Genomic DNA, 42,418 nt, shown 5'->3' with positions numbered 1-42,418 from the left:
GACGTCAACGATGACGAGGGCTGCCTGAATGCACGCGGCGCCCTCAGGTTCATCGCGAGCAAGCTCGCTCCTACAGGGATTGTTGTGTCAGTCCTGGAACTATTTCCCGCCACTGCCCGCAACGCTTTCGCCGCCGCGAGTCAGGTAATAGGCGCCGAGGATCGGCAGCATGGTCACCATCATCACCAGCATCGCGACGACGTTGGTCACCGGCACATCCCGTGGGCGGCTGAGCTGGTTGAGCAGCCACAGCGGCAAGGTGCGTTCGTGGCCAGCGGTAAAGGTGGTCACGATGATTTCGTCGAACGACAAGGCAAACGCGAGCATGCCGCCAGCCAGCAATGCCGAGCCCAGGTTCGGCAGGACGATGTAGCGGAAGGTTTGCCAGCCATCGGCGCCGAGGTCCATCGAGGCTTCGATCAGGCTGTGGGAGGTACGGCGCAAGCGGGCGATGACGTTGTTGTAGACGATCACCACGCAGAAGGTCGCGTGGCCGACGATGATGGTGAACATCCCCGGCTCGATCCCCAGCGTCTTGAACGTCGCCAGCAAGGCAATCCCGGTGATGATTCCCGGCAATGCGATCGGCAGGATCAGCATCAGCGAGATGCCTTGCTTGCCGAAGAAATCCCGCCGGTACAGCGCTGCGGATGCCAGGGTGCCGAGCACCATCGCAATCAACGTCGCAATGGAGGCAATCTGCAGCGACAGCTTGATCGCTTCCAGCACGTCAGGGCGCGAGAACGCCACGCCGATCCACTTCAGGGTGAAGCCCTTGGGCGGAAAACTAAACGCCGCGTCTTCGGTGTTGAAGGCGTAGAGGAAGATGATCAGGATCGGGAAGTGCAGGAAAACCAACCCGCCCCAGGCTGCGATTCTCAAGCCTAATGAAGCTTTCTCCCCCTGCTTGTCTGAATTAGAGTGCATCGAAGGCCCCCAGGCGTTTGACGATAGACAGGTAAATGGCGATCAGCACGATCGGTACCAGGGTGAAGGCGGCGGCCATCGGCATGTTGCCGATCGCCCCTTGCTGGGCGTAGACCATGCTGCCGACGAAGTACCCAGGCGGCCCCACCAGCTGCGGCACGATGAAGTCGCCCAGGGTCAGGGAGAAGGTGAAGATCGAGCCGGCGGCAATGCCCGGGACCGACAACGGCAGAATCACCTGCATGAACGTCTGGCGCGGCTTGGCCCCGAGGTCGGCGGAGGCTTGCAGCAGCGAAGGCGGCAGGCGTTCCAGAGAAGCCTGGATCGGCAGGATCATGAACGGCAGCCAGATGTAGACGAACACCATGAAGCGGCCCAGGTGCGAGGTCGACAAGGTGCTGCCGCCGACGCCGGGAATACCCAGCACGAACTGCAGCACCGGCTCCACTCCCAGGTGCTGGACGAACCATTGCGCCACTCCGCCCTTGGCTAGCAACAGCGTCCAGGCGTAGGCCTTGACGATATAGCTGGCCCACATCGGCATCATCACCGCGATGTAGAAAAACGCCTTGGTCTTGCCCGTGGTGTAGCGCGCCATGTAATAGGCGATCGGGAAGGCCACGACGGCGCTGGCAATCGACACCACGATGGCCATGCCCAGGGTGCGCAGGATGATGTCGAAGTTCGACGGCTGGAACAGCGCAGCGAAGTTCGCCAGGGTGAGGTCGGGGGTGACCGCCATGGTGAAGTCGTCGAAGGTGTAGAAGCCTTGCCACAGCAGGGTCAGCAACGAGCCGAGGTAAATCGCGCCGAACCAGATCAGCGGCGGCACCAGCAACATCGACAGGTACAGGTTGGGTCGGCGGTACAGCAGGTTGGCAAACTTGCGCAACGGCGAGCCACCCGACGGGGTTTGGGAGATAGCCAAGGTGTTCATCTCACACCCCGCCGACTGCATGGTCTTGCAGCGGGATCATTGCTTCCCGGGCCCAGCGGGCGATGATTCGCTGGCCGGTCTGGTGTTGGGCGCTGGTGTCCAGCCATTGGTTGTTGGCCTGGCTGATATTCAGGGTCTGGCCGTTTTCCAGCTTCAGTTCGTAACGCGTGGCGCTGCCCTGATATTGAATGTCGTGGAGCAGGCCGCTGACTTCGATTTCGTGGCTGGCCAGCGGCCCTTCGGCGAAACGCACGTGTTCCGGGCGAATGGAAAATGGTTGTGGATGGCCGCTCAACTGTTGCGCCAGATCGCCGCGAATCACGTTCGAGGTGCCGACAAACTCGGCAACGAAAGTGGTCGCCGGCTTCATGTACAGGTTGCGCGGGGTGTCGACCTGTTCGATGCGTCCCTTGTTGAACACCGCAACACGGTCGGACATCGACAGGGCTTCGGTCTGGTCATGGGTGACGAAGATGAACGTAATGCCGAGTTGGCGTTGCAGCTTCTTCAGCTCGCTTTGCATTTGCTCGCGTAACTTCAGGTCGAGGGCACCCAGGGGTTCGTCGAGCAGCAACACTCGAGGGCGATTGACCAAGGCGCGCGCCAGGGCCACGCGCTGGCGCTGGCCGCCAGACAGTTGCACCGGCTTGCGTTCGCCATAGCCGCCGAGGGCGACCATGTCGAGGGCTTCTTCAGCACGTTTGAGGCGCTCGGCCTTGCCCACGCCTTTGACCTTGAGGCCGTAGGCGACGTTCTCGCGCACGTTCATGTGGGGGAACAGCGCGTAGTCCTGGAATACGGTGTTGACGTCACGTTGATACGGCGGCAGCCCGGCGGCTTCTTCGCCATGAATACGGATGGAGCCTGCGCTCGGTTGTTCGAAACCGGCGATCAGGCGCAGACAGGTGGTTTTGCCCGAGCCGGAAGGGCCCAGCATGGAGAAGAACTCGCCGTCCTGGATGTCGATGGAAACCCGGTCTACGGCTTTCACTTCGCCGAATAGACGGGAAACGTTGGTGAACTGGACTGCAAGCGTCATGGTGCGGTGCTCCGAAAAGGCGCGCTTTCTATAAAAATTGAATCGGTGGTGTTATCGAAAAGATCGTCCGAACGCGGCCCGAGCCTGCGGCAGCTCCTGCACGATTTGCAGAGGACGCAAGATTGGCGGTGCTGGAGGCTCGCGCCGCGATCGGATGATCTTTTGATCTCAAGAAGGCTTAACGACCGCCCATGATCGCAATGTAATCCTGGGTCCAGCGGCTGTACGGCACGAACTTGCCGCCTTCAGCCTGCGGGGTTTTCCAGAAAGCGATCTTCTCGAACTGGTCGAAACCGTTGGTCTTGCAACCTTCGGCGCCCAGCAGCTCGCTGCCCTGACAAGCGGCAGGTACGGCTGGCAGCGAACCGAACCAGGCGGCTACATCGCCCTGGACCTTCGGTTGCAGCGACCAGTCCATCCATTTGTAGGCGCAGTTGGGGTGCTTGGCTTCGGCATGCAACATGGTGGTGTCGGCCCAGCCCGTGGCGCCTTCTTGCGGGATGGTGGAGGCGATAGGCTGTTTTTCGTTCATCAGGCCGTTGACCTGATAGGGCCATGCACTGGACGCGACCACGCCTTCGTTCTTGAAGTCACTCATCTGCACGGTGGTGTCGTGCCAGTAGCGGTGGATCAATGGCTGCTGGGCGCGGAGCAGATCGAGCACTGCCTTGTACTGGGTTTCGGTGAGTTCGTAGGGGCTCTGGATACCGAGTTCCGGCTTGGCGGTTTTCAGGTACAGCGCCGCATCGGCGATGTAGATCGGGCCGTCATAGGCCTGCACGCGACCCTTGTTCGGCTTGCCGTCCGGCAGGTTCTGCGCGTCGAACACCACGTTCCAGCTGGTAGGCGCGGTCTTGAATACGTTGGTGTTGTACATCAATACGTTCGGGCCCCACTGATACGGGGTGCCGTAGGTCTGCTTGTTGACCACGTACCACGGCGCATCCTTGAGGCGCGGGTCGAGGCTTTTCCAGTTCGGAATCAGGTCGGTGTTGATTGGCTGCACGCGCTTGCCCACGATCAGGCGCAGCGACGCATCACCCGACGCCGTCACCAGGTCGTAACCGCCCTTGGCCATCAGGCTGACCATTTCATCGGAGGTTGCGGCGGTTTTCACATTGACCTTGCAGCCGGTTTCCTTCTCGAAACCGGTCACCCAGTCATAAGCCTTGTCGCTTTCGCCCCGTTCGATGTAGCCGGGCCAGGCCACGATATCCAGCTGGCCTTCGCCGGCACCCACGGCTTTCAGCGGTTCGGCGGCCTGGATGGAGGCACTGGCCAGCAACGCGGTGGTGATTGCACTGAGCAGTGCGGTCTTGTGCACGAACATGGGGTTTCCCTCTTCTTTAATTATGGTCGGGGCAGTTTTAACGGGGTCAAGCCAATGCCTTTACGGCTAATTGTTAGCGTAGTGCGCTTTTATAAATGCTGTCCGTGGCGGGCCATGATGTGCCGTACCACGCTGTAGTCCTGAAGCGAATCGCTGGACAGGTCCTTGCCGTAGCCCGAACGCTTCAGGCCGCCATGGGGCATTTCGCTAACCAGCATGAAATGACTGTTGATCCAGGTGCAGCCGTATTGCAGGCGTGCGGCGACCTGCATGGCCTTGTCGAGATTCTGCGTCCATACCGAAGAGGCGAGGCCGTATTCAGAGTCGTTGGCCCAATCCACCGCTTGTTCCAGCTCCTCGAAGCGGGTCACGGTCACGACCGGGCCGAATACCTCGCGCTGGACGATTTCATCGCTCTGTTTGCAGCCGGCCAGCAGGGTTGGCTGGTAATAGAAGCCGGCACCGGAATGCACGGCCGCGCCGGTGACGCGTTCGATATGCGGTTGGCCGAGGGCTCGTTCGACAAAACTGGCCACGCGATCACGTTGGCGGGTGCTGATCAGCGGCCCAATCTCGTTATCGGCATCGCGCTTGCCGGCGAAGCGCAGGCTGCTGACGGCGGCGCCGAGTTCGGCGACCAGGCGGTCGTGAATGCCGGCCTGTGCATAGATCCGGCAAGCTGCGGTGCAATCCTGCCCGGCGTTGTAGTAGCCATAGGTGCGCACACCTTCGACCACGGCCTGGATATCAGCGTCGTTGCAGACGATCACCGGTGCCTTGCCGCCGAGTTCAAGGTGTGTGCGTTTCAGGGTTTTCGAAGCGGCCTGGAGTATTTTCTGCCCGGTGACGATATCGCCGGTCAGCGACACCATGCGCACTTTGGGGTGGCTGACCAGGTGACTGCCAACGCCTTCGCCCCCTCCGCACACGATGTTGATCACGCCGCGCGGCAGGATCTCGGCCAGGGCCGGGGCCAGGGCCAGGATCGACAGCGGCGTGTGTTCGGAAGGCTTGAATACCAGGGTATTGCCGGCGGCGAGGGCCGGGGCGATTTTCCACGCGGCCATCATGATCGGGTAGTTCCAGGGCGCAATCGACGCCACGACGCCGATCGGGTCGCGTCGCACCATGCTGGTGTAGCCCGGCAGGTATTCGCCGCTGAGTTGGCCGGTCTGGCAACGCACGGCGCCAGCGAAGAAGCGGAACACATCAACCGTCGCGCTGAGGTCATCCTGGCGGGCCAGGTGCAGTGGCTTGCCGCAGTTCAGCGATTCCAGGCGGGCCAGCAGGTCGGCGTTTTTTTCGATGGCGTTGGCGATATCCAGGAGCAGCACCGAGCGCTGCTGGGGGGTGGTACGCGACCAGCTGCCAAAGGCGCGATGGGCCGCAAGGATGGCGGCTTCGACCTGTTCGGTGCTGGCTTCGGCAATGTGGGTCAGCACTTCGCCGGTAGCCGGGTTGAGAATCGGCTCGACAAAGCCTTCGCCCGCGACCAGTTCGCCGTCGATCAATAACGCGGTGAAGATCGGAGTCTGCGCGCCAGCCATTTTTCGGGTTCTCTTTTCTTGTGTGGCCATGGTGCTCCCAGCGACTGGGGCCCGGCCGTCTTATATAGATGTAACAAGACTAGTCTGAGGCCCCGAGGTCGACAAATACTAAATACTGAAGGTGGCGTTCGATTAAATAGATGGCTTGCGCCCGCCGTGGGGTTGTTCGCGGGCGACAGTCAGAAACGGGTCGACCAATGAAGGGCGGGCCGTACCGCGCCGCCAGGCCAGGCCGACGTCCAGGGTCTGGCTGAGATCGGCGATGGGACGGGCTTCAATGATGTCGCCCTCCAGCGACCATGGGCGATAAGTCATGTCCGGCTGGATCGAAACCCCCAATCCGGCGGCGACCAGGCTACGCACCGCCTCGGTCGAGGCGGTTTTCAGGGTGATCCGCGGTTGCAGGCCGGCGCTGCACCACAGGCGCTGAGCGTTACGGTCCATTTCGTCAACGTTGAGCTGGATCAGCGGCTCGCGCGCGACGTCGGCCAGGTTGATGCTGTCGTGTTCCAGCAGTGGATGCTGGGCCGGTAACCACAGGCGGTGGGGCGAATGGGTCAGGACCTCGGTCTGCAAGGCGTGGCGATCCTCAAGGTTGGAGAGAATCAAAACGCCTACATCAATCTCGCCGCTGACCAGCAGATGCTCGATATAGGGCCGCTCGTCTTCCATCACGCGCAGTTCCACGTTGGGGTAGGCGCGCTGGAATCGAGTGAGCAAATCAGCCAGGTAGTAACCGGCGACGAGGCTGGTCACGCCAATGATCAACTGCCCGGCGACCTGGTCGGTGCTCTGTTGCAGGCTGCGCTTGGCGTTGTCCACGGTTGCCAGGATCAGGTGCGCCTGGCGCAGGAACTGGTGCCCCTGATGGGTCAGCGTCATCCCCTTGGCATGGCGGTTGAATAGCCCGACGCCAATCTCCTGTTCCAGTTGCTGGATGGCCAGGGTCAGCGTTGACTGGGAAATGAACGCAGTTTGCGCGGCGGCCGAGATCGAGCCGGTTTCGGCCACTGCAATGAAATGACGGATCTGACGCAAGGTCATCATGAAGAATTACCCGGTGGGCGTTATTTTTAGATGAGCTGGAGTGTATATCTTTTTTTCTGATGGTCAGCAGGACGGTCTGTGGCAGCACGCAACATTCCGAAGCACTCTCTCTGGCGGTCTTCGGGCACTTTCGCTCTAGGCTGATGGCCTTATTTGTCCATAGACCGAATGTTTGGAGGCACACATGATTACCCGTGGCTTACTCGATCAACTGCTCAAGTCCGGGCAGGACCTGCTGCAAAACAAGGCCGGAGGTTCCCACAACAAGTCATCCAGCGGCGGGCTGGGCGGTTTGCTCGGTGGTTCCGGTAAGTCATCCGGCCTCGGTGGGTTGCTGTCCGGCGCCGGTGGTGGCGCTTTGGCAGCGGGCGCCATGGGACTGTTGATGGGGAACAAGAAGGTGCGCAAGGTTGGCGGCAAGGTTGCCATCTACGGCGGCCTCGCGGCGCTCGGTGTTATTGCCTACAAGGCTTATGGCAACTGGCAGGCGCAGCAGGGCACGGCACCGAAGCAGGAACCGCAAACCGTGGACCGGGTGCCGCCCGCCCAGGTTGAGGAACACAGCCAGGCGATCCTCAAGGCGCTGGTGGCAGCGGCCAAGGCGGATGGTCATGTCGATGAGCGCGAACGTGAGCTGATCGAAGGCGAATTCATTAAGCTCGACAACGATCAGGAATTGCAGCACTGGTTGCACGCCGAGCTCAACAAGCCGCTAGACCCCGCAGACGTTGCCCGCGCCGCCAGCACCCCGGAGATGGCGGCCGAGATGTACATCGCCAGCGTGATGCTCGTGGATGAGGAAAGCTATATGGAGAAATCCTACCTGGAAGAGCTGGCGCGCCAGCTCAAACTCGAGCCGGGTTTGAAGCTTGAACTGGAGAAACAGGTGCGCCAGGCTGTCGTGTAGGGGCTGGCTCGCTGGCGTGGTCATTTGCAGCCACGCCGCCTTCCTCATTCATCGGGATGAGAACTGGTCTGCATCTGTCTTATAAATGAAACAGCGCCCTCAGCTATACTCGGCAGCATTTGATATGGCCCCGAGGAATGACTGTGAAGAACTGGACGTTGCGCCAACGCATTTTGGCGAGCTTTGCGGTAATCATCGCCATCATGCTGCTGATGGTCATCGTCTCCTATTCCCGTCTGCTCAAGATCGAGGAAAGTGAGGCCAGCGTTCGTGAAGATGCGTTGCCCGGGGTGTATTACAGCTCGATGATCCGCGGCGCCTGGTCCGACAGTTACCTGCAGATCCAGCACATGCTCGGACTCAGGGAGGGGCAGGGTGTCAGTGCTGCGGACGAAGCCGAGTTCAATGCCTTCGAAGCCCGTTTGCTGGAGCAGATGAGCAACTACCGCGGCACTGTCACCACGGATGAGGACAAGGTCGAGTTCGCCACCTTCGAAAAACTGCACCAGGACTACAAGAACACCCTGGCTGCGGTGCTCGACTTGCACAAGCGCAATCAGGAAGTCGAAGCGATCCGCATGTTCGACGAGCAATTGACCCCGGCCTGGAAAGCCGGGCGGGTCAAGCTCAATGACATCATTCGCCAGAACAAGGCCGTGGCCGACCAGGACATCATTGCCATCGATAACGCGGTACTCACGGCCAAGATCATCATGGGCATCTCCCTGCTGATCGCGGTGCTGGCCGCCGGCCTGTGCGGCCTGCTGTTGATGCGCGCCATCATGGCGCCGATGAACCGCATCGTGAACATCCTCGAAATTATGCGCACCGGTGACCTCAGCGGCCGTCTCAACCTGGATCGCAAGGATGAGTTTGGCGCCGTCGAAACCGGCTTCAACGACATGATGACCGAACTCACTGCGCTGGTGTCGCAAGCCCAGCGCTCGTCGGTACAGGTGACGACTTCGGTAACCGAGATCGCCGCCACGTCCAAGCAGCAGCAGGCCACGGCCACCGAAACAGCGGCCACCACCACCGAGATCGGCGCGACTTCCCGGGAAATCGCCGCGACCTCGCGGGACCTGGTGCGCACCATGACTGAAGTCTCCTCCGCCGCCGACCAGGCCTCGGTGGCGGCGGGTTCTGGCCAGCAAGGCCTGGCGCGTATGGAAGACACCATGCATTCGGTGATGGGGGCTGCCGACCTGGTCAACGCCAAGCTGGCGATCCTCAATGAGAAAGCCGGCAACATCAACCAGGTGGTGGTGACCATCGTCAAGGTGGCCGACCAGACCAACCTGCTGTCGCTCAACGCCGCCATCGAAGCGGAAAAAGCCGGGGAATACGGCCGCGGGTTTGCCGTGGTTGCCACCGAAGTCCGGCGCCTGGCGGACCAGACTGCCGTGGCCACTTACGACATCGAGCAAATGGTGCGCGAGATCCAGTCGGCGGTGTCGGCGGGTGTCATGGGCATGGACAAGTTCTCCGAGGAAGTGCGCCGCGGCATGTCCGAGGTGCAGCAGGTCGGCGAACAGCTGTCGCAGATCATCCATCAGGTCCAGGCGCTGGCGCCTCGGGTGCTGATGGTCAACGAAGGCATGCAGGCTCAGGCCACCGGCGCGGAGCAGATCAACCATGCGCTGGTACAGCTGGGTGATGCCAGCAGCCAGACAGTCGAGTCTCTGCGCCAGGCCAGTTTCGCCATTGACGAACTGAGCCAGGTGGCTGTGGGCTTGCGTGGCGGCGTATCGCGATTCAAAGTCTGATGAGCGAACTCGCAGGCAGACGCGCCGCCGTGGCGCCGGCAAAGCAGTCCTTGTTTCTGGTGTTTCGCATCGGCGACGAGCGCTATGCCTTACAAGCGATCGACGTGGCGGAAGTACTGCCGCGCGTGCCGCTAAAGCCAATTGCCAAGGCGCCGGCCTGGGTGGCCGGAGTGTTTGCCTATCGTGGCGCGGTCGTGCCGGTGATCGATCTCAGCGCGCTGACCTTCGGCCGACCGGCACAGGCACGTACCAGTACGCGGCTGGTGCTGGTGCACTACCGTGCTGATGAGACCGCGCCGGCGCAACTGCTCGGGCTGATCCTCGAGCAGGCCACCGACACCCTGCGCTGCCATCCTTCGCAGTTCCAGCCATATGGCCTGGACAATCGCCAGGCGCCGTACCTCGGGCCTGTGCGCGAAGATGCCCAGGGTTTGCTGCAATGGATACGGATCGCCGACCTGCTGGACGACTCGGTGCGCGCGCTGCTGTTTCCGGCCCAGCCTCTGGACCCGGCGCTGCTTGAGGAGCGGTCATGAGCAGCGATCAGCGGTTTTTCGACTTCCTCAAGGAACGCATCGGCCTCGACGTGACATCGGTGGGGCCAGCCATCATCGAGCGCGCCGTGCGCCAACGCAGCACCGCCAATCATGCGCTGACCGCCGACGACTACTGGCACCGCCTTCAGGGCTCGCGGGACGAGCAGCAGGCGCTGATCGAAGCCGTGATCGTGCCTGAGACCTGGTTCTTCCGTTACCCGGAATCCTTTGCCACCCTGGCGAAGCTGGCGGCCACTCGCCTGGCGCAGATCAACAACCTGCGCGCCCTGCGGATTCTCAGCCTGCCTTGCTCAACTGGCGAGGAGCCGTACTCGATTGCCATGGCGCTGCTCGACGCCGGCCTCAAGCCGCATCAGTTCAAGGTCGAGGGCATGGATGTCAGCCCACTGTCGGTGGAGAAAGCCCGGCGCGCGGTGTATGGCAAGAATTCGTTTCGCGGCCAGGACATCGAGTTTCGCGAGCGCTATTTCACCGCTGAAAACGAGGGCTATCGCCTTGACGAGCGAGTCCTGGACCAGGTTCGGCTGCAGGTCGGCAATCTGCTCGATCCGACCCTGCTGGCCAACGAGCCTGCCTACGATTTCGTGTTCTGCCGCAACCTGCTGATCTATTTCGACCTGCCGACCCAGCAGCAGGTCTTCGAAGTGCTCAAACGCCTGACCCACGTCGACGGCGTGCTGTTCATCGGCCCCGCCGAAGGCAGTCTGCTGGGACGTTTTGGTATGCGCTCGATCGGCATCCCGCAGTCTTTTGCGTTCAGTCGCCAGGCGGCGCCCGAGCCGGTTACGGCTTTCCTGCCAACCGTCCTGCCAATCCTGCAGCCCCAGCCCCAGCCGGTGCGCCCCATGGCGCCAGCGCGTCCCCGACCCTTTGCAGCCGTGGCTCCCGCGCCGCGGGCGGTAAAAACACCGCCGCCGGACGCCGCCGCTTTGTTGGTGAACATCGCCGCGCTGGCCAACGAGGGCAAAAGCGCCGAGGCCCGCGCTGCATGCGAGAGTTACCTGCGCAGCCACGAACCGGTGGCGCAGGTGTTCTACTGGCTGGGATTGCTCAGTGACATAGCCGGCAGCGCCCTGGAGGCCCAGGGCTTCTATCGCAAGGCGTTGTACCTTGAACCGCAACATCCCGACGCGTTGATGCACCTGGCGGCCTTACTGCAATCCCAGGGCGACACGGCGGGTGCCAAACGATTGCAGGACCGCGCCGCGCGCAGCGAGCGGGCCGCTGACAGTGAGCGTAAACGATGAACGCCTCCGACACCTTGAGCGTCACTCATGCAGATGCCCAGGCCATCGACGACTGCTGGAACCGCATCGGGGTCCACGGTGACAAGTCCTGCCCGCTGCTGAGCGAGCATATACATTGCCGCAATTGTGCGGTGTATTCCGCTGCCGCTACGCGCTTGCTCGACCGTTACGCGCTTGCTCGACCGTTACGCGCTGCAGCAGGAGGATCGCGGACAGGTTTCCAGCAGCGTCGAGAGCGACGTCAAAACACGTTCGCTGCTGATGTTTCGCCTCGGCGAAGAATGGCTGGGGCTGGCCACTCGCACTCTGGTGGAGGTGGCTCCGTTGCAGGCAATTCACTCATTGCCGCATCAGCGTTCCCGGGCTTTGCTGGGCGTGGCGAATGTACGCGGCGCGCTGGTGGCGTGCCTGTCGCTGGTGGAGTTGCTCGGGCTCGACGCTGCCGCTGTTGCTGTCCCCGGCGCGCGCACCATGCCGCGCATGTTGATCATCGCCGCGCACGGTGGGCCGGTGGTGGTGCAGGTGGACGAAGTGGACGGCATCCATGCCATCGACGAGCGGGTCCTGGAAGCGGCGTCCCGTTCCGGCACCCAGGCCAGCAGCAAATACACCCATGGCGTCTTGCAGTTCAAGGGCCGCAGCCTGCGTTGGCTGGATGAAGAACAATTGCTGTCTGCGGTGACCCGGAGCCTGACATGACCCCCGAACAGATGCGCGATGCCTCGCTGCTGGAACTGTTCAGCCTGGAGGCCGAAGCCCAGACCCAGGTACTCAGCACTGGCCTGCTGGCACTTGAACGCGACCCGACCCAGGCCGATCACCTGGAGTCGTGCATGCGCGCCGCCCACTCGCTCAAGGGCGCGGCGCGGATCGTCGGCGTTGATGCCGGGGTCAGCGTGGCGCACGTGATGGAAGACTGCCTGGTCAGCGCCCAGGAGGGCCGCCTGTACTTGCGCCCCGAGCACATCGACGCCTTGCTGCAAGGCACTGACCTGTTGATGCGCATCGCCACGCCCGATAACGCACCGGGCATTGCGGACATTGAAGCTTATGTTGCACTGATGGGGCTGTTGCTCGATCCCATGGCGCTCGCGGCCCCGATCAGTACGCCCATTGCGCCGTTCATGGCCGAGCCGGAACCCGTAGCGCTGGCGCCGGTGATTGAGGTGCCGGTTCCGGTGATCGAGCCACTGCCTGTTGCTCCCGCTGACCCCCCGGTGAAAAACCGCCGCACCACCGATACTGGCGAGCGGGTCCTGCGGGTCACGGCGGAACGCTTGAACAGCCTGCTCGACCTGTCGAGCAAGTCCCTGGTGGAAACCCTGCGCCTGAAGCCGCACCTGGCCACCATGCAACGCCTCAAGCGCGTGCAGGGCAACGGCTTGCGCGCCCTGGAAAATCTCAATGCGCTTCTCAAGGATCAGACCTTGAGCCTGGAAGCCCAGGAAGCCCTCGACGATGCTCGCCGGCTCCTGGCCGAATCCCAGCAACTGCTGGTGGGGAAAAACGCCGAACTGGACGAGTTTGCCTGGCAGGCCAGCCAGCGCGCCCAGGTGTTGTACGACACCGCGCTGGCCTGTCGCATGCGCCCGTTCGCTGATGTACTGGCCGGACAGGCGCGGATGGTCCGCGACCTTGGCCGCAGCCTGGGCAAACAGGTGCGTCTGGAGATCGAAGGGGAGAAGACCCAGGTCGACCGTGATGTGCTGGAAAAGCTCGAAGCGCCGCTGACGCACCTGTTGCGCAACGCTGTGGACCATGGCATCGAAACCCCCGAGCAGCGCGTGCTGGCGGGTAAGCCCGCTGAAGGTTTGATCCGCCTGCGCGCCTCCCACCAGGCCGGCCTGCTGGTGCTGGAACTCAGCGATGACGGTAACGGCGTCGACCTGGAGAAAGTCCGGCGCAGCATCATCGAGCGCCATCTGTCCCCGGCCGAGACCGCCGCGCAGTTGAGCGAAGAGGAGCTGCTGACGTTCCTGTTCCTGCCGGGCTTCAGCCTGCGCGACAAGGTTACCGAAGTCTCCGGTCGCGGTGTCGGGCTGGACGCGGTGCAGCACATGGTCCGCCAGTTACACGGCGCGGTGGTGCTGGAGCAGACGGCGGGCGAGGGCAGTCACTTCCATCTTGAAGTGCCGCTGACGTTGTCCGTGGTGCGTAGCCTGGTGGTGGAAGTCGGTGACGAGGCGTATGCCTTTCCGCTGGCGCACATCGAGCGCATGTGCGACCTCGAACCCGCGGATATCGTCCAGGTCGAGGGTCGCCAGCACTTCTGGTACGAAGGCCGGCACGTCGGCCTGGTGGCGGCCAGCCAACTGTTGCAGCGCCCGGCCAGCCAGGGCGGCCAGGAGACGCTAAAGGTCGTTGTGATCCGTGAGCGCGATGCCATTTATGGGGTGGCCGTGGAGCGGTTCATCGGCGAACGGACGCTGGTAGTCTTGCCGCTGGATGAACGTCTGGGGAAAGTGCAGGATATTTCCGCCGGAGCCCTGCTCGATGACGGTTCGGTAGTACTGATCGTCGACGTCGAAGACATGCTGCGATCCGTGGACAAACTGCTCAATACCGGGCGCCTGGAGCGGATCGCGCGCCAGGGTAATCAGGTCGTGGAGGCCGCTCGCAAGCGTATCCTGGTGGTCGACGACTCCCTGACCGTGCGCGAATTGCAGCGCAAGTTGTTGCTCAATCGTGGTTACGATGTCGCCGTCGCGGTCGATGGCATGGATGGCTGGAATGCCCTGCGCTCGGAGGATTTCGATCTGCTGATTACTGACATTGACATGCCGCGCATGGACGGCATCGAGCTGGTGTCTTTGTTGCGGCGCGACAACCGCCTGCAATCGCTGCCGGTGATGGTGGTTTCCTACAAGGATCGCGAAGAGGATCGCCGACGTGGACTGGACGCTGGCGCCGACTATTATCTAGCCAAAGCCAGTTTTCATGACGATGCCCTGCTTGATGCAGTGGTTGAGCTCATCGGAGGAGCACGGGCATGAAAATCGCAATCGTCAACGACATGCCCATGGCGGTAGAGGCCCTGCGCCGCGCCGTGGCCTTCGATCCGGCGCACCAGGTGATCTGGGTCGCCGGCAATGGCGCCGAGGCCGTGCAGCGCTGTGCCGAGCAGACGCCTGACCTGATCCTGATGGACCTGATCATGCCGGTCATGGATGGCGTCGAGGCCACTCGCCGGATCATGGCCGAGACTCCCTGCGCCATCGTGATCGTCACCGTCGACCGCCAGCAGAATGTGCATCGGGTGTTCGAGGCCATGGGGCACGGCGCGCTTGACGTCGTCGACACCCCGGCGCTCGGGGCCGGCAACGCCCAGGAGGCCGCTGCGCCTTTGCTGCGCAAGATCATGAACATCGGCTGGCTGATTGGCGACAAGGGCAACCGCGAGCGCCCGGCCCCCAACACGTTGCGCACCTCCGGGTCGCGCCAGCGGCTGATCGCCATAGGTTCTTCCGCTGGCGGGCCCGCGGCGCTGGAAGTGCTGCTCAAGGGCCTGCCGCGGGATTTTTCGGCGGCCATCGTGCTGGTCCAGCATGTCGACCAGGTGTTCGCCGCCGGTATGGCCGAGTGGCTCAGCAGTGCCAGCGGCCTCAACGTGCGCCTGGCCCAGGAAGGCGAGCCACCGCAAAGCGGCACAGTGCTGTTGGCCGGCACCAACCATCATATTCGCTTGTTGAAGAACGGCACCCTGGCGTATACCGCCGAACCGGTCAACGAGATCTATCGGCCCTCGATCGATGTGTTTTTCGAAAGCGTGGCCAGTTACTGGAATGGCGATGCGGTCGGGGTTTTGCTTACAGGCATGGGGCGCGATGGCGCACAGGGGCTTAAACTCATGCGTCAGCAGGGCTACCTGACGATTGCGCAGGACCAGCAAAGCAGTGCGGTGTACGGCATGCCCAAGGCGGCTGCGGCCATCGACGCGGCGGTGGAAATCCGTTCGCTGGAAAAGATAGCGCCCCGATTGCTGGAGATTTTCACCAAATGAAGACCTTCATCCGCATTCCGGGCCCAGGCAGTACTCAGGTGATCGCACATGAATGATTTACAGCTCGACGACTTCAAGACCGATGAAAACGCCGCCATGGTGTTGCTGGTGGACGATCAGGCGATGATCGGCGAGGCAGTGCGACGCGGCTTGTCGCACGAAGAAAACATCGACTTCCACTTTTGTGCCGACCCGCACCAGGCCATTGCCCAGGCGATGCGCATCAAGCCTACCGTCATCCTGCAGGACCTGGTGATGCCCGGCCTCGATGGCCTGAGCCTGGTGCGTGAATACCGCAATCACCCGGCGACCAAGGACATTCCGATCATCGTCCTGTCGACCAAGGAAGACCCGTTGATCAAGAGCGCGGCGTTTGCCGCCGGTGCCAATGATTATCTGGTCAAGCTGCCGGACAACATCGAGCTGGTGGCGCGCATTCGTTACCACTCGCGGTCCTACAAGACCCTGCTGCAACGGGACGCGGCTTATCGGGCCTTGCGCGTGAGCCAGCAGCAGTTGCTCGACACCAATCTGGTGCTGCAACGCCTGATGAACTCCGATGGCCTGACGGGGCTTTCCAACCGCCGGCATTTCGATGAGTACCTGGAGCTGGAATGGAGAAGGTCGGTGCGTGACCAGACTCAGTTGTCGTTGCTGATGATCGACGTCGACTACTTCAAATCCTACAACGACAACTTCGGCCACCTCGAAGGTGACGAGGCCCTGCGCAAGGTCGCCCTGGCGATCCGCGATGCAAGCTCCCGGCCGTCCGACCTGCCGGCCCGCTACGGTGGCGAGGAATTTGCCCTGGTGCTGCCCAACACCTCACCCGGCGGCGCCCGGCTGGTCGCGGAAAAACTGCGCCAGACCGTTGCGGCCCTGAAAATCCCGCACATTGCACCGGCCGAAGGCTCCAGCCTGACCATCAGCATCGGCTTGTCGACGATCACGCCGGAGCACGGCAGCGACTGCCGGCAGCTGATCCTGGCGGCGGACAAGGGGCTGTACCAGGCCAAGCACAATGGGCGCAATCAGGTGGGTATCTCGTAATGTGGGACCAAGCCCGCTCCCACGGGGACAAGCAGGGCAAATCATTCACCCCTAAAGCCGCCAGGCGGGCTGCCGTGACAGCCTGATTACGGTATACTCGCCGGCTTTCAAAAGTTCGCCAACGAGTGCTGCCCGCCATGGAAATCAACCCGATCCTTAACAGCATCAAGGACCTGTCCGAGCGCTCCGAAACTATTCGGGGGTATCTTTGACTACGATCAAAAGCATGAGCGTCTGACCGAAGTCAATCGCGAGCTTGAAGATCCGAGTGTCTGGAACAACCCTGCCTACGCCCAGGAACTGGGGCGCGAGCGCTCCCTGCTGGCGCAGATCGTAGAAACCCTCGATGAGATGCACTCGGGCCTGGCTGATGCCAAGGACCTGCTGTTGATGTCCGCCGAGGAGGAAGACCAGGCCGCCGTCGATGACGTTGCCGCCGAAGTCGAACGCCTGCGCGAGTCCCTGGAAAAACTCGAATTCCGCCGCATGTTCAGCGGTGAGATGGATGCCAACAACGCCTACCTGGACATCCAGGCCGGCTCGGGTGGTACCGAGGCCCAGGACTGGGCCAACATCCTGCTGCGCATGTACCTGCGTTGGGCTGACAAACGCGGTTTCGACGCGACCATCATGGAGCTGTCCGCCGGTGAAGTCGCCGGGATCAAGGGCGCAACCGTGCATATCAAGGGCGAATACGCCTTTGGCTGGCTGCGTACCGAAATCGGCGTGCATCGTCTGGTGCGCAAGAGTCCTTTCGACTCCGGCAACCGTCGCCACACCTCGTTCTCGGCCGTTTTCGTTTCGCCGGAAATCGATGACAACATCGAAATCGACATCAACCCGTCGGACCTGCGCATCGATACCTACCGCTCCTCCGGTGCCGGTGGTCAGCACGTAAACACCACCGACTCGGCCGTACGTATTACCCACGTACCGTCCAACACCGTGGTCAGCTGCCAGAACGAACGTTCCCAGCATGCGAACAAAGACACCGCGATGAAAATGCTGCGGGCGCGCTTGTACGAGCAGGAAGTGCAGAAACGCAACGCTGCCTCGCAAGCCCTGGAAGACACCAAGTCGGACATCGGCTGGGGTCACCAGATTCGCTCCTACGTTCTGGATGCGTCGCGAATCAAGGATTTGCGCACTAACATCGAACGCAGCGACTGCGACAAGGTGCTCGACGGCGACATCGACGAATACCTGGTAGCGAGCCTGAAACAAGGCCTGTAACACGTGCAATACGGGATCGCCTGAAAAAACGCGGCTCCTCTGGGAGCGGCGGTGCGGCGATCCGACTTGCCCGCGATCCCCAGCCGCAGGCTGTGGACCATGAACCTGATGGAATACTTAAAGACATGAGCGACCTAGAACTCGACCCGCAAGCCCTGCAACAGGAAGAAAACTCCCTGATCGCCCTGCGCAAGGAAAAGCTGGCCGCCGAGCGCGCCAAGGGCAATGCCTTCCCGAATGACTTCCGCCGCGACAACTACTGCGAAGACTTGCAGAAACAGTACGCGGACAAGACCAAGGAAGAGCTCGCAGAGGCTGCAATCCCGGTCAAGGTTGCCGGTCGCATCATGCTCAACCGTGGCTCGTTCATGGTGATCCAGGACATGTCCGGGCGCATCCAGGTCTACGTCAACCGCAAAACCTTGTCTGAAGACACCCTGGCCGCAGTCAAGACCTGGGACCTGGGCGACATCATTGCCGCCGAAGGCACCCTGGCGCGTTCCGGCAAGGGCGACCTGTACGTCGAAATGACCAACGTGCGCCTGCTGACCAAATCCCTGCGCCCGCTGCCGGATAAGCACCACGGCCTGACCGACACCGAGTCGCGCTACCGTCAGCGCTACGTTGACCTGATCGTCAACGAAGACGTGCGCCAGACGTTCCGCATTCGCTCGCAAGTCATCGCCCACATCCGCAGCTTCCTGATGAAGCGCGACTTCCTCGAAGTCGAAACGCCGATGCTGCAGACCATCCCGGGCGGCGCGGCGGCCAAACCGTTCGAAACCCACCACAACGCCCTCGACATGGACATGTACCTGCGCATCGCGCCGGAACTGTACCTCAAGCGTCTGGTGGTTGGCGGTTTCGAGAAGGTCTTCGAGATCAACCGCAACTTCCGTAACGAAGGCGTCTCGACCCGTCACAACCCTGAATTCACCATGTTGGAGTTCTACCAGGCGTACGCCGACTACGAAGACAACATGGACCTGACCGAAGAACTGTTCCGCGAACTGGCACAGCTGGTCCTGGGCAGTACCGACGTGCCTTATGGCGACAAGGTGTTCCACTTCGGCGAGCCGTTCGCGCGCCTGTCCGTGTTCGACTCGATCCTCAAGTACAACCCTGAGCTGACTGCTGACGACCTGAACGACATCGACAAGGCCCGTGCCATCGCCAAGAAAGCCGGCGCCAAGGTGTTGGGCTTCGAAGGCCTGGGCAAGCTGCAGGTGATGATTTTCGAAGAGCTGGTCGAGCACAAGCTGGAGCAGCCACACTTCATTACCCAATACCCGTTCGAAGTGTCGCCGCTGGCCCGTCGCAACGACGACAACCCGAACGTCACTGACCGTTTCGAGCTGTTCATCGGCGGCCGTGAAATCGCCAACGCCTACTCCGAGTTGAACGACGCGGAAGACCAGGCCGAGCGTTTCATGGCGCAGGTGGCCGACAAGGACGCCGGCGACGACGAAGCCATGCACTACGACGCCGATTTCGTTCGTGCGCTGGAGTACGGCATGCCGCCAACGGCGGGTGAAGGTATCGGCATCGACCGCCTGGTGATGCTGCTGACCAACTCCCCGTCCATCCGCGACGTGATCCTGTTCCCGCACATGCGGCCGCAAGCGTAAGTGTTTTAATCAAAAAGCCGCCTACCAGGGCGGCTTTTTATTGCCTGTCTGGTACAAACGTATCAATTTATTGCTTTCATCTGAGAGGAAAGACCTGTCGTGAATCGTGCAATGGCTCAAGAAGGTGCAGCGGGTATCGCCACTGCGGTCGCTGAAAGTGTTCAGTACCAGGGCCGCAAGGCCAGCCGACAGGGCAGCGAACAGCGTCGACAGGACATTCTCGATGCAGCGATGCGCATTGTGGTGCGTGATGGCGTGCGGGCCGTGCGTCATCGCGCAGTGGCGGCTGAAGCGGCCGTGCCATTGTCGGCGACGACCTACTATTTCAAGGACATCGATGACCTGCTCACCGATACCTTCGCCCAGTACGTGGAGCGCAGCGCTGCCTTCATGGGCAAGTTGTGGGTGAACAATGAGGGGCTGCTGCGCGAGATGGTGGTCAGTGGCGACGGCAGCCCGGAGTCGCGCTCGCAACTGGCCGACGATATTGCGCGCCTGATGGCCGACTATGTGCATCGCCAACTGGTCAATCGTCGCGAGCACCTGATGGCCGAACAGGCGTTCCGCCAGGAGGCACTGCTGAACCCGCGGCTGGCGGAACTGGTGCGCTCGCATCAGCAGATTCTGCTGCAGGGCAGCTGTCAGCTGTTTCAGGTATTGGGGTCCCGCGAGCCACAACAGGACGCCAAGGTGTTGACGGCGATTATCGGACGGATGGAATATCAGGGCCTGCTGAACGATGCCGAGCCTGACTCAGAGGCTGAAATGCTCGGTATCCTCAACCGTTACATGCACCTGGTGTTGGCATCGGTGTAACGTGATCCCCCGGGGCTCGGTGGTGTGATTTCATAGGGAGTATTGAATGAAAACCTGGCGTGTCGTTGTGATCGCCTTGTCGTTTCTGTTGCTCAGTGGCTGCCTGGTGTCCTTCAAGGAGCCTTTGCCCCAGAGTGATCCCGCGCCCAAGGGGCTGTTGGGCAAATGGACCAGCACCAATGCATGGGGCGAACCCATGAACCTGGAGCTGACGCGCATCGGCAACAATCGTTACCGGGCGGTCAGCTACTTCAAGGCCAGGCCCAAGGCGCGCGAGGCCTATCCGTTTACCGTGTCGCGCCATGGTGATCGCTGGTACCTGTCGGCGAAGGTGCCGGCACAATTTGGCGGCCACTTCCTCATCGCCGGCTTTGAACTCAACGAGGAGCGCGAACTGGTGGTCTACAACCTCGACCTGGATCAGATAAACCAGGCCATGGGGCAGAAAACCCTCAACGGCCAAGGCTTCCAGACGGATGATGGCGATGGCGTACTGATCAACAACAGCATGCCCGAGGTGTTTGCCTACCTCGACAACCCGGCCAACTCCGACGTGTTTGTCGAAGCCGTGCGCTACCAGCGCTTGGCCAACGCTAAATAAACCCAGCACTAACGGTTTTACTACAGGAGTTTCGGGTGGACGATTACCAGCAGACGATACGCATTTTGTCCGATCGAATTGTGCTGGCGCAGACACCGATTCGTGTCCTCGACGCGGTGAAGTGGGACGAGGGCATCCGCAAGGGTTTCCTCAAGGCCAAGGGCAAGGAGATGCCGGCGGTAGACCGTGATTACTACCTCAATCGGCCGCTGTCTTTCGACTCCAGCAAAGTGAAACTGGAATTCCAGAACATCGAACGCGACATCACCCGGCAACTGGGCCAGTTCAACCCGGTCGGCCAGATCATGCGGCGCATGTGCAAGGAATACCGCATGGTGGTGCGCATGCTGGAAGCCCGCGGTACCGAGGACTTCGGGTTGATTTCCCAGGAGCTCTATGGCGCTGCCTCCGATGCGTTTCACGCCGGCGACCCGACCCTGTCCGACCTTGGCTTGATGCTGTCGGACTACCTGAACAACATCGACGGTCGTGGCGATCTCAAGGACGAGCCGAAAATCCTTACCGCCAAGGACGCCGTAAACCTGCTGCAAACCCGCCTTAGCAAAGTGTTCGGCGAGGCCGAGGAAACCATCAGGGTGTTCGAGTCCGATGGCATTGTCGCGGACGCGGCGGCCGGCGCGGATTACATAAAGATCCGCACCGACGCGATGTTCAACGAGCGCGACGTGCGCGCGCTGGAAGTCCATGAAGGGCTGGTGCATGTCGGCACCACCCTCAATGGCCTGAACCAGCCGATCTGCACCTTCCTCTCCAAGGGCCCGCCGTCATCGACCGTGACCCAGGAAGGCCTGGCGATTCTCATGGAGATCATCACCTTCGCCTCCTACCCGAGTCGCCTGCGCAAACTGACCAACCGCACTCGTGCCATCCACATGGTGGAGGAGGGTGCCGACTTCCTGCAGGTATTCGAGTTTTTCCGCGAGCAAGGCTTCGAAATGGCCGAAAGCTACGGCAACGCCAGCCGGGTCTTCCGCGGCTCGGTGCCGACCGGCCTGCCATTCACCAAAGACTTGTCCTATCTCAAGGGCTTTATCATGGTTTACAACTACATTCAGTTGGCCGTGCGTAAAGGCAAGCTTGAGCAGGTGCCCTTGCTGTTCTGCGGCAAGACCACCCTGGAAGACATGCGGACGTTGCGTCAGCTGGTGGATGAAGGGCTGGTGGTGCCGCCCAAATATCTGCCGGAGCAGTTCCGTGACATGAACGCGTTGTCTGCCTGGATGTGCTTCTCCAACTTCCTCAATCACTTGAGCCTGGACCGGATTGAAGCGGATTATTCCAATATTCTTTAAGTACAACACCAACCCTGTGGGAGCGGGCTTGCCCGCGATAGCAGTCTAACGTTCACATCTAAGTTGTATGACACACCGCTATCGCGGGCAAGCCCGCTCCCACAGGTTATTCATTTTCCACGAAGTCGTATTTCAACCCGTATTTGCGAGGTTTCAACGGATGAGAATCCTCGGGATCCTTTGCCTTCTCCTGAGCCTGGGCGGTTGCAGTTCGCTGCTGTTTTATCCCGAACCGGGCCAATTGTTCACCCCGGCAAAAGCCAAGCTCGACTACCGTGAAGTCACCCTGGTCACTGCCGATGGCCTCAAGCTGAATGCCTGGTGGCTTCCGGCGAAGCAAGGCGTCGAGGTCAAGGGCACGGTGCTCCATCTGCACGGCAATGGCGGCAATTTGCCCATGCACCTCGGAGGCAGCTGGTGGTTACCGCAAGAGGGGTATCAGGTATTGCTGCTGGACTATCGCGGCTATGGCCTTTCCGAAGGCGAACCGAGCCTGCCGGCGATCTACCAGGACATCGACGCCGCCTTCAAATGGCTTGACCAGGCGCCTGAGGTCCAGGGTAAGCCGTTGATCCTTTTAGGGCAGAGCCTCGGTGGTTCAATGGCGGTGCATTACCTGGTCCAGCACCCGGAGCGGCAGAAGCAGCTCAAGGCGTTTGTGCTCGACGGTGTGCCGGCCAGCTACCGCAGCGTCGGGCGCTTTGCCCTGAGCAGTTCCTGGCTGACCTGGCCCTTGCAGGTGCCGTTGTCCTGGCTGGTGCCGGACGGCGACAGCGCGATCAACTCCATGGCGCAGCTCGATGGCGTGCCCAAATTGATTTACCACAGCATCGACGATCCGATCGTGCCTCTTTCCAATGGCATCCGTCTGTATCAAGCTGCGCCGCCGCCGCGGGTGCTGCAACTGACCCGGGGTGGGCATGTGCAGACCTTTGCCGACCCGGTCTGGCGCAAGGTCATGCTGCGCTACCTTGACGATCCGCAACATTTCGACGGCCTGCGCCGCTTGGGCGAAATCCCGAATTACCCGGCGCCCCCGAATTCTGAAGATGAACCACCAGAGAGTCCGTAATGAGTGAAGAACGTAACGCTATCCCGCTGATCATCACCGGTATCTGCAGCATCCTCGGCACTGTGGGTGCCCTGTGGTGGTACGGCTACCTGCACTTCGCCAAACCCGAGGATGCACTGCTGCTGAGCGAGTTCACCATGCTCAAGACCGTGCCCGGCGAAGACTACAAGATTTCCCTGCAGCCGGCCGCGCAAGTGGCCCAGTGCATCGATGGCGTGCTGGTGATGTTCGACACCGAGCAGAAAGGCCTGACCGGCGTGCTGGTGGATAACAAGAAGAAGGCAGTGCGTTGTGTGGGCGGGGAAACTCCGCAAAAGCTCGAACCCTGACGCCCTCGCCAGCTGCAACAACCCCGTAGGAGCTGCCGCAGGCTGCGATCTTTTGATCTTTTGATCTTTTGATCTTCAACAAAAAGCCCCGCCTGATCAGATCAGGCGGGGCTTTTGTGTCACTGCGTGAAGCTTAGTTCGCGCTGACGGCCGAGCGCGGCATGACCGGCTGGTTGTCATTGGAAATGGTCACTTCAACACGACGGTTCATGGCACGGCCCGAAGCGTTGCCGTTTTCGGCAACCGGGTATTCCTTGCCATAACCCTGAGCAACGATGCGCGCTGGATCAACGCCCATTTTCACCAGGGCAGTGCGCACGGAAGCCGCACGGCGCTCGGACAGCGACTGGTTATGCGACGCGGTACCGGTGCTGTCGGTGTAGCCTTCGACGATCACTTTACGGTCCGGGTTTTCCTGGAGGAACTGAGCCAGTTTGTTGATGTTGACCAGGCCGCTGGATTTCAGGTCGGCACGGTCGGTGGCGAACAGCACGTCACCGAAGGTCACCAGCGTACCGCGATCGGTCTGCTTGGCGTTCAGGCTGTCCTGCAGCTGTTTGATCTGCGCGTCACGGGCATCCAGACGAGCCTGGGCACGTTGGGCCGAAGCGTTTTTCAGGTTGGCTTCCGCGGTGCGCAGGGCAATCGTCTGCTTCGCCACTTCGACGCGCTGGTTGGTCAGGTAAGCCAGCTGATCGACTTTCGACTGGTCTTCCTTGTTCAGGTAAGCCTTGTCTGCCTTGTCCAGGTAGTCACTGGCTTCCTTGGTTTCCAGCGCCGCTACTTTACTGGCCTGCGGGTTGGTTTGCAGGCCGGTGTAGTTGGTGCGGGCGTTTTCCAGGTTCGCGTTAGGCGGAGTGGAGCAGGCTGCCAGTGCAACGCTTGCGGCCAGGAGAGCGGGGATCATCAATTGTTTACGCATAATAAGTCGTCCTTTCTATCGATTAGAGCTTCAGGTCTGGGGTCTGGATGCGCGCTTACTGCACGGTGCGCTGGCTTTCCTGACGCAGTTCCTGAACACCTTTCTGAGAGTCCTTGACTGCCTGTTCGGCCTTCATTGCCTGCGCTTTGCGTTCCGCTACACGGGCGTCCCACTCGGCTTGTTCAGCCAGAACCTTGGCTTCGTCGTACTTCTTGTCATGCATGGCCAGCTCGGCCTGCTTGAGCTTGTCCTGAGCCGATTTCATTTCCACGGCTGCGAATTCGGTACCGCCGGCGCTGACGGCGCTATTGACGGCCGATTCAGTCACGGCGAACTGCTCGGTCGGCGGATTGCCTGCGCAACCGGCCAGAACGAAGCTGGTGCCGATAGCCAGTGCAGCCATTTTCAGACCGCGCAGGTGAGTAGACGAGGATTGGGCGATGCTGGTCTTCATGGTCTTCAACTCCATTGGAAATGCTCCTGAAAAACTTGAAAAATCCATCCTGGGCATGGAGCCGTACCGTCGATGTTAGGAGGCGTTTTGAAACGGCCGTCCCAGGCGTGGTTACTGGGTACGACCCGAGCGCTTTTTCAAAAGTTCAGAAGAGATGGCCAATCGCCGGAAAAAATATCTGACCGATTGGTCATGGTTTTGGAGGTGGAACTTTGTGGGGGGGCGCAGGGTATTCGCGGGCTAATGTGGGAGCGAGCAAGCCCGCTCCCACAGGGATCACCTGCACTCTCGGGAGCGATGATCAGTGTTTGGACTCGTCGCCACCGCTCGCCAGATCATGCAAATACCTGCGCGACAGCGCCAGGAAACGTGGGGTCGGGCCGACGTCTTCGTACAATGGATCGCCTTCTTCGTCGGTTGCCACGACGGTCGAGCCCTTCACATACGGGAAGCTTTTCTCAAGCTCCTCCAGCGCGGCGCCGATCAGCTCCCCGAGCAGTTCTTCGGGCTGGCGCTTGGGGTACATTTCGGTGATGGCTGCCAGTCTGGCAGCCGCTTCCATGTCCAGGTGGATCTTGTAACCGGTGTCGGTCAGGCGACCTTTGGCATTTTCTTCCCAATGCTGGGCGAGCTCGCGAATTTTCATGACAACCTCATTGCGCGCCTGCTCGTGGCAGGCCGGAGAGTATCCGCCGGTGAGGGGCGGCAAGCCGTTGTACGGCTTACTCTTCAGACTAGCTTCAACCCCAAAGGTTTACAGTCCCTTCGTCGTCTGCTTGTCAGAAACAGTCTGGAGCGGCACTCTTGAGGTTCCTGGCCCCCGGATTTTTTGCTGGAGAACTGCTGATGACCGATATTGATGCACGCTTGCGCGAGGATGTTCACCTGCTGGGTGAGCTGTTGGGCAACACCATTCGCGAGCAGTATGGCGACGGCTTTCTCGACAAGATCGAGCAGATTCGCAAGGGGGCCAAGGCCGACCGGCGCGGTTCGATGGACGCCGAGCTGAGCGCCAGCCTCAACCAGTTGAGCGAAGATGAATTGCTCCCGGTTGCGCGGGCGTTCAACCAGTTTCTCAACCTGGCCAATATCGCCGAGCAGTACCAACTGATCCACCGACGCGAGGAATCCCAACCGGCACCTTTTGAGGCCCGGGTATTGCCGGAGTTGCTCGCTCGCTTACGGGCCGAAGGTCATGGCGCCGAAGCGCTGGCGCGGCAGTTGGGGCGGCTGGAGATCGAGCTGGTGCTGACCGCGCACCCGACGGAGGTGGCACGCCGTACCCTGATCCAGAAATACGACGCCATCGCCGAGCAGTTGGCGGCTCAGGATCATCGCGACCTGACCGGCGCCGAGCGCGAGCAGATCCAGGTCAAATTGCAACGCCTGATCGCCGAAGCCTGGCACACCGAGGAAATCCGCCGCACCCGCCCGACCCCGGTGGACGAAGCGAAATGGGGTTTTGCGGTCATCGAGCACTCGCTGTGGCAAGCCATTCCCAATTATCTGCGCAAGGCCGACAAGGCCCTGCACGACGCCACCGGCCTGCACCTTGCGCTGGAAGCTGCGCCGATTCGCTTTGCTTCCTGGATGGGCGGCGATCGCGACGGCAACCCGAATGTCACGGCGGCGGTCACCCGCGAAGTGCTGCTGCTGGCGCGCTGGATGGCGGCGGATCTGTACGTTCGTGACATCGATCAACTGGCAGCGGAGCTGTCGATGCAGCAGGCCAGCGACGCGCTCAAGGCGAAGGCCGGCGACAGTGCCGAACCTTACCGCGCGGTGCTCAAGCAACTGCGTGAACGTCTGCGGGCAACGCGTAACTGGGCGCATGCATCCCTGACAGCCAGCACGCCGGCAACGGCTGATGTGCTGCAGGACAATCGCGACCTGCTGGGTCCGCTGCAGCTGTGTTATCAGTCGCTGCACGAGTGCGGCATGGGCGTGATTGCCGATGGACCGCTCCTCGATTGTCTACGCCGAGCGGTGACGTTCGGGCTGTTCCTGGTACGCCTGGATGTACGCCAGGACTCCTCGCGGCATTCGTCGGCCATGACCGAAATCACCGATTACCTGGGCCTGGGGCGCTACGAGGACTGGACTGAAGAAGAGCGCATCGACTTCCTGATGCGCGAGCTGGGCAACCGCCGGCCATTGCTGCCGGCGTACTTCAAGCCATCGGCCGACACCGCCGAATTACTGGCCACGTGCCGGGAAATCGCCGCCGCGCCGGGCGCTTCGCTGGGCTCGTATGTGATCTCCATGGCCGGCGCCGCCTCGGACGTGCTGGCCGTGCAGCTGCTGCTCAAGGAGGCCGGGGTATTGCGGCCGATGCGTGTAGTGCCGCTGTTCGAGACGCTCGCCGACCTGGATAACGCCGGCCCGGTGATCGAAAAACTGTTGCTCCTGCCAGGCTATCGTTCACGCCTGCACGGCCCGCAGGAAGTCATGATTGGCTACTCCGACTCGGCCAAGGATGCCGGCACCACGGCGGCCGCCTGGGCGCAGTATCGCGCGCAGGAACGCCTGGTCGATATTTGCCGCGAGCAGCAGGTGGAACTGCTGTTGTTCCACGGCCGCGGTGGCACCGTTGGACGTGGCGGCGGTCCTGCTCACGCAGCAATTCTGTCGCAGCCGCCGGGTTCGGTGGCGGGGCGGTTCCGCACCACCGAGCAGGGGGAAATGATCCGCTTCAAATTCGGCCTGCCGGATATCGCCGAACAGAACCTCAACCTCTACCTGGCGGCCGTGCTGGAGGCAACGTTGTTGCCACCGCCACCGCCGGAGCCGGCCTGGCGCGATCTGATGGACGAACTGGCCGCTGATGGCGTGAAAGCCTATCGCGCAGTGGTGCGGGAAAATCCGCAGTTCGTCGAGTATTTCCGCCAGTCCACCCCGGAGCAGGAGCTCGGTCGCCTGCCGTTGGGCAGTCGCCCGGCCAAGCGACGTGCGGGTGGTATTGAAAGCCTGCGGGCGATTCCGTGGATCTTCGGCTGGACCCAGACCCGTCTGATGTTGCCAGCCTGGCTCGGCTGGGAAGCGGCACTGAGCAAGGCGCTGGAGCGCGGCGAAGGTGAGTTGCTGGGGCAGATGCGCGAGCAATGGCCGTTCTTCCGCACGCGCATCGATATGCTGGAGATGGTCCTGGCCAAGGCCGATGCGGACATCGCCCGGTCTTACGACGAGCGTCTGGTGGAGCCGGATCTGCTGCCATTAGGTGCGCATTTACGCGACCTATTGTCGCAGGCCTGCGCGGTGGTCCTGGGGCTGACCGGTCAGTCCCAACTGCTGGCGCATAGCCCGGCCACCCTCGAATTCATTCGCTTGCGCAACACCTACCTCGACCCGCTTCATCTATTACAGGCGGAGTTGCTGGCGCGCTCCCGACAGCAGGAAGTCACTCAAGGCAGCCCGGTAGAACAGGCGCTGCTGGTGTCTGTGGCGGGGATTGCCGCTGGTTTGCGTAACACCGGCTAACATTTTGCGGTGGCGTCCGGCACCTGCAGCGGGTGGCGGATGCCTGCCGCCCAGTCGAGCGAAAGTGCGGTCAGGCGACAGTTAGTGATGGGGTTGCGACTTGGGGTACCCCGTCGCAAAGTCACGCAAGGCGCGGGTTTCTCCGACTTTCGGCGGCTTGTGTGGGCAGGAACTGCTGTGTATCTTGAGCAGCCTTTGGCCGTTTGGGCGGTCACGACCCTATTTTTGAGATTGGCCCCATGAGGCGAATCTGACGTTATCCATATAAAAAATTGAGGAGCACATCGATGCGCGTCATTCTGCTGGGAGCTCCCGGGGCCGGTAAAGGTACTCAGGCGAAGTTCATCACCGAGAAATTCGGCATTCCGCAAATCTCCACTGGCGACATGCTGCGTGCAGCGGTCAAGGCTGGCACCGAGCTGGGCCTGATCGCCAAGAGCGTCATGGACAGCGGCGGTCTGGTCTCCGACGACCTGATCATCAACCTGGTCAAGGAACGCATCAGCCAGTCTGACTGCACCAACGGATTCCTGTTCGACGGTTTCCCGCGCACCATTCCTCAGGCTGAAGCGCTGGTCAAAGCCGGCGTGGAGCTGGATCACGTGGTCGAGATCGCCGTTGACGACGAAGAAATCGTTCAGCGCATCGCCGGTCGCCGTGTTCACGAGGCCAGCGGCCGCGTCTACCACACCGTCTACAATCCGCCGAAAGTTGCCGGTAAAGACGACATCACCGGTGAAGACCTGGTGCAGCGCAAGGACGACACTGAAGAAACCGTTCGTCATCGCCTGTCGGTCTACCATTCCCAGACCAAACCACTGGTGGCTTTCTACCAGAAGCTGTCGGCTGAAACCGAGGGCAAGCCGAAGTACAGCCACATTGCTGGCGTCGGCTCGGTCGAAGCGATCACCGGCAAGGTGCTTGAAGCCCTGAGCTGATCTGCGTTTGATTTTCTACGGCCCGCTTGCGGGCCGTAGTTGTTTATACTGGCGCACTTTTTCTGACTCTCTTACGGAAACATCGATGAGCACCTTGCTGGCCCTGGACACCGCGACTGAAGCCTGCTCTGTTGCCTTGCTGCATGACGGCAAGGTCACGAGCCATTACGAGGTGATCCCGCGCCTGCACGCGCAAAAGCTGTTGCCGATGATTCAGCAGTTGCTGGCAGACGCCGGGACCACGCTGCAGGCGGTCGACGCCATCGCATTTGGCCGGGGGCCGGGAGCATTTACCGGCGTGCGGATCGCCATCGGCGTGGTCCAGGGCCTGGCCTTTGCCCTGGATCGCCCGGTACTGCCGGTATCCAACCTGGCAGTGCTGGCGCAGCGGGCCTTGCGCGAGCATGGCGTGAGCCAGGTGGCTGCCGCTATCGACGCGCGCATGGATGAAGTGTATTGGGGTTGCTACCGCGAGACGGCGGGGGAGATGCGCCTGGTCGGTGCCGAAGCGGTGCTGGCGCCGGAAGCGGCAGCGTTGCCTGCCGATGCCAGCGGCGAGTGGTTCGGTGCGGGTACCGGTTGGGGCTATGCCGAGCGCATAGCCGTCAATCCGAGCGGGCAGGATGCGGGCATGTTGCCCCACGCTGAAGACCTGCTGACGCTGGCCAGATTTGCCTGGGCGCGCGGTGAAGCCATCGTGGCGGATGAGGCGCAGCCTGTTTATTTGCGCGATAAAGTGGCGACGCCTAAAGCAAGATAAGCTTGAATCGCGGTGGTTTCTCCGCGAGCAAGCCCGCTCCCACAGATTGCGAGTTGTCACTGAACTTGTGTGCGACATGGCTCCTGTGGGAGCGGGCTTGCCCGCGAAGACGGCCTCACAGACACAGCCAATCGTCAGTTCCCAGCTTCCATTTTTAAACCTTTTTCCTTTTTTGTGTTCTAGTTATCACTCGGCAGTTTGCGAAGAGCGCTACGCGCCATTAAACTGCCATCATCGATACCGGGCATGACTTTATGCGTATAGACGGCTTTTCCTCTCAGTCCTACCCCATCAAGCGCCAACAGCGTAAGAGCACTGTGGTGCAGGACGAGCCGGTCGATATCGACGGTGAGCTGGAATATCCATCCGAAGAGCAAGTGGCCGCCCGCGTCGCCAAAGCTTGCGCGCAACGACTGGGTAATCTTCCGGCGCGTCAGCAGGACATGATCTACCATCGCGCCATGAGCAAGAGCGTCGCAATGGCCCTGGCCAGCTACCTCAGCACTGCCGGTTTCGTCGATTGGGATGCAGACGTGCTGGGCCTCGACCTGTACATCTGATGCGGCTGCCGTATTACCTCGGTTGTCCGTCCTGGAGTGAAAACGCCTGGCGCGATTACTTCTATCCGCAAGATGCCCGTCCTGCCGAGTTCCTGTCGCTTTATTCCCAGGTGTTCAATGCGGTTGAAGGCAATACAACCTTCTACGCGAGTCCGGCTGCCAGTACTGTGCAGCGCTGGGCCGACACCATGCCCGAGCACTTTCGCTTTACTGCCAAATTCCCCGGCGACATCAGCCACAACGGCGACCTGCGTGAACAGCTGACTGCGGCCGAGACTTTCCTGCAACTGCTCAGCCCCTTGGGTGAACGAGTCTCGCCACTGTGGCTGCAACTGCCGAAAAGCTTCACACCGCAACGCCTGCCCGAACTGGCCGGTTTCATTGATGCGTTGGAGCGGCCACTGGCGGTGGAGGTGCGCCATCGGGAGTTCTTCGCCAAGGGCGATAGCGAACGCATTCTCAATCGATTGTTGCGCGATCGTGGCATCGAACGTATCTGCCTCGATCCACGGGCACTGTTCAGTTGCACCTCCACCGATCCTGCCGTGCTCGACGCCCAGGCTAAGAAGCCCAACGTGGCGACTCGCCCGGCGGCGTTCACACAGTGCCCACAGGTGCGCTTCATTGGTCATCCACAGCTGGAAGCGAATGATCCGTTCCTGGTGCCCTGGGTGGAAAAAATTGCGCAGTGGATCGAGGAGGGCCGCACGCCTTATATCTTCCTGCACACCGCCGACAACCTGCTGGCGGCGAAACTCGCGCAACGTTTCCACACTCAACTGATGCTGCGTTTACCTGGCCTGCCGGCGCTGCCTGAGCTATACAGAGAGCCCGCCGCCGAACAACTTGGTTTGCTCTGAGGCGTGAGTCGTCTTTTCCAGGAGCCTGCCAATGGATGCGCAAACCCTTCGAGCCCAGGCGTTCAAAGCGCTGCATGAACGCGACGAGGCGTTCGTGATTCCCAATCCGTGGGACGCCGGTTCGGCGAAAATGCTCGCCAGCCTGGGGTTCCAGGCCCTGGCCACCACCAGCGCCGGTTATGCCTTCTCCAGCGCTCGCCCGGACGGCGGACTGAGCCTGGATGACACCCTGGCCAATGTCCGGGCGATCGTCGCGGCCTCGGACCTGCCAGTGGCGGTCGATCTGGAGAACGGCTTTGCCGATGATCCCGCCGCTTGTGCGCAAAGTATTCTGCGCGCGGCAGAGGCCGGGGCTGTTGGCGGCTCGATTGAAGACGCGACGGGCCGCGATGACGCGCCGATCTATTGTTTCGAACATGCCGTGGCGCGGATCGAAGCGGCAGTATCAGCCGCTCGCAGCTTGCCCTTTGACTTCACGCTGACGGCCCGGGCGGAAAACTTCCTGCACGGTAATCCGGACCTGGCGGACACGATCCACCGTCTGCAGGCGTTTTCAGAAGCGGGCGCTGACGTGCTGTATGCGCCTGGGTTACGCAGTGCCGAGGAGGTCTTGGCGGTGGTTCGTGCAGTCGCGCCCAAGCCGGTCAATGTGCTGATGTCCGGTGGCCTCAAGTTGACGGTCGCGCAATTGAACGACATGGGCGTCAGGCGCATCAGCGTCGGTTCGGCGCTGGCTCTGGCGGCCTATGGCGAGTTTTTCCGTGCGGCGCGGGAGATCAAGGAGGCCGGCACGTTTGGCTTCACCGCAAGGTCCATGCCGTACGCCCAGGCCAATCAATTGTTCAAGGGCTGACGATGCGGTTGCGCTGGTGGCTGTTGTTCCTGCTGTTGATCATCGGCTCAACCGCTGCGGGCGTGTGGCGTGGCTGGATCGCAGTACCGCCGCAATGGAACCCCTGGGCGCCGCTGGACGTTGCCGCTGCGCCCAATGTCCTCACGCGCTACAAACTCATGCGCTTGCGCGCCGATGCCCAGCTGTGTGACCAGGCCCTGGCCACTTCCGGCTTGCGCGTGAAACGCCAGGCCGATAGCCCCGACGCGACCTGCCCGCTGCTTAATACCTTGCGCATACAGGGCGGCGAGGTCGCGTTGAGCAGCAGTTTCCTCGCCAGTTGCCCATTGGCCGTGACCTTCGCACTGTTCGAGCGCCATGCCCTTCAGCCTGCAGCTCAGGCGATCTATGGGCAGGCGGTGGCGCGGGTCGATCATCTGGGCAGCTTCGCCTGTCGCAACGTCTACGGGCGCGAGAATGCCAGGCGCAGCCAGCATGCGTCCGCCGATGCGCTGGACATCGCCGGTTTTCGCCTGGCAGATGGGCGAACGATCAGTGTGCTCAAGGACTGGCCACGAGATAATCGCGACGCGCAGTTTTTACGCCAGGTTCGCGATGGCGGCTGTGGGCTGTTCAGTGTGGTCTTGAGTCCGGATTACAACGCCGCCCATCACAATCACTTTCATGTGGATGTCGGGCCGTGGTCGGTGTGCCGCTGACGGTCAGGCGGCGATGCGCAGGTTGTGCAGGATGATCGGGCGAGCCCAGCCGATGTCGAAGTCGAAGTTTTTCTGCTGATCCACCAGCTCTTCGGGCGAGAAAGGCGGGAAGGGCTTGTCCAGCAGATCAAGTTCGAATTCGGCGATGGGCAGGTGCAGCGGGCGCGGTTGTGGCGCCGGGCCAGCGTCTGGCAATGGCTGGCCAGCATTGAGCACGATCGGCCGAACCCAGGCACTTTCGAAGTCCTGCTGTTTCTGCTGGGCGACGATTTCTTCTTCCGGGAACGGCGGGAAGGGCTTGTCGACCAGGTCCAGCTCGAACTCGGCGATTGGCAGGAACAGTGGCTCGGGCGGGCGTACTACATGGTCCTGCACGTTACATTCGCGCTGGGAAACGATATGTGCCAACAGGTCGCTGCCCACGGTAGGTTCGACCGGGCTGTCGAGGTCGACCGCGGGGAAATCCAGCGAAGCGGGGAGCACATCTTCCTTCGACTGATCAGCGAGGGCCCGGGCAAAAAAATCCTGCCACAGGTGGCTGACGCCGCTCAGTGCTTGGGAGTTTCGCAGGCTGTAATCGCCGTAGGGCGAGATAAAGCCTGTGATGATGGGTTGAATGTCTGACATTTTTCTCGGTCGACGCTCAGCTCTGGCAAAATGCTCGATAGTTTTGTTATCGGCCGTTTTTGCCGATCATTAATTTTTTGAGTGTGTTTTCCATGATTGAGCAACCGTCGGCCTGCCGCATCCATGTCGAAGCCCTGGGCGCGACCTTCCAGCCAGAGGCCGAACAATGGGCCGAGCGCCTGGGTTTGCCGTTGCAGGTGGCCGATGCCGAGTTCGCGCTGCAGGTAGGCGAGCAGGGTTTGCAGCTGCAACAGCTGGGGGCGGATGCGCCGGGGCCGGTGCGGGTGGATTTTGTCGAAGGCGGTGCGGCCCACAGGCGCCTGTTTGGCGGTGGCACCGGGCAGATGATCGCCAAGGCGGTGGGTATCGGCCAAGGCGTGCGGCCGCGGGTGCTGGATGCCACGGCGGGGCTGGGCAAGGATGCGTTCGTCCTGGCGAGTCTTGGTTGCGAGATGAGCCTGATCGAACGCCAGCCTTTGATTGGCGCCTTGCTCGAAGATGGCCTGCTGCGTGCGGCGGAGGATTTCGACGTGGCGCCGATCGTAGCGCGCATGCGTTTGCTCAAGGGCAACTCGATCGAGGTGATGCGCAACTGGGAGGGGGAGCCACCGCAGGTGATCTACCTGGACCCGATGTTCCCGCATCGTGAGAAAACCGCGCTGGTGAAGAAGGAGATGCGCCTGTTCCGGCCGCTGGTGGGCGACGACCCGGATGCGCCGGCCTTGCTTGCAGCGGCGTTAGCCCTTGCCAGCCATCGCGTGGTGGTCAAGCGCCCGCGCAAGGCACCGTGCATTGAGGGGCCCAAGCCCAGCCATGCGCTGGACGGGAAATCGAGTCGGTATGATATCTATCCGAAGAAGGCGCTCAAGTCCTGAGCGGGTTGCGCCTTTCGCGGGCAAGCCCGCTCCCACCGGGATTCGTGTTAAATCACAGACATCCTGTGGGAGCGGGCTTGCCCGCGATGGGGCTGGTCCTTGCTGCAAATAACTCAGACTGAATCCGGCCGATAAGCCCGCATAAACAACCCCACCACCTCCCGCACATGGCTTTCCGCGGCCTCCCCGGCCAGCGGCGCGCCGCAGCCATACAGCAGGCGAAAATTCCCTGCACCCTTGAGCAGGCAAAAGAAATGCTCGGCGGCGTTGCGCGGTTTATCGATGCTCAGCGCGCCGCTTTGGTCGATCCTTACCAGCAACCGTTCCATGCCATGCAGCATGCGCTCGGGGCCGGCTTCGAAGAAGATCAGCGAGAGCTTCGGATCCTGGCTGCCCAGGGTCATCATCAGGCGGTGCAGGTTCACCGATTCATCGCTGTTGATCAGTTGGTGAAAACCACGGGCAATGTTCAGCAGCACGGTCTCCACTGCGATGCCGTCGGGCAACTCGAAAAACAGCGGCGGCAGTTGCTCTTCACATTTGGCCACGACGGCCGCGGAAAACAACGTTTCCTTGTCGTTGAAGTGGCTGTACACCGTGAGCTTTGACACGCCGGCCTCGGTCGCCACTGCGTCCATGCTGGTGTTCGCGTAGCCGTTGCTCAGGAACAGGCTTTTCGCCGCGTCGAGGATCGCCTGGCGCTTGGCCAGATCCTTGGGACGGCCAGGGCCGTTGGGGGCTGAAAGATTGTTGGGCATTCTTCGCTTTAATACTGGACTGGTGAGTTTGCTATTAATAACATACTGGCCAGTATAATTATTCCAAGCACCATTAGCGAAAGGTCCTTCACCATGTTCCGCTATGCCTTGCCCCTCGCGTTGCCAGTCGGTCTGGCTTTTTTATTGTCCGCGTGCGGTCACGAGGAGGCGCCTCAGGTCACGGTGCGACCGGCCATGATGGTGCAGCCAGAGCCTTCGGCGCAGGCCATGGAAAGTTTCCCCGGTGAAGTGCGGGCGCGTTTCGAGCCGGACCTGGCTTTCCGGATTGGCGGCAAGGTGATTCGACGACTGGTCGAGGAGGGGCAGCGGGTCAAGGCTGATCAGCCGCTGGCGGAGCTTGATCCCCAGGACGTACGCCTGCAACTGGAGGCCACCCGTGCCCAGGTCGCGGCGGCCGAAGCCAATCTCAATCTGGTGCGTGCCGAGCGTGATCGCTACAAGACCTTGATGGACCGTCAGATGGTCAGCCGTTCGGCGTACGACAATTCCGAAAATCTTTACCGATCCGGTGAAGCGCGCCTCAAGCAAATCAAAGCCGAATTCAACGTATCGACCAACCAGGCCAGCTATGCCGTCCTGCGGGCGCCCCAGGACGGTGTGGTGGCCAGGCGGGCGGTGGAGGTCGGGCAGGTGGTAGCCGCCGGACAAACCGTGTTTACGCTGGCCACTGATGGTGAGCGGGAAGTGCTGATCAGCCTTCCGGAGCAGAGTTTTGGCCGGTTCAAGGTGGGCCAGCCGGTGTCCGTGGAGCTCTGGACCCAACCTGACCAGCGCTTTGCCGGGCGGATCCGCGAGCTCTCGCCGGCGGCCGATCCGAAGTCGCGCACGTTCGCTGCGCGTATTGCCTTCACCGCCGGCAAAGTACCGGCCGAACTTGGTCAGAGCGCCCGGGTGTTTATCCAGGCCGCTGACGTCGTATCGCTGTCAGTGCCGCTCTCGGCAGTCACCGCAGAAAACGGCGCCACCTACGTCTGGGTACTCGGCGCCAACAATACCCTGAAAAAAGCCCCGGTGCGTGTCGGCGCCTTCGGCGAGAAGACCGTGCCGGTGCTGGAAGGCCTGAACGCCACTGATTGGGTAGTCGCCGCCGGTGTCCATGTGCTGCATGACGGGCAGCAGGTGCGCCCGGTGGACCGCTCTAACCGCGTGATCAATCTGGCGGACAAGGAGTAATCCCCGATGGGCTTCAATCTTTCCGAATGGGCGTTGCGTAACCGCCAGATCGTACTGTTCCTGATGCTGCTGCTGGCCGTGGTTGGAGCGCTTTCCTACACCAAGCTCGGCCAGAGCGAAGACCCGCCGTTCACTTTCAAGGCCATGGTGATCCGCACCAATTGGCCGGGCGCAACCGCCGAGGAAGTCTCGCGGCAGGTTACCGAACGCATCGAAAAGAAGCTGATGGAAACCGGGGAGTACGAACGCATCGTGTCGTTCTCTCGTCCAGGAGAATCCCAGGTGACGTTTATCGCCCGGGATTCCATGCACTCGGTGCAGATTCCCGAGCTGTGGTATCAGGTGCGCAAGAAGATCAGCGACATTCGTCACACCTTGCCCCCGGGCATCCAGGGGCCGTTTTTCAACGATGAATTCGGCACCACCTTCGGCAATATCTACGCCCTGACCGGCGATGGGTTCGATTACGCGGTGCTCAAGGACTACGCCGATCGCATCCAGATCCAGCTGCAACGGGTCAAGGATGTCGGCAAGGTCGAGCTGCTTGGGCTGCAGGACGAGAAGATCTGGATCGAGCTGTCCAACGTCAAGCTTGCCACCGTGGGTCTGCCCCTGGCCGCGGTCCAGCAAGCGCTGGAAGAGCAGAATGCGGTGTCCACGGCGGGGTTCTTCGAAACCGGCAGTGAACGTTTGCAGCTGCGGGTGTCGGGGAATTTTCAGACAGTCGATGAGATAAAGAACTTTCCGATCCGGGTGGGCGAACGTACGTTCCGCATTTCCGATGTGGCTGACGTTCGGCGTGGTTTCAACGATCCGCCGGCGCCGCGTATGCGCTTCATGGCGCAGGACGCCATCGGCCTGGCGGTTGCGATGAAGGACGGTGGCGACATCCTGGTGCTGGGCAAGGCGCTGGAAGTCGAATTCGACCGCATCCAGAAGAATCTTCCGGCCGGGATGCAGTTGCGCAAGGTCTCGGACCAGCCCGCTGCAGTAAAAACCGGCGTTGGCGAATTCATCCAGGTGCTGGTTGAGGCCCTGGCAATCGTATTGCTGGTGAGTTTCTTCTCCCTGGGCGTGCGCACCGGCATGGTCGTGGCGCTGGCGATTCCCCTGGTGCTGGCGATGACATTCGCCTGCATGTATTACCTGGGCATCGGCCTGCACAAAATCTCCCTTGGAGCCCTGGTGCTGGCGCTGGGCTTGCTGGTGGACGATGCGATCATCGCCGTGGAAATGATGGCGATCAAAATGGAGCAGGGCTTCGACCGGGTCAAGGCGGCCAGCTACGCCTGGACCAGCACCGCCTTCCCGATGCTCACCGGCACGCTGATTACCGCCGCCGGCTTTCTGCCGATTGCCACGGCGCAATCGGGCACCGGCGAGTACACCCGCTCGATCTTCCAGGTAGTGACCATCGCGCTGCTGGCGTCCTGGGTCGCCGCCGTGGTCTTCGTGCCGTATCTGGGGGAAAAACTCCTGCCTGATCTGGCGAAAATTCACGCAGCCAAGCACGGCAGTGGTCAGCCTGATCCTTACGGCACTCCTTTCTATCAGCGCGTGCGGCGCCTGGTGGAGTGGTGCGTGCGGTGGCGCAAGACCGTGATCGTATTAACCGTGGTGTTGTTCATTGCCTCTATTGCGCTGTTCCGATTTGTGCCGCAGCAATTTTTCCCGGCGTCCGGCCGCCTTGAACTGATGGTCGACCTGAAGCTGGCCGAGGGCGCGTCCCTGAGCAACACCGCCGAAGAGGTCAAACGTCTCGAAGTGCTGCTTAAGGATCACGCCGGTATCGATAGTTACGTGGCTTACGTGGGCACCGGGTCACCGCGCTTTTACCTGCCGCTGGATCAGCAACTGCCAGCCGCCAGCTTTGCCCAGTTTGTGGTGCTGGCCAAGACCATCGAAGACCGCGAACCCCTGCGCACCTGGCTGATCGAGACCCTCAACGAGCAGTTTCCGGCATTGCGCTCGCGGGTAACGCGCCTGGAAAACGGCCCGCCTGTGGGATATCCGGTGCAGTTCCGGGTGACCGGCGAACACATCGAGGAGGTGCGTGCCCTGGCGCGCAAGGTCGCGGCGAAAGTGCGCGAGAACCCGCATGTGGTCAACGTGCACCTGGACTGGGAAGAGCCGAGCAAAGTGGTGTACCTCAACGTCGATCAAGACCGCGCCCGGGCGCTTGGGGTGAGCACTGCGAGCCTGGCAAAATTCCTCCAGAGTTCCCTGACCGGTTCCAGCGTCAGCCAGTACCGCGAAGACAACGAATTGATCGAGATCCTGCTGCGCGGCACCCTGCACGAGCGTACCGAGTTGTCGTTGCTGCCGAGCCTCGCCGTGCCGACCGACAACGGGCGCAGCGTGGCGCTGTCACAGATCGCGACGCTGGAATACGGCTTTGAAGAGGGCATCATCTGGCACCGTAATCGCCTGCCCAACGTCACCGTTCGGGCCGATATCTACGGCAAGGAACAACCGGCGACCCTGGTGGCGCAGATCATGCCGACCCTCGATCCGATTCGCGCCGAGCTGCCGGACGGCTACCTGCTGGATGTCGGCGGCACCGTCGAAGATTCGGCCCGTGGGCAGAACTCGGTGAAGGCTGGCGTACCCTTGTTTATCGTGGTGGTGCTGACCTTGCTGATGCTGCAACTGCGCAGCTTCTCGCGCACGGTGATGGTATTCCTGACCGCGCCGCTGGGGCTCATCGGCGTGACGCTGTTCCTGTTGGTATTCCGCCAGCCGTTCGGCTTCGTCGCGATGCTCGGGACCATCGCCCTGTCGGGGATGATCATGCGCAACTCGGTGATCCTGGTGGACCAGATCGAGCAGGACATTGCCGCCGGGCTCACGCCTTGGCAAGCGATCATCGAAGCCACGGTCCGACGCTTCCGGCCAATCGTGCTGACGGCGCTGGCGGCAGTGCTGGCGATGATCCCGCTGTCACGCAGCGTGTTCTTCGGGCCGATGGCGGTTGCCATCATGGGCGGGCTGATTGTGGCCACAGCGTTGACGCTGTTGTTTCTGCCGGCTTTGTATGCGGCATGGTTCCGCATCAGGAAGGACCCGGGCTGATCCTCCCCTGTGGGAGCAAAGCTTGCTCGCGATCGATGCTACGCGATTGCACTCGCAGATCGCCTCAGGGCTATCGTCGCAACGCCACCCGCGGCAAGCTTTGATCTCACTGTTTACAGGCTGCCAAACACCTTCTTGGCCAAACTGGTCGCCGCAGCGGCCGGGTTGTTGCGGATGGTTTCTTCCTGTTTGCCGATCATCTCGAACAGGCCGTTCAGCGCTTGCTCGGTCACATAGCTTTCGATGTTGGCGTTCTTGGCATCCAGTACACCCAGGGTCGCCGCCTGACCGGCGAAGGCGTTGTATTGCTTGGCCAGGCCGACCTGGTCGGTGGCTTGCTTGACGATGGGCAGGAACTTGACGCGGATCTGTTCGCGACTGGTTTTGCTCAGGTACTGCGTGGCCGAGTCATTGCCGCCGCCCAGGATGCCCTTGGCATCGTCGACCGTCATCTTCTTCACCGCATCCACAAGAATCGGCTGGGCCTGGACCACGGCTGTTTCAGCGGCCTTGTTCATGCTGGTCTCCAGTTGATCGACCTGGGCCCCCATGCCGAACTGTTTCATCTTGCTGGCGACCTTGCCCAGTTTGCCCGGCAGCTCGATTTTCACTTCAGGGTTGTTACTGAAGCCGCCTGGAGCGCCCAGTTGTTTGACGGCGAGCTGTGCGCCTTGGGTCAGGGCGTCCTTGAGACCCCCGGTAGCGTCTTTTTGTGACAGGTCATTGAGCGACAGCGCCATGGCGTTGGCGCACATCAGCAAGCCTGCACAGAGGCCGGTGAAGCGGAGGATCATGGGGGGCATGGCGGCTTCCTTAGGGTAAGAGGGCGTTAGCGAGCGGCGTTCACGCGAATCTTCAATGGCTGCGGATCACTGCCATCCAGTTGCACGGCGTGATTTTCGGTGGTGATGAACAGCAACTGGCCATCCGCTTCGATGCGTGCGCTGACCGAGTAACGGTGGCCGGGCTTGACCTGGGCCGGGTCGTAGCTCAGGTGAAAGGGCAGTGGCACCTGGCCTTTGACCGGGCCTTTCTGTTCGTCGAGGACGACCGCTGGTGCGTCGGCCAGGGAGACGTCCTGCAAGCTGACGCTCAGGGTGGCGGTCGGCGGCAGGGCGATGCGTTGCAGGTAGAACACTTCGCCGTCGAGGCTGGTTTTTGCTGCAGGTTGCATGGATTGGCAGGCGCTGAGCAGGGTGGCTGCGGCCAGGAGAGAGAGTTTTTTCATAGGGGTGTCTCCGTTATGAATGAGGGCGCGAGGCTGCTCCGGGCGGTGTTCCGACGATGTGATACGGCATTCGACATCTTTGCTGTCGGATACACCGCTACCGCGAGCAAGCTTGGCTCCTGCTGGGGAATTCATTGCCAAAGGGCTTCATGAAATTTCGCTTGGTGCCGGTGGCTGATCCGCTGCATCTTCGCTGCGGTGCAGTGCCACCTGGCGGATCGACAGGCGAATCTCCGCCGGTAGCACCCGCTTCGCCGCGCCTTCAGCCAGTTCGCCCAGCAGCTCGTGATAGCTCAGCTTGCCGGCTTCGTCACGGCGCAACACGTCAAGGTCGAGCATGGTCTGGATGAAGTGCCGGAACAGGCTCTTGTCAAAGAATTCCGGAGCGTTCAAGCCGTGCAGGATCGACAGGCGCTGGGCCATGACGGTACACAGGTCTTCCAGTTCCTCGGCGCTGACGCTGTGCTGGCCACTGTTGAGCAGCAAGGACACGGTCATGTAGAAGCGCTGCAAGGTCTGGGCGATGCTCTTGGACAACAGGGTCAGCAGCACGAAGTGTCGCGAGCTCGGCGCCGGGCGCAGGTACACATTGTTTTCGAATCGCAACAGGCCTTGCTCGACGAACGCCTCCAGCCATTGATCGACCACCGCATCGAGTTCATCCAGGGACCAGCGAATGAACAGCTCCGACTGCAGGTACGGGTACAGCGCGCGGGTGTAGCGAAGGATCTGCTCCCGGCTCATGCGCGAGGCGCTCTGGAAGAAACTGGCCAGCAGCGCGGGCAGCGCGAAGATATGCAGCACGTTGTTGCGGTAGTAGGTCATCAGGACGGCGTTCTGCTCGTCCAGGTACAGGATCTTGCCCAGGGCATCGCTCTGCTCGGAGAGCAGGTCCATGTCCTTCACGTGCTCGATCAGCGCCCGACCATCGCCTTCCGGCAAGGTGGTGTGCGGCGAGTACGGTACTTTGCGCAGCAGCGCCAGGTACAGGTCGAGCACCCGCGCCATCGCGCGATCGTCCAGCGCCAGGCGGCTGGTGGAGAGCAGGGCCAGTGCGACCAGGTTGACCGGGTTGATGGCTGCCGCTTCGTTCAGGTGCTGCGCGACTTTTTCGCCCAGGCGATGGGTGGTTTCGTTGAGCCACGCCGGCTTGAACTGCGGGCCGAGTTCCTGCTGGCGCCAGTCGGGCTGCTCGCTGTCGAGGAACTCCGCCAGTTTGATCGGCTCGCCGAAGTTGACGGCCACCTGGCCGAAGCGTTGCTTGAGGGCGCCGATGACCTTGAAGATGTCGAAGATCGATTCCTTCTTCTTCGTGGCCCCTCGTAGCTCGCCCAGATAGGTACGGCCTTCCAGCACTCGCTCGTAACCGATGTACACGGGCACGAAGACGATAGGCATCCGCGAGGACCGCAGGAAGCTGCGCAACGTGATCGCCAGCATCCCGGTTTTTGGTTGCAGCATGCGCCCGGTGCGCGAGCGGCCACCTTCGACGAAGTATTCGACCGGAAAGCCTTTGGTGAACAGGGTGTGCAGGTATTCATTGAACACTGAGGTGTACAACGGGTTGCCCTTGAACGTGCGGCGCATGAAAAACGCGCCGCCGCGGCGCAGCAGGCTGCCGATCACCGGCATGTTGAGGTTGATCCCGGCGGCGATGTGCGGCGGAGTCAGGCCGTTGCGGAACAGCAGGTAGGACAGCAGCAGGTAATCGATATGGCTGCGATGGCACGGCACGTAGATGACTTCGTGACCCTGGGCGACCTTTTGCACGCCTTCGATGTGGTTGACCTTGATCC

38 protein-coding genes and 1 pseudogene (1 of these 39 cut by a window edge) are annotated in these 42,418 nt (G+C 61.5%); 25 read left to right on the top strand and 14 right to left on the bottom strand.

All coding sequences use genetic code 11. The annotated features are described in order from the left end of the window. Positions 1-99 precede the first annotated feature (99 nt). From HYI44_RS19045 to HYI44_RS19020, 6 genes are all read right to left on the bottom strand, one after another. The gene (locus tag HYI44_RS19045; protein ID WP_122837651.1) at positions 100-927 is read right to left on the bottom strand and encodes an ABC transporter permease; all 828 of its coding nucleotides are present in this window, start codon (positions 925-927) and stop codon (positions 100-102) included. Beyond that, a complete protein-coding gene (locus tag HYI44_RS19040; RefSeq protein ID WP_225570193.1) occupies positions 917-1,864 on the bottom strand; it encodes an ABC transporter permease in 948 nt (315 codons plus the stop codon). Before HYI44_RS19040 ends, HYI44_RS19045 begins: the two co-directional genes overlap by 11 nt. A 1-nt stretch (position 1,865) precedes the next feature. After that, positions 1,866-2,903: an ABC transporter ATP-binding protein gene (locus HYI44_RS19035; RefSeq protein WP_122837653.1), complete on the bottom strand. Its 1,038-nt coding sequence runs from the start codon at positions 2,901-2,903 to the stop codon at positions 1,866-1,868. Positions 2,904-3,081: 178 nt separating this feature from the next. Then, entirely contained in the window at positions 3,082-4,233 is a 1,152-nt protein-coding gene (gene ydcS / locus HYI44_RS19030) for a putative ABC transporter substrate-binding protein YdcS (protein WP_045060779.1), read from the bottom strand. Between the two features lie 89 nt (positions 4,234-4,322). After that, on the bottom strand, positions 4,323-5,780 hold the full coding sequence (locus tag HYI44_RS19025; protein WP_122837654.1) for a gamma-aminobutyraldehyde dehydrogenase: 1,458 nt from the start codon (positions 5,778-5,780) through the stop codon (positions 4,323-4,325). A 132-nt stretch (positions 5,781-5,912) separates the two neighbouring features. Then, a complete protein-coding gene (locus HYI44_RS19020) occupies positions 5,913-6,827 on the bottom strand; it encodes a LysR family transcriptional regulator (protein WP_225570192.1) in 915 nt (304 codons plus the stop codon). A gap of 184 nt (positions 6,828-7,011) precedes the next feature. On the opposite strand from HYI44_RS19020, the gene HYI44_RS19015 reads away from it, so the two are divergent. From HYI44_RS19015 to HYI44_RS18945, 15 genes and pseudogenes are all read left to right on the top strand, one after another. Then, a complete protein-coding gene (locus HYI44_RS19015) occupies positions 7,012-7,734 on the top strand; it encodes a tellurite resistance TerB family protein (protein WP_122837655.1) in 723 nt (240 codons plus the stop codon). A gap of 143 nt (positions 7,735-7,877) precedes the next feature. After that, on the top strand, positions 7,878-9,500 hold the full coding sequence (locus HYI44_RS19010; RefSeq protein WP_225570201.1) for a methyl-accepting chemotaxis protein: 1,623 nt from the start codon (positions 7,878-7,880) through the stop codon (positions 9,498-9,500). Next, positions 9,500-10,036 (top strand): chemotaxis protein CheW, encoded by a 537-nt coding sequence (locus HYI44_RS19005; protein WP_225570191.1) that lies wholly within the window; start codon positions 9,500-9,502, stop codon positions 10,034-10,036. The genes HYI44_RS19010 and HYI44_RS19005 overlap by 1 nt, the downstream gene beginning before the upstream one ends. Next, a complete protein-coding gene (locus HYI44_RS19000) occupies positions 10,033-11,304 on the top strand; it encodes a CheR family methyltransferase (protein WP_225570190.1) in 1,272 nt (423 codons plus the stop codon). Before HYI44_RS19005 ends, HYI44_RS19000 begins: the two co-directional genes overlap by 4 nt. After that, positions 11,301-12,003, top strand: a pseudogene (locus tag HYI44_RS18995) (chemotaxis protein CheW). The gene HYI44_RS19000 and the pseudogene HYI44_RS18995 overlap by 4 nt, the downstream one beginning before the upstream one ends. After that, positions 12,000-14,297, top strand: a complete 2,298-nt coding sequence (locus tag HYI44_RS18990; protein WP_225570189.1) for a hybrid sensor histidine kinase/response regulator — start codon at positions 12,000-12,002, stop codon at positions 14,295-14,297. The pseudogene HYI44_RS18995 and the gene HYI44_RS18990 overlap by 4 nt, the downstream one beginning before the upstream one ends. Further along, a complete protein-coding gene (locus HYI44_RS18985; RefSeq protein ID WP_122837660.1) occupies positions 14,294-15,304 on the top strand; it encodes a chemotaxis response regulator protein-glutamate methylesterase in 1,011 nt (336 codons plus the stop codon). Before HYI44_RS18990 ends, HYI44_RS18985 begins: the two co-directional genes overlap by 4 nt. A 48-nt stretch (positions 15,305-15,352) precedes the next feature. Further along, positions 15,353-16,354 carry a response regulator gene (locus tag HYI44_RS18980; RefSeq protein ID WP_225570188.1) on the top strand — a complete coding sequence of 334 codons (1,002 nt, stop codon included), beginning with the start codon at positions 15,353-15,355 and terminating at the stop codon, positions 16,352-16,354. Positions 16,355-16,491: 137 nt separating this feature from the next. Further along, positions 16,492-17,587, top strand: a protein-coding gene (prfB, locus tag HYI44_RS18975; RefSeq protein ID WP_122837662.1) for a peptide chain release factor 2 whose coding sequence is annotated in 2 segments (ribosomal slippage) — positions 16,492-16,563 and positions 16,565-17,587 — 1,095 coding nt in all. Because the reading frame shifts where the segments join, the coding sequence is not laid out codon by codon here. Between the two features lie 125 nt (positions 17,588-17,712). Next, positions 17,713-19,215: a lysine--tRNA ligase gene (gene lysS / locus HYI44_RS18970; RefSeq protein WP_045060768.1), complete on the top strand. Its 1,503-nt coding sequence runs from the start codon at positions 17,713-17,715 to the stop codon at positions 19,213-19,215. Positions 19,216-19,314: 99 nt separating this feature from the next. Continuing rightward, complete coding sequence (locus HYI44_RS18965; RefSeq protein ID WP_225570187.1) at positions 19,315-20,031, top strand: TetR/AcrR family transcriptional regulator; 717 nt, start codon at positions 19,315-19,317, stop codon at positions 20,029-20,031. A 46-nt stretch (positions 20,032-20,077) separates the two neighbouring features. Then, on the top strand, positions 20,078-20,632 hold the full coding sequence (locus HYI44_RS18960; protein WP_225570186.1) for a hypothetical protein: 555 nt from the start codon (positions 20,078-20,080) through the stop codon (positions 20,630-20,632). Positions 20,633-20,667: 35 nt separating this feature from the next. After that, entirely contained in the window at positions 20,668-21,945 is a 1,278-nt protein-coding gene (locus HYI44_RS18955; protein WP_045060765.1) for a flavohemoglobin expression-modulating QEGLA motif protein, read from the top strand. 160 nt (positions 21,946-22,105) lie between these two features. Next, entirely contained in the window at positions 22,106-23,017 is a 912-nt protein-coding gene (locus HYI44_RS18950; RefSeq protein WP_225570185.1) for an alpha/beta hydrolase, read from the top strand. Then, entirely contained in the window at positions 23,017-23,346 is a 330-nt protein-coding gene (locus HYI44_RS18945; RefSeq protein WP_045060763.1) for a hypothetical protein, read from the top strand. The genes HYI44_RS18950 and HYI44_RS18945 overlap by 1 nt, the downstream gene beginning before the upstream one ends. A gap of 133 nt (positions 23,347-23,479) precedes the next feature. Here the strand turns inward: HYI44_RS18945 and HYI44_RS18940 are convergent, their stop codons facing one another. From HYI44_RS18940 to HYI44_RS18930, 3 genes are all read right to left on the bottom strand, one after another. Beyond that, positions 23,480-24,268 carry an OmpA family protein gene (locus tag HYI44_RS18940; protein WP_225570184.1) on the bottom strand — a complete coding sequence of 263 codons (789 nt, stop codon included), beginning with the start codon at positions 24,266-24,268 and terminating at the stop codon, positions 23,480-23,482. 55 nt (positions 24,269-24,323) lie between these two features. Next, entirely contained in the window at positions 24,324-24,737 is a 414-nt protein-coding gene (locus HYI44_RS18935; RefSeq protein WP_122837667.1) for a DUF4398 domain-containing protein, read from the bottom strand. Positions 24,738-25,023: 286 nt separating this feature from the next. Then, positions 25,024-25,368 carry a pilin assembly protein gene (locus HYI44_RS18930; protein WP_122837668.1) on the bottom strand — a complete coding sequence of 115 codons (345 nt, stop codon included), beginning with the start codon at positions 25,366-25,368 and terminating at the stop codon, positions 25,024-25,026. 200 nt (positions 25,369-25,568) lie between these two features. Here HYI44_RS18930 and ppc point away from each other — a divergent pair, with 200 nt between their 5' ends. The 7 genes from ppc (at position 25,569) to HYI44_RS18895 (ending at position 32,868) form a co-directional block, all read left to right on the top strand. After that, a complete protein-coding gene (ppc, locus tag HYI44_RS18925; protein ID WP_225570183.1) occupies positions 25,569-28,199 on the top strand; it encodes a phosphoenolpyruvate carboxylase in 2,631 nt (876 codons plus the stop codon). A 287-nt stretch (positions 28,200-28,486) separates the two neighbouring features. Beyond that, positions 28,487-29,137 carry an adenylate kinase gene (gene adk, locus HYI44_RS18920; protein ID WP_225570182.1) on the top strand — a complete coding sequence of 217 codons (651 nt, stop codon included), beginning with the start codon at positions 28,487-28,489 and terminating at the stop codon, positions 29,135-29,137. Positions 29,138-29,222: 85 nt separating this feature from the next. Beyond that, a complete protein-coding gene (gene tsaB / locus HYI44_RS18915) occupies positions 29,223-29,897 on the top strand; it encodes a tRNA (adenosine(37)-N6)-threonylcarbamoyltransferase complex dimerization subunit type 1 TsaB (RefSeq protein WP_045060104.1) in 675 nt (224 codons plus the stop codon). A 254-nt stretch (positions 29,898-30,151) separates the two neighbouring features. Further along, complete coding sequence (locus HYI44_RS18910) at positions 30,152-30,457, top strand: hypothetical protein (RefSeq protein WP_225570181.1); 306 nt, start codon at positions 30,152-30,154, stop codon at positions 30,455-30,457. Continuing rightward, positions 30,457-31,317: a DUF72 domain-containing protein gene (locus HYI44_RS18905; RefSeq protein ID WP_122837672.1), complete on the top strand. Its 861-nt coding sequence runs from the start codon at positions 30,457-30,459 to the stop codon at positions 31,315-31,317. The genes HYI44_RS18910 and HYI44_RS18905 overlap by 1 nt, the downstream gene beginning before the upstream one ends. 31 nt (positions 31,318-31,348) lie before the next feature. Further along, entirely contained in the window at positions 31,349-32,170 is an 822-nt protein-coding gene (locus HYI44_RS18900; protein WP_225570180.1) for an isocitrate lyase/PEP mutase family protein, read from the top strand. 2 nt (positions 32,171-32,172) lie between these two features. Further along, complete coding sequence (locus tag HYI44_RS18895; RefSeq protein WP_225570179.1) at positions 32,173-32,868, top strand: extensin family protein; 696 nt, start codon at positions 32,173-32,175, stop codon at positions 32,866-32,868. A gap of 3 nt (positions 32,869-32,871) precedes the next feature. Here HYI44_RS18895 and HYI44_RS18890 read toward each other — a convergent pair whose 3' ends face one another. Then, positions 32,872-33,495, bottom strand: coding sequence for an energy transducer TonB (locus tag HYI44_RS18890; protein ID WP_225570178.1), 624 nt, complete (start codon positions 33,493-33,495; stop codon positions 32,872-32,874). A 92-nt stretch (positions 33,496-33,587) separates the two neighbouring features. On the opposite strand from HYI44_RS18890, the gene HYI44_RS18885 reads away from it, so the two are divergent. Beyond that, a complete protein-coding gene (locus HYI44_RS18885) occupies positions 33,588-34,370 on the top strand; it encodes a class I SAM-dependent methyltransferase (RefSeq protein ID WP_263868750.1) in 783 nt (260 codons plus the stop codon). A gap of 113 nt (positions 34,371-34,483) precedes the next feature. Here HYI44_RS18885 and HYI44_RS18880 read toward each other — a convergent pair whose 3' ends face one another. Beyond that, a complete protein-coding gene (locus tag HYI44_RS18880) occupies positions 34,484-35,128 on the bottom strand; it encodes a TetR/AcrR family transcriptional regulator (RefSeq protein WP_122837677.1) in 645 nt (214 codons plus the stop codon). A gap of 93 nt (positions 35,129-35,221) precedes the next feature. On the opposite strand from HYI44_RS18880, the gene HYI44_RS18875 reads away from it, so the two are divergent. Both HYI44_RS18875 and HYI44_RS18870 read left to right on the top strand, forming a co-directional pair. Further along, positions 35,222-36,322 (top strand): efflux RND transporter periplasmic adaptor subunit, encoded by a 1,101-nt coding sequence (locus HYI44_RS18875; RefSeq protein WP_122837678.1) that lies wholly within the window; start codon positions 35,222-35,224, stop codon positions 36,320-36,322. 6 nt (positions 36,323-36,328) lie between these two features. Continuing rightward, on the top strand, positions 36,329-39,394 hold the full coding sequence (locus HYI44_RS18870) for an efflux RND transporter permease subunit (protein ID WP_225570177.1): 3,066 nt from the start codon (positions 36,329-36,331) through the stop codon (positions 39,392-39,394). A 113-nt stretch (positions 39,395-39,507) separates the two neighbouring features. Here HYI44_RS18870 and HYI44_RS18865 read toward each other — a convergent pair whose 3' ends face one another. The 3 genes from HYI44_RS18865 to plsB all read right to left on the bottom strand — a co-directional run. Then, positions 39,508-40,185, bottom strand: a complete 678-nt coding sequence (locus HYI44_RS18865; protein WP_163019376.1) for a DUF4197 domain-containing protein — start codon at positions 40,183-40,185, stop codon at positions 39,508-39,510. A gap of 38 nt (positions 40,186-40,223) precedes the next feature. Continuing rightward, positions 40,224-40,622: a YbaY family lipoprotein gene (locus HYI44_RS18860; protein WP_122837680.1), complete on the bottom strand. Its 399-nt coding sequence runs from the start codon at positions 40,620-40,622 to the stop codon at positions 40,224-40,226. 147 nt (positions 40,623-40,769) lie between these two features. Continuing rightward, a protein-coding gene (gene plsB, locus HYI44_RS18855; protein ID WP_225570176.1) for a glycerol-3-phosphate 1-O-acyltransferase PlsB crosses the window boundary here: on the bottom strand, positions 40,770-42,418 show its 3' portion. The gene runs 856 nt beyond the window's last position; 1,649 of the gene's 2,505 nt are visible here — the last part of the coding sequence; its start codon lies off the right edge, out of view; the stop codon is at positions 40,770-40,772.

Source organism: Pseudomonas sp. Y24-6 (assembly GCF_020295325.1).
GTDB classification, from domain to species: domain Bacteria; phylum Pseudomonadota; class Gammaproteobacteria; order Pseudomonadales; family Pseudomonadaceae; genus Aquipseudomonas; species Aquipseudomonas gregormendelii.
Note: the sequence above shows the minus strand (reverse complement) of the source record. Positions and strands in the feature narration are given on the sequence as shown.

Bases quoted from the DNA above. Each gene is read 5' to 3' on its own strand.
- HYI44_RS19005 (WP_225570191.1), top strand. From the start codon at position 9,500: ATGAGCGAACTCGCAGGCAGACGCGCCGCCGTGGCGCCGGCAAAGCAG.
- HYI44_RS18860 (WP_122837680.1), bottom strand. From the start codon at position 40,622: ATGAAAAAACTCTCTCTCCTGGCCGCAGCCACCCTGCTCAGCGCCTGC.
- HYI44_RS19040 (WP_225570193.1), bottom strand. From the start codon at position 1,864: ATGAACACCTTGGCTATCTCCCAAACCCCGTCGGGTGGCTCGCCGTTG.
- HYI44_RS18985 (WP_122837660.1), top strand. From the start codon at position 14,294: ATGAAAATCGCAATCGTCAACGACATGCCCATGGCGGTAGAGGCCCTG.
- adk (WP_225570182.1), top strand. From the start codon at position 28,487: ATGCGCGTCATTCTGCTGGGAGCTCCCGGGGCCGGTAAAGGTACTCAG.
- ppc (WP_225570183.1), top strand. From the start codon at position 25,569: ATGACCGATATTGATGCACGCTTGCGCGAGGATGTTCACCTGCTGGGT.
- HYI44_RS18930 (WP_122837668.1), bottom strand. From the start codon at position 25,368: ATGAAAATTCGCGAGCTCGCCCAGCATTGGGAAGAAAATGCCAAAGGT.
- lysS (WP_045060768.1), top strand. From the start codon at position 17,713: ATGAGCGACCTAGAACTCGACCCGCAAGCCCTGCAACAGGAAGAAAAC.
- HYI44_RS18885 (WP_263868750.1), top strand. From the start codon at position 33,588: ATGATTGAGCAACCGTCGGCCTGCCGCATCCATGTCGAAGCCCTGGGC.
- HYI44_RS19020 (WP_225570192.1), bottom strand. From the start codon at position 6,827: ATGATGACCTTGCGTCAGATCCGTCATTTCATTGCAGTGGCCGAAACC.
- HYI44_RS19000 (WP_225570190.1), top strand. From the start codon at position 10,033: ATGAGCAGCGATCAGCGGTTTTTCGACTTCCTCAAGGAACGCATCGGC.
- HYI44_RS18935 (WP_122837667.1), bottom strand. From the start codon at position 24,737: ATGGAGTTGAAGACCATGAAGACCAGCATCGCCCAATCCTCGTCTACT.
- HYI44_RS19035 (WP_122837653.1), bottom strand. From the start codon at position 2,903: ATGACGCTTGCAGTCCAGTTCACCAACGTTTCCCGTCTATTCGGCGAA.
- HYI44_RS18940 (WP_225570184.1), bottom strand. From the start codon at position 24,268: ATGCGTAAACAATTGATGATCCCCGCTCTCCTGGCCGCAAGCGTTGCA.
- HYI44_RS18950 (WP_225570185.1), top strand. From the start codon at position 22,106: ATGAGAATCCTCGGGATCCTTTGCCTTCTCCTGAGCCTGGGCGGTTGC.
- HYI44_RS18900 (WP_225570180.1), top strand. From the start codon at position 31,349: ATGGATGCGCAAACCCTTCGAGCCCAGGCGTTCAAAGCGCTGCATGAA.
- HYI44_RS18980 (WP_225570188.1), top strand. From the start codon at position 15,353: ATGAATGATTTACAGCTCGACGACTTCAAGACCGATGAAAACGCCGCC.
- HYI44_RS18870 (WP_225570177.1), top strand. From the start codon at position 36,329: ATGGGCTTCAATCTTTCCGAATGGGCGTTGCGTAACCGCCAGATCGTA.
- HYI44_RS18990 (WP_225570189.1), top strand. From the start codon at position 12,000: ATGACCCCCGAACAGATGCGCGATGCCTCGCTGCTGGAACTGTTCAGC.
- ydcS (WP_045060779.1), bottom strand. From the start codon at position 4,233: ATGTTCGTGCACAAGACCGCACTGCTCAGTGCAATCACCACCGCGTTG.
- HYI44_RS19025 (WP_122837654.1), bottom strand. From the start codon at position 5,780: ATGGCTGGCGCGCAGACTCCGATCTTCACCGCGTTATTGATCGACGGC.
- HYI44_RS18880 (WP_122837677.1), bottom strand. From the start codon at position 35,128: ATGCCCAACAATCTTTCAGCCCCCAACGGCCCTGGCCGTCCCAAGGAT.
- HYI44_RS19015 (WP_122837655.1), top strand. From the start codon at position 7,012: ATGATTACCCGTGGCTTACTCGATCAACTGCTCAAGTCCGGGCAGGAC.
- HYI44_RS18960 (WP_225570186.1), top strand. From the start codon at position 20,078: ATGAAAACCTGGCGTGTCGTTGTGATCGCCTTGTCGTTTCTGTTGCTC.
- HYI44_RS18945 (WP_045060763.1), top strand. From the start codon at position 23,017: ATGAGTGAAGAACGTAACGCTATCCCGCTGATCATCACCGGTATCTGC.
- HYI44_RS18910 (WP_225570181.1), top strand. From the start codon at position 30,152: ATGCGTATAGACGGCTTTTCCTCTCAGTCCTACCCCATCAAGCGCCAA.
- HYI44_RS18905 (WP_122837672.1), top strand. From the start codon at position 30,457: ATGCGGCTGCCGTATTACCTCGGTTGTCCGTCCTGGAGTGAAAACGCC.
- HYI44_RS18895 (WP_225570179.1), top strand. From the start codon at position 32,173: ATGCGGTTGCGCTGGTGGCTGTTGTTCCTGCTGTTGATCATCGGCTCA.
- tsaB (WP_045060104.1), top strand. From the start codon at position 29,223: ATGAGCACCTTGCTGGCCCTGGACACCGCGACTGAAGCCTGCTCTGTT.
- HYI44_RS19045 (WP_122837651.1), bottom strand. From the start codon at position 927: ATGCACTCTAATTCAGACAAGCAGGGGGAGAAAGCTTCATTAGGCTTG.
- HYI44_RS18890 (WP_225570178.1), bottom strand. From the start codon at position 33,495: ATGTCAGACATTCAACCCATCATCACAGGCTTTATCTCGCCCTACGGC.
- HYI44_RS18875 (WP_122837678.1), top strand. From the start codon at position 35,222: ATGTTCCGCTATGCCTTGCCCCTCGCGTTGCCAGTCGGTCTGGCTTTT.